Source organism: Mycobacterium mantenii, assembly GCF_001667865.1.
Classification (GTDB): domain Bacteria; phylum Actinomycetota; class Actinomycetes; order Mycobacteriales; family Mycobacteriaceae; genus Mycobacterium; species Mycobacterium mantenii_A.
Genome location: NZ_LZJP01000114.1, coordinates 1 through 43,811, shown reverse-complemented (window position 1 = coordinate 43,811; position 43,811 = coordinate 1). Strand labels below are relative to the sequence as shown.

Sequence of the window (43,811 nt, the reverse complement as noted above, 5' to 3'; positions counted from 1 at the left end):
AGGCCGTCACCGCCGCGGGCAGCGGCTGCTCGGCCGCCATCGACGCCGAACGCTGGCTCGCCGACCACGAAGAAACCGACGTCGACGCTACCGTCACCTCGGCGGTAGGCCGAGAGCCGTTGCGTAGCTGAGTTTTTCAGGCTACGTCGGCGACGAGAACGCCCATCCGGCGCAAACCCAGCCGCGCGACGAACGGCAGGCCGTTGCCCTCGGCGCCGGTGGGCAGTACCCGCAGGTTGGTGATGTGCACGTCGCGGTTGCGCATTTCTAGATCCGCCTCGCCGGCGGCCAGCAGGTTCTTGACCCAGTCGGCCTTGCCGTGGCCCAACAAGATTGCGACGACATTGCCTTTGCGATAGGCGTTCACCACGGTGCGATAGGGCTTGCCCGACTTGCGGCCGCGATGGTTGACCACCACGAACGTCGGCAGGAAGCGTGCCACCCGCCGCATGACCGGGTTCATGTACTTCATCTGCAGCCGGTCGATCCAGACGGGAAACAGCATCGGCAGGCCGGGGGCGCTGTTGGGATGATCCTTGGGGGACATGGCAACTCCTGAGCTCTAGACGGGCAGGGTGGCGGAAGTCGTTCTGCGGTGACCGAGCTGGGCCGGCAGCCGAGTGTATCCGTGCAAGTTGATCAGCCCGCGCCGCTGCGGGGGAGCGGTGAGGCGCAGATCGGGGAAGCTTTCGAAGAGTGCACGCAGCGCGGTCGCGCCTTCGATGCGGGCCAGGGCGGCACCGAGGCAGGCGTGGATGCCGGACGCGAACGCCAGGTGCTCGCGCGCATTGGGCCGGGTGATGTCGAATTTGATTGGGTCCGTGAAGATTTTCGGGTCACGGTTGGCGCCGCCGAGGAATAGCGCGACCATGTCGCCGGCGGCGATGTGGGCTCCGGCGATGTCGACGTCGCAATGCGGGGTGCGTGCGGTCATCTGCACCGGGCTGGCGAGCCGCAGGATCTCCTCGACGGCGTTGGGCCACAGGTCGGGGTTGTCGTGCAGCATCGCCAACTGCTCGGGATGCTGCAGCAGCAGCACGATCCCGTTGCCGATCAGGTTCACCGTGGTTTCGAAGCCGGCGCCGACGATCAGGGCGGCGTTGGCGGTGAGCTCGTGGTCGGTCATGGAGCCGTCGGCGGCCATGCGGCCGAACGGATTGTCGCTCCGCTCGCCGGCGCGCAGCTTGTGAAAGTGCTCGAGCAGGTAATCGTCGGCGCCGCGCAGGCCGTCGATGGCGTTGCGATAGGTCTTCCAGTCGATGCCGATATCGAGCAGCGGGGCGCCGCAACGGCCCCATTCCAGCATGCGCGGATAGGAATCGGCCGGCAGGCCAAGGATTTCGGCGATGATCGCCACCGGCAGTTGCGTCGCGAAGTCGGCGATCAGGTCGGGCTGCCGTGCTGCGGCGATCCGCTCGATCAACTCCATGGTCACCTCGACGACCCGGGTGTCCAGCGAGTCGATGGCGCGCGGGGTGAAGCTTTGGGCCACCAGTTGCCGGTAGCGGGTGTGATCGGGCGGATTCACGATCACCATGGCGGGTGGTTCCACCGGATTGGCCACGCCCGGATCGGTTTTCGCGATCAGCGCCGTCAGTGGTCGGGGCAACTCCATTTCGGTGGGCGCGGTGACGCCGAAGCGCTTGTCGCGCAGTATTTGTCGGCACACCGCGTGGTCGACGCTGGCCCACACGAACGGCGCCCGCATCAGGGGTCCGCGCTCCCGGATCTCCTCCATCAGCGCGTAGCGGTCCTCGCCGGAGCGGTCGGTGCGCAGCATCCGGGCCAGCGGGTTGCCGCGGCGGGCCTGAACGGCGAAGTAGGCCCGCGGTACGCCGTGCATGGCCGCCCATCGCGCTCTGAGTCCGACACGCATAACGTCCCCTCCCGAACGGCCAACCTAGGCATCGGACGTGCGATACAATGAGACTCTCAATGTCTCACACGCTTCGATCGCTACGCTACGACGACCGCCACGAACGCGCAAGGAGGGATGAATGACCTCGACGCGAACGGCGGAGTTCGTGCGGCGCCTCACCGAACCCGATCCCGTTGTCCTTGCCCAGATCGACAATCCCGACGAGATCACCGCCCGCATTCTGGCCGCCACCATCGAGCAGGCCGAACTCGTGGGGATGCGTCGGATCACCATGGAAGACGTCGCGCGGCGCAGCGGCGTCGGGCGCGCCACCCTGTATCGGCGGTTTCCGACCAAGGCCGCACTCGTCGACGCCGTGGTGCTCGCCGAGGCGCGCCGCTTCCTCGAGGGCGACGCGCAGGCCTGGGCGCGTGGCGCGACGTTCGAAGAGCGCATGGTCAACAGCACCGTGTTCTCGGTGACGTTCATGCGGGAACACGCCCTGCTCAAAAAATTGCTGCGCACCGAGCCCGAGACGATCCTGCCCAGCCTGACCGTCGACGCGGGTGCCATCCTCGACTACGCGACCGAGCACGCCGTGGGGCTGTTGCGCACCGAGCTCTACGGCACTTCGAAAACCACCAAGGCCCAGGAGCGTCACCTGCGCACCGTCGCGGAGCTGCACACCCGACTTACGTTGTCGTTCATCGTGACTCCGCACACCAGCATCAATCTGGCCACCATCGACGACACCCGCACCTACGTGCGCAACTACCTGATGCCGATGGTCACGGGGTCGAGCTAGCCGGTTGTCGTGATGGCCGATCTTCCCCTTGACGCGCAGGAACGCCTGGCGCTCTGCGATCTCTTCGAGGTGCTCGGCCCTGCCGCGCCCACGCTGCTCGACGGCTGGACCGCGCATGATCTCGCTGCCCACCTCGTGTTGCGTGAGCGGGATGTCCTTGCCGGTCCGTGCCTGGTGCTGTCCGGACCGTTCCAACGGTTCGCCGAACGGCGCCGGGCCAGATTGGTTCGGCGCAAGGACTTTCCGTGGCTGGTCGGCCGACTCCGCTGCGGCCCGCCCGTCGGGTTCTTTCGCATCGGCTGGGTTCGCGACATGGCGAATCTCAACGAGTTCTTCGTGCACCACGAGGACGCCCGCAGGGCGAATGGATATGGGCCGCGGTTCTTTTCGCCCGAGATGGATGCGGCGTTGTGGCGCAACGTTCGTCGCGGCGGCCGGTTTTTGAGTCGGCGGCTGCGAGGATGCGGGCTCGAGATCGCGTCGGCCGACGATCGGGTGACGGTCCGGCCGGGTGCACCGGCCGTTCGACTCGCCGGGGCGCCGGGGGAGCTGCTGCTGTATCTGTTCGGGCGTCAGGCTGCCGCGCGGGTCGAGGTGAGCGGGCCGCCCGACGCCGTGGCGGCGCTGGGTCGCACGCACTTCGGGATGTGAGTCTCGCCTTCAAGTCACATTGGCCACACCGGCCTCCGGCGGAGGGAATGTGTTCTGTGCCCGCCTCTGAGCGACAACGGCGGCGTCGCGCAAATGTGTCGCTGGAAGGCGGGCAAAAACGTCCGTCATCGACGGCACCGCGGCGTAGCATCAACTTCCTCAGGGATCGGTGAGCTGGCAAAGGCGCATGAGCGACACCCGCAAAGACCTGACCGACGTCGACAAGTGGGACCGCGGTCTGACCGAACATGTCGTCGGCCTGACCCGGCCGATCGTCAAGCACTATTTCCGTTCCGAGGTTCGCGGTCTGGAGAACATTCCGGAGGGCGCGTCTTTGGTGGTGGGCAATCATTCCGGCGGCATCCTCACGTTCGACCTGTCGGTGTTCGCCGTCGCCTATTACGACGCCTTCGGGTACGACCGCCCGTTGTACGCGCTTGGCTTCGACACACTTTTCTCCGGACCGGCCGCCGAGTTTTTCCGGCGGACTGGGGTGATCCGGGCGACGCGCGAGAACGCCGCCAAAGCGCTGGCCACTGGTGCCGTCGTGTTGGTCTTCCCGGGCGGCGACTACGACGTCTACCGACCGACTCTGCGGGAGAACGTCATCGACTTCGAAGGTCGCACCGGCTACATCACCACGGCCATGGAGGCCGGCGTGCCGATCGTGCCCGCCGTCTCCATCGGCGGCCAGGAAGAACAACTGTTCCTGAGTCGGGGCAAATGGCTATCGCGAGCCCTCGGGCTCACCTGGTTCGAGCGAAAGTTCTTCCGCACCAACATCTTGCCGATAACGATCGGATTCCCGTTCGGGTTGAGCGTCCTCGCGCCGGTCAACCTGCCGCTGCCCACCAAGATCGTCACCGAGGTGCTGGCGCCGATCGACCTCGCCGCCAAAATCGGTGAGGCTGCCGACGTCAAGAAGCTCGATGCCCACGTGCGCGGGGTCATGCAAAAGGGGCTCAAGGCCCTGGCCGCCCAGCGCCGCTTCCCGATTATCGGCTAGGCGTCTGCTGCGGCGAAGAGGACGTCGGGGTTGAGGATGCCCGCCGGGTCGAAGCTCGCCTTGATGCGGCGCATCAGGTCGACCTTGACCGGGTCCTCGAGCTCGATGAAATACGGGGCCTTGGCGCGACCGAGGCCGTGCTCGCCGGAGATCGCGCCGCCCAATTCCATTGCCAGCGCGAAGATGTCGGTCAACAGCTTCTTACGGATCGCCGGGTCCGGGCAGAAGATGGCCAGGTGCACATTGCCGTCACCGGCGTGACCGCAGCCCGCCGCGGCAGCGCCGGCCGCCGCGGCCAGAGCCCGTGCGCCGGATAGGAATTTCGGCATCGCGCCGCGCGGCACGACGGTGTCGATGAGGTCGTCGGCGTGCAGCGCCTTGAGCGTCCAAAATGCCTTCTCGCGCGCCTCGATCAGCTTGCGTGCCGAGCCGCCCTCGAGGACGTAGGCGTCCACCGCGCCCAGGTCGGCGAGCAGTTCTCCGGTCTTCTCCACGTCCTCATCTAGCCGGTCTGCGGTCCGATTCTCAAGCGCCACAACCAGATACGCCTGACAGCTGTCGCGGACGGCATCCGGCACGCCGAGCTCGAGGCTCTGGGTGTGGACGAGCGCGGCCATGGTCACGTTGTCGATGTACTCCAGGATGTAGGGCGCCAGGCCGCTGGCCAGGATCTTGGGCACCGCCTCCATCACCTGGTCGAAGTCGGTGAACGGGGCGAGCACGGTGGCGCTGTGGTCCAGGCGCGGATGCAGCTTGACGATCACCTCGGTGGCCAGGGCCAGCGTGCCCTCGGAGCCGACGATGAGCTGGGTCAGGTCGTAACCCGTCGAAACCTTGGCGATCTTGCCGCCGGTGCGGATGAGCTCGCCCGGGGGCAGCGCCGCCTGCAGCCCGAGCACGTTGTTGCGCGCGATGCCGTACTTGACCGCGCGCATGCCGCCGGCGTTGGTGCCGACGTTGCCGCCGACGCTGGAGGACAGCTCGCCCGGATGCACCATGTACCGCAGCCCGGTGCCGACGGTCGCATCGTCGAGTTCGGTGAGCGTCACCCCGGGTTGGACGACGGCGACCTGGTTGGTGACGTCGACCTCTAACACGGCGTTCATCCGCTCGAAGGAGATCAGCAGCCCGTCGGCGCGCGGGATCGCCGCGCCCGACAAGCCGGTTCCCGAGCCGCGGGCCGTCACCGGTACACCGTTGTCCGTGGCGGCCTTGAGCAGTTGCGCGACCTCTTCGGCGGTCGCGGGCTTGGCCAGGTATGCGGGTTTCTGCGGGGGCTTGGTCAGCACCTCGTCGTGCGAATAGTCCTCGGAAATGGCGTCGCCCGTGAGCAGGTTGTGCTCGCCGACGATCTGCGCGAACCGCACGGTCATGTCGGTCATCGAAGGCCTCACCTTCTTACGTGCCAGACAATTACTGTATCGACGGTGCGGCTCAACGCCGAAGAGGCCGACGAACAGCCGAACCGTAACTTGTCCAGCGCGAAGTGTTCAGCCCGTTCGGCGCAACCGTAGAACGTCGTGTACGACGCAACCCACTTGATCGGCGGCCTCGATGGCCGACAACGCCGGGTTGAGCAGGATCTGCATCTCTTCCGCAGTAAATGTCGGTTCGACGTCCCAGGGCGCTTCATCCCACCCGGCGTCGCTGAAGCCGGAAAACAAATCGTCGCGCATAAGCTAGCCTCACGAAAGATGGGGTAAGAGTGAATATTTCGCCGGCTGAGGCGTAAGAGAGGATCCATCACCGGCACTTGGTGGGGCTCCGTCGCCCAGCGAAAACGACTACTGCGTCAATAATACCGGTGCCAGCTTCAGACCGCGCGCCGTCAGACCGTCGGGACTGAGATGGCGCTTTGCCGCTAAGGTGGTAACGGCGCGGTTTCGCGCGGGCCGATGCCCTTAGGTAGCCGGTCGGCGGACAATAGCGGCCATCAGCGGCGTCCCGGTGTAGCGACACGCGTGAGGCTCCGCACGTTACGTCGACGCCCGATTCGGGAACCCGCGAGCTGGACTGTCTTAAGCAAGAAAGGATTGCCCATTGACTTCCTCGTCCCGCAGTTCGCGGCTCGGTACCCGGTTCGGGCCGTACGAGCTGCGATCACTGATCGGCACCGGGGCAATGGGCGAGGTCTACCGCGCGTACGACACGGTTAAGGACCGGATGGTCGCGCTCAAGCTATTACGTGGCGAGACGGCCGCCGACCCTGGCTTCCAGCAACGTCTTTGGCGCGAGTGCCGCAAGGTGACGGGGCTACGCGAGCAGCATGTCATCCCGCTGCATGACTTCGGCGAGATCGACGGGGTGCCGTTCATCGACATGCACCTGGTTGACGACGGGGGCAGCCTCAAGGACCTGCTGCGCGAGCAGGGTGCGCTGGAGCCATCGCGTGCGGCGTCGATCACCGCGCAGGTGGCGCGTGCCCTGGACGCCGCGCACGCCGCCGGGCTGGTCCACCTCGACGTCAAGCCCGAGAACATCCTGCTCACCCAAGACCACTTCACCTATCTGGCCGACTTCGGCATCGCCCAGGCCGCCGGCGACGACAAACTGTCGCGCACCTACATGGCGCCCGAGCGATTCACCACCGGACGCGTCGGGCCGCAGACCGACATCTATTCGCTGACATGCGTGCTCTACGAGTGCCTCACCGGCCAGCCGCCGTTCGACAGCGAGGACGCGGGGGAGCTGAAGCGCGCGCACATGTTGGCGCCGGCGCCCCGGCCCAGCATCATGCGCCGCGGCGTCGGCCGGGAGTATGACGAGATCATCACCCAGGGCATGGCCAAGCAACGTGCCGCGCGGTTCGCTTCCGCGGGCGAACTGGCCCGCGCCGCCAGCGAGGCGGTGTTCGCGGCGTACGAGCCGGTGGGCGTTGCGGCCGGCCGAAGCGGTCCCCCGAAGACACGCCCGCTGCCGGTGCTCGCTGCTCCGGAACTCGACGAGCCCGGTGGCGGGCTTGAGCCGCCTCCCGCGGCCGGGCGCTCGTGGCAGTGGCCGGCGATCGGCCGCACGCCGGTCGTGGTGACCGTCGTGGCGGCGGCGATGTTGATCGCCGGGCTGGTGTTGTCGGTGAATCTCGTTGGCGGCACTCATCACAACGCATCTCCGCCTGCCCAGACGGCACAGGCCGCGGCGCCCCCGGCCCCGACCACCCCGCCGCCACCGCTGACGCCGACGCTGTCGCGTCCGGTGAAGGGCGCCGACGGGTTGGGGTTCGTCGGCGAGACGGCCCGCTGCGACCCGGGCAATCCGCCGGCCGCGGTGTTGCGCACCGCGAAGTCGCTGGCGGTGGTGTGCCAAAACCTCAGCGGGAGTTACTACTACCGCGGTGAGCGGATCCGCGACGGCGCCCACATCGAGCTCTCCAACGCCGAGCGGGCCGACGACGGATTCGACGTCACCAATCCGGTCGACGGCGTGGTTTACGAGGTGCGTCCGTACCGGCTGCGGATCATCAGCTTCGGCCACGTCGATTCGTCCGAACCCGTGTTGCAGTTCGCGACGGCGTCGTAATCACCACGGGCGCAATATCACTCAGTTCGGCCCCATAGCTCACATGAGTAACGGTGTCCGGACATGAAACGACTCACGAACCCGCTAGCGAATGTGATAGCGCTTGTGAAAGTCGCTTATCGGTCCGGCACCGGCGCGTCGCACCCGTAACGCGGTGCTGCAGCGCGCTATTGCATCACCGGACCGGTGCATCGGCGGGCTTCAGCATCCGCCCGCTCATGAGGGCCGAGAGCCAACCGGGTCCGAGCCGTCCGCCCGTGGTCATCACCTTGTTGCGCCATCCGGGGACGACCACCGCGCGGCCCCGGTCCAGGCCGCGCAGCCCCGCGGCGACGACGGGCCCGGGCGCGGCGAGGTGCTTATAGACCGCGGTGTGCGAGACGTCGGACCCGAGCGCGTCCACGAATCCGGTGTGGGTGGGCCCGGGGCAGAGCGCGGTCACGGTGACGCCGGAGCCGCGGGTCTCGGCCCACAAGGCTTGGCTCAGCGACAGCACAAATGCTTTGGACGCGCCATAGGTTGCTTGATACGTGCCGGGCTGAAAGGCGATGGTGGAGGCCACGTTCAGGATGCCGCCGCGACCGCGGGCCAGCATTGCGGGCAGGACCGCGTGGGTCAGGCGGACCAGCGCATCGACGTTGACCGCGACCAGCTCGTGTTCGCGACGCCCGTCGATGTCGGCGAAGGGGCCGTAGGTGCCGAATCCGGCGTTGTTGACCAGCACGTCGATCGTCCGGCCGTTCAGGCGAGCGATCAGTTCCTCGACGCCGGCGTCGGTGCCGAGGTCGCCGACGACCAGTTCGACCTGGGTGCTATTCCCGATCCGCCGCTTGACCTGCTCGAGCCGGGCCTGGTCTCGCCCGGCCAGCACCAACGGGTGGCCGCGCTGCGCCAGTTGCTCGGCGAAGATCGCGCCCAGCCCGGAGCTGGCGCCGGTGACTACTGCCGTGTTCATGGCTGCTCCTGACGAAAAGTGTTGATTGCTAACGGGTTTGCTTGAGTTGCGATATCGACATCGCGTGGCTGATGAGGCCGATTCCCGCGCCGAGGATGGGCCAGATCGGCCAGAAGTAGGTCGCGTCGGTCGTCATGGCGACGGCCGCCCAGACGGTGAGCACGATGACGACCATGGCGAGGTACGCGGCCAGGTGAGCGCGCAGTCCGCGACGGGCCGCGGCGATGCGCGCGGCGCGCCGGCGGGGGTCGTGACGCCGGATGCGATCGAGCGGCAGGTCGGCGACGAGGTCGCGTAGTTCTTGGGCCGTGTGCGTCTGGAAGGCCGCTTGCAGCCGTTGGTCGTACTCGTCCACCTGCAGGTAGCCCTGGGCGAGTGCCTGGCCGAGCAGGTCGGCCGTCTTCTCCCGGTCGCGGGTGCCGGCGAGCGTAGATGTGGTTTCAAGCAGATTCGACATGTCGTCTCCTTGGTCGCCGATGTGAATAGCATTAACATAGACCTTAATGTTAATGTCGTCAACATGTCGGTTAAGCGGTCGACCGTCCGGCGGCGTGAGAGCTATCACCACGGTGATCTCAAGCGCGCGCTGACCACCGCCGCGCTTTCGCTGGTGGCCGAGAAGGGGCCGAAAGGGTTCACCCTCACCGAGGCGGCGCGGCGCGCCGGGGTCAGCGCCGCGGCCCCGTACCGGCATTTCGCCGATAAGGCCGAGCTGCTGGCCGCCGTCGCCGAACAGGGATTCCACGACTTGCACGCCTCCCTCGCCGCGGCCGCCGAGCGCGCCTCGGATCCGAAGGAGCGCGTGATCGAGCTCGGCCGTGCCTATGTGCGCTGGGCCATTGCCCACCCCGATCACTATCAGGTGATGTTCGGGGCGGAATCGCTGAAGGCCGAGCAGCCGAGCATGGCGATGGCCGGCGCGCAGGCGTTCGGGGACCTACTCGACGCGATCACCACATGCCAGGAGGCGGGGATCATCGAGGATCGGGATCCCCGGGAGATGGCCGCGCCGCTGTGGTCGCTGGTGCACGGCATCGCGTCGCTGGCCATCGGGGGCCAATTGGGCGCCGTGGGGATCGATCAAGCTCCCGACGACGTCATCGCGGGCGTTGTGGCGCAATTGTTTTGAGCGATCACCACGGCCGTGACGTTTTCCGGCTGACTCCCGGCGTGAAGGCGACCGGAAGCTGACCCAGGCCGGTCATGCTCGGGTTGCCCAGGTATTGGTGGACGTTGTCGACGTCGACTTGGTAGTCGGGGATGCGGTCGAGGACGGCCTTGACCAGCACGCCGGACATCAGCCGGGCCAGGTGCGAGCCGATGCAGCGGTGCGGTCCCAGCCCGAAAGCGACATGGCGGTTGGGTGCGCGATCGAGAATGACTTCGTCGGGGCGGTCGAACTCGTTCTCGTCGTGGTTGGCCGAGAGCCAGCTGATGACGACTTTGTCGTTCTTGCGCAGGTGCTGCCCGTTGAGCTTGACGTCGTGAGTGACTGTGCGGCTGAGGGTTTGGTTGACCGAGAAGTAGCGCAGGAATTCGTCGGTGGCGGTGCGGTAGAGCTCGGGGTGGTCGATGAGTTGCTGTCTGATGTCGGGGTGGGTGCCCAGGTGTTGGAGCGTGAGCGCGGTTTGGGAGGTGGTGGTGTCGACGCCGCCGCCGATGAGGTTCCACAGGATGTTGAGCAGCTGTTCGTCGGTGAGGCGGTGGCCGTCGAACTCGAATTCAATGAGGAAGCTGGTCAAGTCTTCTCGCGCGTCGGCTCTCCGGGTGGCGGCGAATTCGAGGACCTCTTCCATCATTTTTGGGACTTTGGCGATGGCGTCGAGGTATTCCGGGCTGTCCTGCGGGACGGCCATGACGGAGTGAAATAGGTTGGCGTACAGGTGCCAGTTGTCGTAGGGCAGTCCCATCAGCTTCATGGTCAGGATGGCCGGGACCGGGCTGGCGTAGTCGAGCACCAGGTCCATGTGCCCGTCTTCGATTTTCTGGTCGAGGAACCAGTGCGCGGATTGCTCCATGAAGGGCTTGAGTTTCTCGACGGCGCCGGGGGAGAAGAACGGCGCCAGCGCGTGCCGTAGGGCTTGGTGGTAGGGGCCGTCGACCTCGCCGATTCCCAGGGCCGGCTGACCGTCGGGGCGTGGGACACCCATCTCGCCCTGGTAGTCGACGCCGTCTGCGGCGTTGGGCTCGTATTTGTGGGCGAAAGTTGCGCCGTCGCGGGCGGTTTGGCTCACGGCTTCGTAGCTGCTGAGGAACCAGAACCCGCCGTAGTTCTCGTTCCACGCCACCGGACATCGCTGCCGTAAGTCCGCGTTGACGATCAGCTCGTTGAGGTTGAACGCATCGGAATGATGGTCGAAATCAACGATCGCGTCGGCGCTGACGTTCGGACGTGTGGCCATCGAAAAGCCCTCCAAGCGAAGCGGTCTGCTTATTTGGCGGTGGCGGTCGCTTATTGCGTTATCTTTGCATTATTACGTGTTTGAGCTGCACGGCGGAAGCGGCTTCTAAGTCGGTCGGCATGGCCGCAGTGGCCCGACTTCCTGCGGAAAGGTTGTCATGACGAGCCATCGGACGGTTTTCAATCACGTTGGGTTGTGCATCACGGATCGCGAGCGGTCGCGGCGGTTCTACGAGGGCCTGCTGGGGTTTCAGTTCTGGTGGGAACTCGACCCGCCGGACGGCCCGACCTCCCAGCTGGTGGGGCTGCCCGAGCCGCTCGGCGTGCACGCGACGTATCTGGTGCGGGATGGGTTTGTGCTCGAGCTCATGGACTACTCGAAGCGTCAGGTTCACGCTGGCTCGGAGCGGGTCATGGATCAGATCGGGCTGACGCACATCTCGTTTTCAGTGTCTGACCTTCCCGGCGTGTTGGCTCGGGTTGCGGAATTCGGGGGAGCGGTGGTCGATGCGACCGTGGGTGAGGCGATGGCGATGATCCGGGATCCGGACGGGCAACTTTTGGAGTTGCTTTCGGATGGGTGGCTTTCGGCGTTGCCGCCGCGGGCGTAGTCAGGTTTGCGCTGCAGTTATGATTCGACTATTGCGCCGCGCCGACGTGCGCTTCGCTGCGCCCACCGGCTAGCTCGCGCGGTATGTCGCATAACAAAAGTTTTGCGACAGGTGGCGTGGCAAGATCTACTCGCCACAAGCCACCGTTGCAGGATTCGCACGTTCGCTTAACCGAGCTAATCGATTGGGTCCGAGAAGTATGAGCTTGTGTGCTGGTACTGCTCTGTCGCCGACCACTGAGCGAGTGCGTCGTCGAACTGCTTCCGCAGACGTACGAGCGATGACGCGCCGTCGACTTGATGCGCTTGGTCGATCTGCTCGACGGAACTAAGCAGGTGGCTCCATGCCTCACGCGCGTGCCCGATCAGGTCGCACAAAAGGCTTGCCCTCGCCCGGTCGAGCCGAACGCCGCCCGCAAGGTTGGCCCCTGCCGGGGTTGGGTGTCCAGCGAGTTCGCAGTGGCCGGAGTAGTCCTTCTGTCGGTAGTCGTTCTCGACATCGCGGTAGATGTTGGATGGTTTCCAAAATCGTTCTCTTTCGTCCTTCGTGGACTCCACCCATACAACGATCGAAGCTGGGTCGTTCGCGAATTTCCACAAAATGAACTCGGATTCCACAATCTGCCTCAGCAGGGTCCATGCTGGGTAGAGGTTGTTGTGGTAAACGAGTTGCACCACTCCACCAGCGAGGGTGCCGACAATAACCGATACTCGTGCGATTCCATCGAATGCGACTCGGGCTGGTTCTGGCAGAACTTTATCTTGCGACCGCTCTCTCAGACGGTGCGCCGCTTCCGTAAGCATCCCGGCGAACGTGTCTACGGTTTTCAGCCTCAGTCTTTGCAGCTTTGGGTCGGCTGCATACTCGTCGGCCGCACGTTCAACGCTTTATCGGTCAAACAACTGAACGCTATCTCCTTGCTCTTTCAATTGATTTCGGAGCCGAGCGACGACGGCGTTCCTGTGGATGTTCCGAATGGCTGACAGTTCGGTAGCCGCACCTGTTGCAACTTCCTGCGCAGTAAGCGCCACCAGGATTGAATTGATCGGCAGTTGCGGCGGCATGCGACCTGATACGAACGTGGGTAGAAATTCTTCCATGTAGCCCCAGTAGTCGGAGACGGCTGGGTCTGCGTGAATTGCGGCCTTCTCTAATGCGCTTTCAAGGGTGCCTTCCGTGGCGTCACGGAGCTGCCGGAGCAAGATCGCCGCAACATGGATGAGCGGGTCTGCGCACGCAGCGGCAGCGTCGGCATCCTGGTCAGCGCAGGCCCGGTCGAGACTCTCACCCTGCTGTCTCAGGTGGCCGGTCAAAAGGCGGACGCCCCGCTTTGTTTGTGTGAGCTGGTGCTTGTTCACACGACCAATGGTCGCACCGACGTCCGACGTAGAGCCAACCATTTACTGTGGGACGGTGGTGGAAAATCCACTGTTAACAGTCAATCCGCGCAACTTCCGCGGGGGCGTATGCCCTTAGCTTGAATCGCCAACAACTTCCCTGTGCTGTCCTCAGCAGCCAAGTCCATGCCGGCGTTGCCGCCCCATCGGGCCCTCCACTCGTCCCACAGCCAGACGTGGCGAAGTTCGTGTTTGTAGACCGGGTCGTTGATCCACCATTGGCAGATGTGCTCGAACTGTGAAGGGGAGTGTGCCGGGTTGGGCCGGGCTCGGTTGCGCGTTGTCGACGCCAAACGCTGGCCGCCGACGTCGTGCGGTTCCGGATTGAAGGCGAGACGATCCCGACGGGGCGCTATTGAAAAGCCCGACCAGCATCGCCTGGGGCGGGCAGGATATGCGCGACATCTACGTCGGCTCGATCACGACGCCGTACGTGCTTAAGGGGAGAAGCTCGGTGCCCGGCCTCCCGCTAATCCATCAGCGCTAGCCGCCCGACGGCCCGGGCCTCATGAAGTCCGGCAGCGCGTCTTCCGGGTTGGCCGGGATCTTCGATTCGGACAGTCCCCACAGCTGCCGAATGGTGGCACCGCCGTCGACGACGAGTGTCTGACCGGTGATGCGGGCAGCCAGCTCGGAGGACAGGAACAATGCGGCGTTGGCGACGTCATGCGCGCGGGGCGCCGCCAACGGATTGATGCCATTGACGGCGTACTCATTCGGCGGCTGATCTTCGTTGCCTGAGCCCACGTTGCCCGGCGCGACCGCGTTGGCGCGAATGCCGTAGCGGCCCAATTCATCCGCGAAGGTCTTGACCAACGAGATGACGCCGGCCTTGGCGGCGCCGTAGGCGGCGTGGTAAGTCGCCGAGGCGATGCCGTCGACCGACGCGATCGCCACCAGCGATCCACCGCTGCCCTGGGCGATCATGTACCTGGCCGCGGCCTGAAAGAGGTAGAACACCTGAGTGAGGTTGTAATGAATTGTCGCATCCCACAATTCGGTGGTGAAGTCCTCGACCTTCGACCAAGTCGCGCCGCCGATGATGTCGACGCACACGTCGATACCGCCCAGCGCCGCCTCGACATCGTCGATCGCCCGACCGACCTGCTCGGGGTCGGTCATGTCGGCGACGATCGGGATGGCAGTGCCGCCCCGGCCGACTATCTCGCCGGCAATCTGCTCCGCGCGTTGCTCGTCGATATCGATGCAGGCCACCGAGGCACCCGCCTCGGCAAGAGCCAACGAAGTGAACCAGCCGTGACCCGCACGCTCCGGGATGTAGCCGGCGCCAGACACCACCGCACGCTTGCCCGACAGTCCCAAATCGATCACGCCGACCTCCGTTGCGCCCCAACCAGTCCGCGGCGCCACCACGCAGTCAGCACGCCGACTGTTGCTCCTCGAGTCCAGAGCTGCTCGCCTGAGAGCCATCATCGTCATGTCCGCCCCGGAACGGCCCGGCCACCTGCCCGCCCAAGAAAACGAGCCCCCTGCCCACCGCGACGAGCACCTGGCCCGTAATGCTTCCGACAGCCTCGACCGTGGCCAACGCAGCGTCCAACACGCTCGGAATGTGGAAGTCCTCCCACGTCTCCACCTGGTGCTGGCGGGCTTTCGCAAAGTGGTCGAGCTCGTCGCGCAGCGCGCCGCGCTGTTTGGCGAGCTCTCGCACCGCCCAGAACCGGAAGCCGTCAATGGCCTCCGTCTTGCCGAACCGGTCGAGGACTTCCTTTGCGCTCCGGTAAATCTCGAGGTCTTCGCGCAGATGGTGGTCGACGAGCTCGCGAGCTTCGTCGATCGCCCGCAGCAAGTGCTCGGGTTGCGTGGACTCGATGCGGGCGAGGTTCAGACGCTGCCATTGGTGCAGCGCTTCCTCGGCGATCACCAGCAGACTCAGGGTGTCGCCAAGCCTGTTCTCGCTGATGGCATTTCGCAGCTTCCCGGCGCGCTGCTGCACGGCCTGCGTGTGATCGAAGGACGCCAGAATGCGCTGGACGTGGTTGCGTAGCTGCTCGACGGTCACGTTGAGCGCCGGCCCCAGGGCGGCCACCGAATCCCAGTACGCCTCGGGCAGCGACCCGTATTTGTCCAAGGAGTCGACCATCCGCGAGATCGTCAGGCTGGTGCCCAGGACGTCACCGGCGCGCTGCGCCCGGGCGACTTCGAGCACCGATTCGACTTTGTCCTCCACCCGCCGGACGGCGTCTTCCACCTCGGCGACCGCGGACTTCAACGCCATCTGCACCGCGATCATCTGCGCCGACAGCATCACCTCCGGGCCGAGCAGTTCCGGTCGCCAGTGCAGTTGCGCCAAGAGCTGGCCGGCGTCGGCGCCCGTCGTCAGCCGAAAGAAACCGTCGGCGACGGGCACCAGATTGCCGTCCTTCAACGCGTCCAGGCTGTCGCGCTGCAACTTGACGTACGTGCCGGAATCGGCCAGTAGCGCCGCCAGCCCGGCGATCGCCGCGTTCGCGAGCGAGGCGCTGTCGATGCCAGCGACTCGGATGGCGTGGCCGGCTACCGCGCGCAGCCGGATCAGATAGGACTCGACGGCGGCGGGATCACCACCCAGCAGCAGGGACTCATCCTGGCGCGACACCACGACCTCGTCGGCATCGGTTGTCGCCGACACGTCGGACATCTCGGATGTGCTCACGACGCCCCTAATGATCCGTCGGCATGGCGGCATACCGAGAATGAGCAGGTCTTTGTCGGCTAGTGAGCCGAACGTTACACCGACGTTTCGCGCAAGCCTTTCAGTTCGCCGCGTGTTCGGGAGGAATTCACCCTCGTCGGGGAGGCGGAGCGCACCGAGACTTCACCGGATCAGTTGTATGCCGTACTTCCCGGTTCGCGATGGGTCGTGCTGACAAGCTTGGCGGCGCAGTGGTCGCGGTCGAATCCTTGGTAGCGGCACCACGCCAGCGCCCCCGCGGAGTCGGGGAATCTGATCCCGGCGATGGTGACCCAGAAGTCCGTCGCCGAGAACGTCGACCAGTCACCCGACCAGAGCAGTCGCACGTCGGGGTAGCGCTGCCGCAGCTGCAGGTGTTCCTGCAGCGTCGAGGCGTTGTCCCACACGATCCCGTTGTCGCGGACACCGGGGCGCTTCGAGCTGAGCTGGGGGACCCACCAGTCGGAGAGCTGGGCGTACACGAAGGACCGGTCGTCGTTGGCGATCTGGCGCAGTTGGAGCACCGGGTCCAGCGTGGAGGGCGTTACGGGCGCCGGCGGCGCGGCGGTCACGGTCGTGGGCACCTGAAGCGTCACGGTGGAGGGAACCGGGACCGACTGCGTCGGGTACTGCTGCGGCGCCGGAAACGACGGTTCCGGATAGTTCGTCGGGGCGGCCACCGTGGGCGGCGAGGGCTGCGGGCCGGAACTTTGCGTGGCGACAAGGCCGACGCCGACGCCCACACCGACCACCAGCACCGCCACGGCGATCGCGATCGCGGCCACAATCGCCAACTGGCGTGAGCCGCGGCCCTGCGTTTCGGCCGCAGGGGTGGGAGTTGCTGGGGGAGGGGCGTTTTGGGCTTCGAAGGCCTCGTTGCTGAGCACGGGCGGAGGCTCGTTCAAGAGGTTGAACCGTGTCGTGGCCGCCGCATCGGCGGCAGGGGCGGCCGCGGGCGCCGGGGCAGGCGGTGCAGGAGCGGGCGCCGCGGGCGGCTGGGCGAGTGCGCGCTTGGCGGCGCGGCCCAGCGCCCCGGCGCTGCCGTACCGGTCGTCGGGATGCTTGGCCATCCCGCGCGCGATGACCTCGTCAAACGACGTGGGAACCGTGGCATTGACGTCGCTGGGCCGGGGCGGGGGTGTCAGCGTGTGCGCCTTGACGGCTTGTTGCGCAGTGCGGACCGGAAACGGTAAGGCGCCCGTCAGCATCTCGTAGAGCACACAGGCCAGCGAGTAGACATCGGCGGCCGGCGTGGCATCGTCCTCGTCGAATCGTTCCGGGGCCATGTATTCGAAACTGCCGATGTGGTAGCCCACCATCGTCAGTTGTGTCTCCCCGGCGGCTGCGGCGATGCCGAAGTCCAGCAGATAGGCGAAATCATTCGGCGTGATGACGATGTTCTGCGGCTTGACGTCGCGATGTACCAGCCCCGATGCATGGGCGGCGTCCAACGCCGACGCGATCTGCCCGACGATATCCGCGGCGCGCTGCGGGTCGAGGGCACCCTGCTGGAGCAGGTCGTGCAGCGTCTCGCCCTTGACCAGCCGCATGTCGATGTAGAGGTTGCCGTCGATCTCGCCCCAGTCGTGGATCGGGACAACGTGAGGTTCCTCGAGCGTGGCTGCGACCCGGCACTCGCGGAGGAACCGCATACGAAACTCTTCATCGTGGGCGTACCGGTCGGTGAGGACCTTCAACGCGACGGTCCGGCCTTTCTCGGAGTCGTAGGCCGCATAGACCTCCCCCATGCCGCCCTCGCCGAGCAACTGCCTGATTTCGTATTTGCCGAACTTGCTGCCGACGAGCGACACGGCATCCCTCCCTGCCTTGCATTGCCGCGGTCAGTATCTGTTGAGGGGGTGCGGCTGCGCAGGGGTTTTCCCGAGAAAACGTGGGCCTAGGCCCGAAATCGGGTGGTGGTGTCTGGACCGGTGAAGGCCGGGCGGGACCGGCGTGCCTTACCGTCCCTTGTGACGAGAAAGGAGTCGGCGATGACGCGCATGCCCTTGATCAGCACCGACCGGCAACCCGAGCGGATCCAGCAATTCATCGCACGTCCGGACACGCTCAACGTGCTGCGGCTGCTCGCCAACGCCCCCAACATCTTTGACGGATGGGCCCAGATGGCCGGCCAGTTGTTCGAAAGCCCCACCTTCACTCCGCGGATGCGCGAAGTGATCATCCTGCGGGTGGGCCACCTGCAGGACTCGCCCTATGAACTCGCCCAGCACGTGATCTTCGGCCGCGCCGCCGGGCTTAACGATCACGAGATCGACGCCCTGCTCGACAAGGGGGATCTGGACGCGGCCGGCTTCAGTAGCGACGAGCGCACCGTGATCGACACCGTCAGCGAGTTGTGCACCACCCGCCGGCTCGGCGACGACTCCTTCGCCGCGGCCCAAACCCTGCTCGGCGACGAGGCGCTCACCGAACTGCTGATGATCGTCAGCTGCTATTACGGCCTGGCGCTGGTGCTCAACGCCGTCGACCTGGACATCGAGGCGAAGTGACCCGCATCCCGTATCGCCGGCCCGAGGAGATGACCGACCTCGCCCGCGAATTGACCGCGCGGCGGGGCAATCTCAACGTCTACCGTGCACTGGCCAACGCCGAGAAGGTGTTCACCGACTGGATGGTGGCCGGTGACGCCGCCCTGAGCAGCCCGGTGCTGCCGAGACGGCTTCGCGAACTGATCGTGCTGCGCACCGCCTACCTGATGGACTGCGCCTACGAACTCGGGCAACACAGAGACGTCGCACAGACGGTCGGCGTCGGCACCGCCAGCATCGACGCCATCACCTCCGAGTCCGATTGGCAAAGAGGACAATTCGATGCCATCGAACTGGCGGTGCTGCAGCTGACGACCGAGCTGGTGACGACACGGCGGGTTGCGGCAACGCTTTTCGGCCAGGTGCACACGGCTCTCGGTTCGGAAGCCACGGTCGAAGCGTTGATGGTCATCGGCCGATATGCCGGGCTGGCGTTGATGCTCAACGCGCTCGACGTGGACCTCGATGACACCGCGAGACTTCCCATTCCGCCAACGAATTGAGAACGCTCCCGTATTCTCGACGGTGTGGTGCGAAAGCCGCCGTCGACCCGCCTATCAGCCGAGGACTGGCTCGAGGTGGGCTACACCGTTCTTGCCAACGAGGGAGTGCGCGCCCTCAAAGTCGAACGCCTCTGCCAGCAGGCGGGTGTCACCCGCGGCAGCTTCTACTGGCACTTCGAGGACATCGAAAAGTACCGGGCCGCACTCATCGACTCGTGGAACAAATTCCTCGAACGCGACCGCCAAGCGCTGTCCGAGCTCGACGCGCTGCCACCGCGGGAACGCCTGTTGGCCCTGACCGGCACCCTGGTCAGCCCCAAGTACTGGATGCTGGAGCGGGCGATGCGCGAATGGGCCCGCCTGGACCCGGTGGCCGCCGAGAACGTCCGCGCCGCCGACCGGCTGCTACTGCGCACCGTGATAAAGGCCTACAGCGATTACGGTTTCAGCCCCGAGGACGCTAGGTTGCGTGCCGAATTGACCTTTGCCGCGGGCATCGGGCTGCTGCACCTCACCACCTCGGCCGAGCAGGCCCAGTCGGTGGCACAACGCGAACGATTCCTGGCCCTGATGCTCGGGGAGGCGGGTACGGCCCGCTCAGACCATGGCGATGGGTGAGATCTTCGCGCCAATCGCCAACGCCCCGGCCAACTCTCGGCTCGTGTCGTAATCGAACACGACATGCCCCGCGGCGATGTCCACATCGCGCTTGGCGCGCTGCATGGGGTTGGACAAGAAGTGGGCGCTGGCGCCCGACGCCTCCATGAGATCGGCGATGATCGAACGGCTTTCGTGCACGACGCGTGCCGCGGCCAGTCGCGCATCGGCCCGCACCGATCGGCCCACCCGCTCTCCGCTGACCACGATCGCCTCGATGTCATCGGCGGTCGTGGCCACCAACGCCCGCAGTGAGCTCAGCCGCACCCGGGCCTCGCCCAGCCTGATCTGCGCGGCGGGCTGATCCTTTTGCGCCACCCCGCTGTAGGCCAGCACGCGCCCGGTGAGCCGTTCGGCGAACAGTTCGGTCACCCGTTCCGCGCTCCCGAGCACGGGCATCGACGCCGTCAGCGCCAGCGCCGGCACCATCGGCCACCGGTACGTCGCAACCCCGTGCTCCCGCGCGCCCGGTGCCGTCCCGCTGTAAATGTCGGCCACGGCGACCAATCGATGGTCCGGCACGAAGGCGTCGGTGACGACGAGATCGTGCGAACCGGTGCCGCGCATGCCGGCCGTGTGCCAGGTGTCGATGACCTCGACCTGCTCGGCGGGCAGCAGGGCCAGCGCGGGATCGATCCGGTCCGGACGCTCGATGAGCGCGCCCACCATTACCCAGTCGGCATCCATCGCACCCGTCGCCCACGCCCACCGGCCGGTCAGGCGCACCCCGCCGTCGGCGGGTACGCCGCGTCCGGTGGGGGCCAGGGGAGCCGGGGCCAGCACGGGACCCGACGCGAAGACCTCGTCCTGGACGCGCGGATCGAAAAGCGACAGGAACCAGTTGTGCAGCGCGTAGAAGCCCAGCGTCCAGGCGCTCGATGCGCAGCCATGCGCCATGCGCCGAATCGGTTGCAGCAGCTCGGGAAACGATGCTTGGATGCCGCCGTACCGGGCCGGCAGCAGCAACCGGAACAGGTCGGTCTGCCGGAAATCGCTGATCGTCTCCGCGGGCAGCCGCCGCAACCGTTCGGCCTCCTCGGCGCGTTCGGCCAGCCGCGCAACGAATTCGTCGGTGACGCCGTGCAGCGGGCGGCTTTCAACCACGTCGGACATGCCCCCGACCGTAACATACCTTTTAGTATGGCGAGAGGGCGGTTGCTACCATCGCGCCGATGAGTGCTCGCGCTGGTGGGCTGCGATCCGTTGCACGTCGCGACGTCCTGAAGATCGCCGGTGTCATGCCGGCGCTCTGGGGAGCCGCGGCGTTGCTGCCCGCCCCGCGCGCGGCGGCCGGGGTGGCCGGGATGTCGGTCTTCCTCGACCCGGGCCACAACGCCGTCAACGACGCGTCCATCAACCAGCAGGTCCCCAACGGCCGCGGCGGCACCAAGCCGTGCCAGACCTCAGGCGCGGCCGCCGACGACGGCTATCCCGAGCACGCGTTCACCTGGGCAGTGGTCGGATTGATCAATGATTCACTGAGCCGGCTGGGCGTTCGCACCCAGCTGTCGCGCGACAGCGACGGCGGCGTCGGCCCGTGCATCGACCAACGCGCGGCGTCGGCCAACGCCATGCACCCGGACGCGATCGTGAGCATCCATGCCGACGGCGGGCCACCATCCGGCAGCGGATTCCACGTCAACTACTCCAGCCCGCCGCTGAACGACGTTCAGGCCGGACCCGCCGTGCAGCTGGCGCATGCGATGCGGGATGCGTTGGTCCAGAACGGTTTCCAGCCGGCCAACTACATCGGCTCGGACGGCCTGTACGGCCGCGACGACCTGGCCGGGCTGAACCTGGCCCAGTACCCCGCGGTTCTGGTCGAACTCGGCAACATGAAAAACGCCGGCGACTTGGCGCAAATGGAAAGTCCGGACGGTCGGGCGAAATACGCCGCCGCCGTGACCCAGGGGATAGTCGCCTTTCTGAACTCCAAAGCCGCGACCGGCTAAGCCGCGAGCGGATGAGCTAACTGACCGGGACACCTCGAGCGCTGGCCAGCTAACGTTTGCATCCGGTTCAAGCTGGCTATCCGACATCGCAGTTAACACCGAGACAGACCGGATGGCGAATGCTGGGCCGCGACCTAAATTGCGCGCGTGCGCGGCGCAGCACTATATGTAGCAGTACCGAGAGGTGCTTCTGGTGGAAAAAGAGTGCGTCGTGGCTGCACCGACTATCTTGATTTGTTGCGGTTGGACGTCACAAGTTTCTGGGCATGTGGTGATGGTGCACGCCGCCGACTGGCGTTGATGGGGAATGGGATGGCGGTTGATGAGGGGGATGGGTGACCAGCTCCGGCCCTGCATCGAGGGGCACCGATGACATATAGCGGTGGTTATCAGGATCCGTTCGGTGCCGACCCTTTCGGGGGACAGCCCGGTGGCCAGGGGCCGGCATTCGGCCAGAACCAGCCTGGCCATTCACCCGCCGGAGGGTTTCCGTCGGGGCCGAAAACCAACACGTTGGCCACGCTGTCGGCCATCTTCGCGTTCGTCTTCGCGCCGGCCGGCGCCGCGCTGGGCCACGTGGCGCTGTCCCAGATCCGCCAGCGCCACCAGCGCGGCCGTGACCGCGCCATCTTTGGGCTGACGGCCTCGTACCTGATCATCGTGCTGGCGGTCGGCGGGCTGGCGGTGTGGTTGGCGACCAGCGGCGGATCGGATTCGAACCCGGTCAAGACGGCGGCTCCCAGCCCGTACGTGCCGCCGACGCCGCCGCGCACCACGGTGATCACCCCCCCGCCCGCGCAGCGCCCGAGCGTCTCGGTCAGCGACCTTCGGGTGGGCGACTGCATCGAGGTCCAGCAGAACAAGCCGGACCCGTCGGAGAAGGCGGATTTCATCACCATCTACCCGGTCAGGTGCGAGGTGCGCGAGGGCGTGCTGCAAGTGACCCAGCTGCTGTCGAACGACTCCTGCAAGACCCCCACGACGCTGTGGAACCACAACAAGACCGTGTACGCCTGCATCGTCGACTTCAAGGGTTGAGATGGGGCCGCACAGAGACGTCTGTCGTCGCACAACACAGCGGTTCGCCGCTATGGCCCAAGGGGTGAACTGATGTATCCCAGCGACGATCCGTTCGCGCCGCAGTCCGGCGACCCGTTCGGCGGACCGCCGCCGACCGTGTCGTACGGGGGTGCGCCGACGGCCCCGGTCGGCTACCCGGGTGCGCCGTTCGGCGGTCAGCCGCCGCGCGCGGACTACAACACGCTCGCGGTGCTCTCGCCCGTCTTCGGGGTGATCGTTCCGCCCGCCGGCATCGTGATGGGCCATCTCGCGTTGCCGCAAATCAATCGCAGCGGCGAGCGGGGACGCCCGGCTGCCATCGCCGGCCTGGTGATCGGCTACCTGATGTGTGTCCTGCTGATCCTCGGCGGCGTCTATTGGGGCACCCGCCCCAGCACTTCGACGCCGGCGACCGCGTCCAGTTCCGCTCTGCCCCGGCCACTGCCGCCCCGAACCATCACGTCGGTCGCGCCGCCGACCACGGTGCCGCGCGGCCCCAAGCTCGACCTGGCGACCGTGCCGATCGGCACCTGCGTGGAGCTTCAGCTGCGCAACAGCACGGGCAATGACGCGCTGGACCTGTTCGGCGTCGACTGCGAACACCGCGACGGGGTGTACACGGTTGCCGCGCGGGTGGGCTCGAGCAACCAATGCAACTCGGTATACGTGGCCGCGCCGCCCGACCGTTCCTTTGCCCTCTGCCTGAACCCGTATTGAGATACGAAAAATGAACGCACCCAACCCCTTTGACTTCAGCGACTTCGGCCCGGGCAGGCAGGCCCCGGCCGGTGGCGCTCAGCCGCCGGTGCAGGGGCAGCCGGGCGGGGGTCATTCGGGGGGATTCGATCCGTGGGCCAACCAGGGACCGGCGCGGCAGGGAGCTCCCGATGCTTTTGGCGGTCCCGGCGCGACACCGGCGTTCGACCCGACGGGTGGGCGTGACGCGTTCGGGCAACTCACCGCGAGCCCGGCGGGCGCCGGCGCGCTGACGACCGCGGGCCCGCCGCTGGTGTGGTTCGCGGTGGCGCTGGCGCTGGCGCTCGTCGGCGTGGCCCTGGCCGGCGCGAGCGCGGTGGGCGGCCCGATGATTGCGGCCGCGGTCGCGGGGTGGCTGTTGGCCGGGCCGCTGGCGATCGGTGCGCTGGCGGTGTTCAGCCGGGTCGACACCAGGCGTCGCACCGAGGCCATCTACTCGGCGCCCACCTGGACGTCGACGCTGTACTGGGTCGTGCTGGTCGTCTGCGTGATCGGGATCGCCGTGGGGGCCTGGCAGATCGCGCTGTGGGCGGGAACGCTGTAGTGGCCCACTCTTCCCGAATATCTCGCGGCCGCAACGGCATTGCGATGCTGGCGCGCGTGCTCGCGGCCGCTTCCCTGGTCGTGGTGCTGAACCTGGTCGGCTGGGCGCCGGTGGCGTCGGCGACCGGCTCGCCGGGCGCGAGCCGATTCGGAGCGTGCCTGGCCTCGCAGAAGGCCGGCGATCTGCTGCTGTTGTTCGACGAGTCGAGCAGCCTACAACAGACCGACCCGCAGGCCGCGCGCGTGCAGGCCGCCCGCTACCTGGTGCAAACGTTGGGCAAGTACGCCGACCGGGTGAGCGCCAAGCTCGACGTCGCGGTCGCGGGCTTCTCCGACACCTATGTCCCCGAACATGATTGGACCCAGCTCACCGGCTCGACCGCCGACCGCGTCGGCGCGTCGCTGGATCCCATCGCCAAGAAGAACACCGGCATCGATACCGACTACTGGCTGGCCCTCGACGGCGCCCGGCAGGCGCTGACCACGCACGGCGGCGCGGCCGACAAGGGTCAGCGCTGTCAGGCCATCGCCTGGTTCTCCGACGGCATGATCGACTTCACCGCCCGCCCGGTCGCCAAGCCCTACGCCGACGGGGTCAAGCTGGACTCACCGGGCGGCATCCCCGACACCACCCAGAAGGCCGTGCAGTCCATCTGCCGCCCCAGCGGCCTGGCCGACCAGCTGCGGTCGAGCAACATCATCATGCTGGGAATCGGGCTGGGCGCCAAGCAGACTCCCGGCGACTTCAACGTCATGTCGGCGATCAGCACCGGCAAGGGGCTGGAGGGCATGGCGTGCGGCGCCATCACCGATCCGGTGCCCGGCGACTTCTTTCCCGTCGCCAACATCGACGACATGCTGTTCGCGTTCGACGCGCTCAACCCCGATCCCGGCGTGACCGACCAGGGCGGGGTGTGCCCGATCAAGGTGTGCCCCGAGGCGCGGCACAACTTCGTGCTGGACCGGTCAATCAAAGAGGTCAACATCCTGGGCTCCGGCGGCGTGCCCGGCGTCGAGCCCTACCTCGTCTCACCGACCGGGCAGATCCTGCCGCTGCCCAAGAAGGACGGCGCCCAAAACGTCAACGTCGACGGCGTCTCGGTGAACTACCAATGGCAATCCGAATCGGCACAGACGATCTCGCTGCAGAACGCCGCCGCCCCGCACTGGAGCGGGCAGTGGGCCATCGTCTACGTCGACACCACCGGCCAGCACCCGGACGCGGTGTCCAAGGTCAGCATCCACATCACCACCGACATCTTCCCGGCCCTGACGGGCGCCGACAAAGTCGCCTGGCACAGCGGCCAGACCCTCAAGGGCTTGGTGTTCGGTTTGGTTGACGGCCACGGCAAGCCGATGGTCCCGGCCGACCTGGCCGGTTCGGCCACCATGTCGGCCTCCCTGGGTCCCGACGGCGCCGCGCCGATTCCGCTGCTGACGGCCGCGGGCAAGGACGACATCGCCAAACCCGTCGACGCCGACCTGACCAAGGTCGCCCCGGGACACGCGACGCTGCGGATGTCGCTGGTGATCACCACCGCGTCCACCACCGATCTGAACGGCGGGCCCATCGCCGGCACGCAATTGTCGCCGCAGGAAGTCGATGTGCCGGTGCAGATTCTGCCCAAGGTCGGCCTGCCCACCCCGGGTGAGCGCATCGACTTCGGCACCGTCGAGGGCGCCAAGGGCGCGACCGCGACGCTGAACGTCACCGGCCCGGGCTGCGCCTGGATCAGCGACGCCGACGCCGTGACGGTGTCGGGAGCTCCGGACGGGATCGGCACGCCGCATGTGGGCTCACCGACGAATTCGGGCCAGCACTGCCTGAAGGTGCAGGCCGGGGAGACCGCGCAGCTGTCGGCCACCCTGCGCACCGACCACAACGGGCATGGCGGCCTCAACGGCACTGTGCCCGTGCATGTTTCGACGCTGGACAACCCCGACGACGCCCAGACCGTGCCGGTGGCCTTCACGGCGTCGATGATCAACCCGCTCAACACCATCAACTTCGTCCTGGTGCTCATCGCCGCGCTGCTGCTGGGCCCCGGGATTCCGCTGGCGCTGCTGTACGCGTCCAAGTGGTGGGTGAGCAAGATCCCCGACAATCCGCTGCTCGCCGAACGCATCCCGGTGCAGGTCGAGCACGACGCGGTGCTGCGCGGCGGCGAACCGTTGGCGATGGCCGACACCGATCTGGTGCAACCGGTGACCGGGCTGCCGCCGGGGGGCACCCGCAAGCTGTCCGTGACCGGCGTGACCCTCTCGGTTGTGATGGGGCGCGGCCCATTCGGTTCCGGCCATGTCGTCGTCGACGCCGAGGGCCTGGTCAGCGTCGGGTCGAAGCTGCCCGGATCGGACAAGACCGGCCTGCGCGCGGTGCTGCCGCTGGCGGTGCACAACACCTGGGTGCTGCTGCACAACCCGTACGGACCGGAGAACGCCGCCGAGGTGGTGCTGCTGGTGGCCGGCACCACCGACACCACCGCGCGTGAACGGCTTTACGAGGACATCGCCCAACGACTGCCCGACCTGCTCACCGGGTTGCGGTTGCGCGCCGTGCAGGCGGGCGTGTCCGCACCGTTCGCGGCGCCGGGCGAGACGGCCTCACCGTTCGGTGATACGCCCGCCGGCGTCGTGGTCGCCCCGGTCGGAGACGACCCCTTCGGTGGCGGCGATTCGCCGTTCGGGGCAGCGCCGACCCCTGCGCCGGCTTCGGCCCCTGTAGCGCCGCCGGCTCCGAAACCCTTTGCGCCGCCGCCCGCGACCGGGCCGGTGCCGCCCGGCTTCAACGAGGCGGAGACACAAGAGCGGCCGATCCCCGAACCGATACCCCGCCAAGACGACACGATGGCCGCGGGCTACCGCTACGACGAAGAGGGCGAGAGGCGCGAAGGAAGCGGGCCGCCTAGCCTCCCGCCGACCGAGGCGACGCAGCCCTCCTATCGATTTGACCCAGAACCATTCGACCCGTTCGGAGAGGGCACCTGATGCGACGATTCCTGGTAGTGGGCTGCGGCGGTTCCGGCGGCGCCACGCTGTCCCTGATGATGGACCAGCTGCGCTCCGAACTGCACACCGCTGGGATCGAAAAGCTGTTGGCCGGTTGGCAATTCGTCCACATCGACGTGCCCAGCGCGGCGGAGTCGGGCCCGGAAGGGCTGGCGAACGTCCCCGCCCAGGGCGGCAGCTACGTCGGGTGCGGACCGCAGGGCAGCAGCTACGCCGTTCTCGATGGTGCGCTGTCGCAGCGGTTGGCGGCCGAATCGGCGCTGGACACCATCGCCACCTGGGCGCCGCGCAGCCCGCAAGAGGTGTCGATCCCGATCTCGGCCGGCGCGGGGCAGTACCGGGCGATCGGGCGCATGATCACCCTGAGCAAGGCCGCCGAAATCCACGCCCGCCTGCAGGCCGCGTGGGACACGCTGTTTCGCGTCGAGACCGTGTCGGAGATGTCGACCGTCGACGTGCCGGGCATGGGTCGCTTCGACCCCAACGAGCCGCCGCTGGTGCTGGTGGTGTCGTCGATGGCCGGCGGTGCGGGCGCGTCGATGGCGCTGGACGTGTGCCGGCTGCTGACCCTGGTCACCGGTCTGGACCCCCGGTTGATGGGCGTATTCATGGTGACCCCCGACATTTTCGACTCGCTGCCGCAGAGCGCCATCATCGGCGTGCGCGCCAACGCGCTGGCGATGCTCGGCGAGATCGTGGCCAGCCAGTCCGGCGCGGCCCGCGAACACGACGTTCGCATCCTGCGCGCGCTGGGGCACCATCACGGTGAGGGGGAACCGATTCCGTTCGCCCGGGTGTTCCCGGTGGGCCGCTACATCGGCGCCGACCGCACCCTGTTTGGCGACGGGTCGCAGTACGCGGTGTACCGGGGACTGGCGCGCGGGCTGGCCGGGCTGATGATGAGCGGGCGGGCCAGCGACCAGTTCGTCGCCTACGACCTGGGCAACACCGCGTCGCCGGTGGGCGACCGCGACCTGCTGGGCTGGGGCATCTCGTCGTGGGATGTATTGCCCTGGGGCACTTACGGTTTCTCCAGCCTGAGCATGGGCCGCGACCGCTACGCCGAATACGCCGCCCAGCGGCTGGCCCGCAGCTGCGTGGACAAGCTGCTCGACGGGCACATGCAAAAGGGCAACCCGGCGTCGAGCACCGAGCAACTGGACTCGCTGCTGTCCAGCCAATGGGGCGCGCTCTGCGGCGAACTGGGGCTGCCGGCCAGCGCCGGCGACGAGCAGACCCGGGTGGGCCAGCTGGGCCGCTGGATCGGCACCGAGGCCTTCACGGCCGACACCGTCGCCGCCACGGTCAACGGCCTCATCGACCGGCAACTGCGCAACCACCTGCCCAACCCGGAAGGCGTTGCGGCCGAACAGTGGGTGCCGACCATGCGGCAGGCCGTGCACAACCGCCGCGCCGAGCTGACCCGGGCGTGCGCTGATGCGGCCTACGCCATGGCCTTTCAGTGGCACCAGGATTTCGCCAACAAGCTCGAAAAGGTGGTCGGCGCGGCCATCGCCTCGCTGGGACTGCCGTTCGCGCGCGAGGTCGTCGACCAGCTGCGCCGCCACATCGATGACCAACTCACCGCCGGGGTCGCCCAGCTGGGCAACATGGGCCCGCCCGACATCGTGGCGATCTCGCCGCAGGTGGACGCCGGGCTGAAATCACTGCACGGCGTGATGACCAACACCGACCAGGTGGTGGCCGCCGTGGTGGACGGATTCCGCGCCACCGTGCGCCGTCAGCTGTTCGCCGACGCCGCCGCGCGCATCGCCGACGTGATGCGGGTGCTGGGCGTGGAATTGCTGGTGCCGCTGCGGGATCGCCTCAGCGAGGCGATGATTCAGCTGGAGATCGCCCGCTCGGAGCCGCCGACCGATGTCGGGCTGGCCCGGCTGGCCACCGATCAGTATGCGGCCTGGCCCGCCGACGCCGACGAACTGGTGCCCAGCCGGTTCGCGGAGGCGAACAACGAAGTGCTGCTGATCAATTCGACGGCCTTCAAGGGACGCTACGAGGCCGATCTGCCCAAGGCGGTGGCCGGTGCCAACGCGATGATCCCGTTGCAGTCGGCCATCGAGGAGGCCACCACGCGGGTGATCCTGGGGGAGTGGCAGACTACCGGCGGCGTGGCCGCACCCGGCGGGTTGATCGAACGCACCGCCACCTGGGTCACCCGGGCGCTGGGCACCGACCCGGAAACCGGCCGCGCGCGGGTGCCCTCGATCGCGCAGTTCGACATCCACACCCGCCCAGTGGAATTGCTGCGCCGGGCACGCCTCTACGTCGAGCGGCCCGGGGAGTCGTTCGCGGAGTTCTGCAAGGTGTCGCTGCGCGACTACGTGCAGGGTGCGGGAGCCTCGGAGTCGGAGCTGGTGGCGCGCCGCCGCGACATCGCCACTAAGTTCGCCGAAGCGTTGTCGCTGGCGCGACCGCTGGCCAGCGTCAACGACCAGGCGCTGCAGCGGGTTCACCCCGGTCAGCAGACCGAGTATCGCTACAAGTTCTCCGAGATTCCGTTCGCCGGTCAACCGGTTGACCGCGAACTGTTCGAGGTCATCCGCAACAATCCGCGCATCGACCAGGCGACGAAGGACAACTACGGGCGGTCGCTGTCCGACGAGGACAGCGTGACGCGCATCGACATCTTCGGGTCGTATCCCAACTATTCGCCGCTGGCGTTCGACTCGGTGCTCAAGCCCGCCGCCCAGCAGTGGGCGCAGACCGCGGGGCCCGGGCGCGGCTCCTTCTGGCGGTTCCGCCGCTCGCGCCCGTTGCCGGCGTCGCTGCCGATGACCGACGAGGAGCGGCGCGCCATGACGGCCGGCTGGTTCGTCGGTCAGTTGTTGGGCCGCATCCAGATCCCCGCGTCACCGTTCACCGAGCCGGTGCGGATCTACGACGCCGACAGCGGACAGTGGCTGAACTTCCCGAACCCGCTGCTGACGCCACCGTCGGCGTTCACGGCGTCCTACGACTGGTTGCCCGCGGTGCTGGAATCGATCCTGCTGGCCATCGCGCAATCACACGAGCCGCCAGTGATGCGCTCGCTGCGGCCCTACAGCGTGCTGCGTGAGCTTTACGACGCGCACTCCCAAGACCCGCGCAGCGGCATCGTCGCGTTGTCCGCGCAGGAACTGCTGCGCGAATTCCTGCGGGTGGGCACCACCACGCCGGGCGTGCAATCCCGGGTGCCGGGGATCACCGAGGCCCAGACCGCCGACGACCGGGCCGGGGCGGCGGTCGAGTGGCTGACCACCATCCGTGATGTTGCGGCCCAATATCTTCCGGCGGACATGGCCGGAGCTGCCCCGGGCGGGGCGTTCACGACGGTGCCGACCCGCACCACTGCGTCGAATACGCCGATCTTCCGCGACCTGGCGCCCGACGTGTACGCGGCCACCGGAGCGCTGATCGACCTGATCCAGCGCGAGGCCGAGGCGCTGGCGGCCGGCGCGGCAGGTGGACCGGTGCTCGATGGCGGTGCACCCGTAGTGATTCCCGAGGGCGGGACGTTCTGACCATGGCTCGATCTCTTGCGCCGACCGATGCGCCCCCTGCCCTCACCGTGGTCGTGGCGCCCCACCTGCATACCGACGAACTCCTGGGTGTGCTGTGCGACTACTCCGCCGCGGGGCTGCTGGGCGTCTTCGCCTGGGTGGATGCCGGCGATGCGCGGGGACCTTCCACGCCGGCGACGATGGTCGGCGAGGGCAGGTCGGAAAGTGTTGTGCTGCAACAGGTGCTGACGGCCAAGCACTATGACCGGGTCCGGGTGGCGGTGCTGGTCCCGCTCGATGCTCCGGCCGACGAACGGGCGCCGCTGGCCGCCGAACAGTTCGTCGAACAGGTGGTGCGCAGCACCGCCAGGGGAGCGGGGATCACGCTGCTGCGGATGTTGCTCACCAGTGGGCGGGCCGGCGCCAGTCAGCTCAACTCGTCGGCCGTGGTGGAGGGCTGGCACAACCTTCTTGTCGCACCGGAGGATTCGCCGGCACCCGGGTTGGGTGCGGTGCCGTGGGGACATCTGGCCGAGCCGCTGGATCTGGCCCAGCGCGCAGCGCCGGTGGTGGCCGCCGTTGCGGGTCTGTGGGCCGACGTGCAGCAGACCCCGTTCGACAGCTTGGAGATCCTGCCCGGCCAGACGCTGCGCGCGGTGCGCGCGTTCTACCGCAGCCTTGACACCGCCGAGGTGGAACGACGGCTGCGGGCGCGACTGTTCGATCCGGCCGGACGTCTGCCGCTGCCGCATGGCGGCCAGGTGCCGGTGCTCTATGTCGAGGACGTGTCGGCCGCCACCCAGACGATGGCCCGGGCGCTGTGGACCAAACATCGCGATGTGTTGCGCGGCCCGCGCCTGGGCGCAGACGATGTTGCCACGCAGGCTATTTCGATCTGGGCCGCCCTGAAGATGTTCCTGCGGTTCATGGGCGGGGCGCTGCGCAACGCGCCGTCGGCATGGTTGTCGGCGGTCAAGGGATCCGTATCGGCGGTGCTGGCCTCGACCGTGCAGGGCACCGTGTTCGGCGGCCGCGAATCGGCGTTCTCGGTGGTCACCAGCAGTCAGCTCGCCGACTGGCAGGACCTCGGCCGCAGCGCCGACACCCTCAACGCGGCCATCGGCGGATCGGCGGCAAACGGGCAGCTGGCCCAGCAAGATCTCAGCCCGCTGTGGACCGACTTCGTCAACGGCGCACTCACCCTCGCCGACGGCGGACGCCGCGCCAAGGGGCTCGACCCGATCCAAGTAGGCGCGGGCGTCGGGGTGGTGGCCACTGCCGCCGACGTCGTCCCCAGCCGGGCGGACCGGTTCACGGCCATCCCGACGTCACTGGCCGCGGTGATCGGGGTCAGCGACCTGGAGCCGGCCGACGTGTTGGGCGCGGCCGACCTGCGCCAGCGGCTGCAACGCGCCTACTCCGATCCCGCGGCCGGCGTCGAGGCGCGCGGGGCGTCGACCGAACTGGAGCGCTGGCAGCAGCACGCGTCGAAAAGCTATGCCTGGCAGGCGGGGTCGATCCTGGCCGACTTCCTGGGCCGCGCCCGCACCGAGGTGGCCCAGATCGCCGAACAGATTCAGCGGGCGGCCAGCGAGATCTCGATCGACGAGCGGGTGCGCGCACGTCAACAAGCCATCGGCACCATCCTGGCCACAATGACCTGGGCGACGCTGGGCATCCTCGTCGTGCTGGCCGGCCTCGCGGTGGCCGGCTTCACCGGCTGGAAATACACGTTGGTCACCGGCGGCGTGCTGCTCGGTCTCTACGTTGTGGTGTCGCTGACGCTGTTCCTGTTCGCCCAGCGTGACATGTTCACCCTGATGAATCTGCGCAAATCGCAACAGAATCAGCTCGAGATGATGCAGGCCAATCTGCAGACAGCGCTGCAGGACGTCAGCCGCCTGTCCACCGCGTACGGTCAGTACCTGTCGTGGTGTCGCGTGCTGGGGCCGGTGCTGCGCGCCCCCTTCGGGCCGGCTCCGGCGGGGCGTTCGGCGGCGCCGCTGATCTCCGACGGGCTACCGCGCTGCGCCCAGGTCGGGGTCGCCGATCCCGGGGCCGAGCGTGCCGACGATGCGGCGCACGCCATTCAGCGCCGCCTGTATGCGCTCGGCTGGCTGACCAAGCCGTGGCAGGAGATGGTCGCCCACGCCGCGGGCCGGCTCCGGGAGGAGCCCGAAATGCTCTATCGCATGCCGGGTTTCCGGACCGGCTCGGGTCTGGATCAGTGGTCGGCCGCGGTGGCGTCCGGGCAGGTGCACTCCACCGGCGCCGAGGCGCTGTGGCAACGTGTCGAGCAGATGTTCGCCGAGGACGACCGGGTGGGCACCGCGCTGACCGGTTCGGTGCTGGCGCCGGCGATGGGACAGCATGTCGCCTCCGAGCAATTCGCCGCCGGTGTCGTCGACCATCGGCCCGGACACGCCGCCCCCTTCGACGGCTCGGTGTTCACCGACGCGGCGATGACCGCGGGCCGCAGCGCGGTGGCCATCGACACGGCCGCACTCGCGCGGCCCGGTCTGGGATTTCGGGCCGCGGTCGTGCAGGCCAGTGACGGCCTGGCGCCCTACGACTTCACCCTGTTCGAGGTGCCGTTGGCGGCCGCGTCGGGATTGGAAATGGAGAAGACCGCGGTGATCACCCACACCGAGCACCGCGACAGGCCGCCCGGTGGGGATTTGGTGTTCTAGCCATGCCCGATCCGCAACACACCGGCGACGCCGACGACCCCCGCCTGAACGCCCTGATCGCCTGGCGCCAGCGCCTGATCGATTCCGGGGCGGTGTCCAAGGCGGGCTTCAAGGAAACGCACCTGCGACTGATACTGCGGTCCGGGCGCACCGACGTGGAGCAGATCCGCGCGATGCTGCCCGGTTCGGTCGCCGAGCACGCCGAAGAGCTGGCGGCCGTTCTGGCCGAGGTGGATTCGGAGCCATCGCCGGGCCGGCATCACCGCTCGGCGCCCCTGTCGGCGGTGGGAACCGACGGCGAACCGACCGCGGCCGTCGACCAATCACCGCTCAGCGCAAGCGATTTCGCCGCATACACATTCGGCGAACAGGCCGGCCCGCCGGCCGCCGTCACCGTCAGACCGTCCCGCGACGGCGGTGGTTGCGAGCTGACCTGGACCCCGTACCTGCCGGGCGGCGACGCCGTGGTGATCTACCGGCTGGTCGCTGCGGAGGACAACGCACCGTACTCGCCGGATCGGGCCCGGTTGGTGGCGGCCACCACCGCGACCACCGCGGCCGACGACACGCCCGCGGCCTCGGCGGTGCGCTACTACCAGGTGTGGGCCAACGTCGGCGCCACCCGCGCCGAAGCGCTTGCCGCACAACCGATCAAACACGCCGAGGGCGTGGCGGTCAGCCCGGTGCGCGATTGCGTGGTCCGGCAGGACAACGGCAAGGTCATCGGCAGCTGGACGGTGCCGTCGGCGGTCAGCACCGTGTTCGTGTCCCGGATGCCGGCCGAGGAAGCCGGGCGTGAGGGGCCCCAGCACCGGATCTTGCTGGATCGCGACAACCGCGCCGGATTCGTGGACTCCGACCCGGCGCCCGGGCGGCGCTACGTGTACCGGATTCGGGCCGCGGTCCCGGTCGACGGCGTGCTGCGGCTGGCGGCCCCCGTCGACGCCGAAGTCGAAATCGCCGCCGTCCTCACGCCGGTCACCGACTTGATGGTGACGTCGGCACCGGGCGCCGCCGAGGGCTTCGAGCTCACGTGGAAGGCGCCGCCCGCCGGCGAGGTGGTGATCTATCGAAGCCAGACCGGCCCGGCCGCCGGCGCCGAGGCCACCGAGTTGCCCGAGGCCGCGCTCGAGCAGGTCGGACTCACCCCGGATTTGCGCTTGACGCAACCGATTACCGAGCAGCCCGGCCCCGACGGACGACCGCGCTCGATGATGTCGGGGGTGTCCTGGCCGACGGACTGGAGCCGCGCCTACTTCACGCCGGTCACGCTGCTGGCGGGTCGTGCCTTGCTGGGCAAGACTTTCTGCTCGGTGCGCACCGGGCTCATCCGGGATGTCGAGCTGGCCGAATACTGCAACAAGCAGGTCCTCACGTTCGACTGGCCGCAGGGCGCCGCCGTCGTCGTGGTGTACCTCGCACCCAAGGGATACGACCCGCGCAACGGTTTGACCGGTACCTCCTACGAAATCACCGTCGAGCAGTACGAGAAGTACGGCGGCCTGCAGCTGCCCAACGGCAAACTGCCGGTGAGCGGTTGCTCCCTGCACCTGGCGCCGGTGGCGTTCTCCGCCGGCCGCCGCGCGATCGGAACCGTGCGCAGCATCGAGTACGCGGGCCTGCTGCGCTTGCAATACGCCGTGCAGTTGAGCCGCGACCCGCAGGGACAGCCCTCGCACGCCACCATCTACCTACGGTCCGAATACGAAGTGCCGGGATCGCCGGCGTTCGTCCTGGTCAACCATCCCGATCGAATTCCGTTGTCGCCCACCGATGGTGAAGCGCTCGACGCCGCCCCGCTGGACGCGCAGGGCGGGTTGGCGGCCACCCCGTCCAAGGAACTGCGGTGGTCGGCCTTGACCACCGCCGGCACCGCCGAACCGTGGGCCGTCGACCTGCGGGGCCGGCGCGGATGGATCAGGCTGTTCGTCAACACCCCCTCGGCCGCACGGCTGCGCACCATCGCACTACTGGACCCGCCGGTGCACAACCTGCGCTTGAGCGTGGGCGCGCCATGACCCCCCGCTACGGACAACTCGCCTACACGAGCTTCGACCAGCCGGGCGGCAGGGGAGGCTGGCAGGTCAAGCAGACCACCGGGGACCTGTCACCCGAGGAGACGCAGCGGTTGGCGTCCGGTGTCCGCACCGCGTTTCGCCCGGTCGCACCGCTGCCCGACTATCCCACCCCCGAACAGTTGGATGCGGCGCCACGACGCCTCGAATACCGCCGATGGGCCGCCGACGCCGCGGGCTACTGGCACACCGTCGCCGCCGGTGCCGACAGCACCGGCCGGCCGGGCAACGTGTTCGCCCACGTATTGCTGGACCGCGCACCGGATTCCGCACCGCGCATCCGCCCCATCCAGCGGTGGGGCTCGCCGGCCTGGTTGCGTCCGTTCGGTGCCGCCGCCGTCGCGCACGCCGCCCTGCCGGCCGACCCGCCAGGCGCGGCACAGGTCGTCACCCGGGAAAGCGCGATCGCGTTCGCACTGGACACCAGCACCTGGCGGGTGGGCACCCTGCTCGGACTGCTGGACGCCGTCGCGGCCGCGCTCAATGGTGGCGCACCCGTCGCCCTGGGCGTCGTCTCCGTCGACTCGGCCGCGCAGTGGATCGGCCTGGTGAGCTTTCTGATGTCGCCGGGAACCGCGGCGACCCTGAACTTCAGCACCTTCGACCGCGCCGACCAGCTCGGCCCCGCGCAGCACGCCATCCAGCACCTGGCCGCCGTGCCCGTCGGTGACTTAGGCACGGTCCCACCCGGTTTCGTCGTCATCGACGAGACCGCGACGCTGTCGCTGGGTGAGCTGGGTGGCGAACCGCATCGCACGGCGGCCGGCCAGGCGATCGACGTCACCGCCTGGTCGGTGATGGCCCAGGAGGCCCTGCTCGACCCGCAGTCGGCGCTCGCGGTGCTCGACGAACTCGACCACCGTGCCGCGCAGACCCAGGACCGGGACCTGCACCCCGCCTGGCCGCTGGCGGTCACGATCGCCGCCGACGCGGCCTTCGCCGCCGCCCACCCCGAAGCGAACGCGATCATCACCGCACACTCACCGGCCCGCATCATCCCCGGCTCGCCGACCGAACGCCTTGTCGACGAGGCGCTTTCGGCCCTGGTCGGCCATACCACGCCCGACGCCTGGAAGGCGGCCGAACAAAACCTGCCCGGCTTCGCCGGCGAGCACGCCGCGCTGACCTACCTGTGCCGCGCGATCGGCGACGACACCTGGCTGGATCAGCTCGGCCCGATCCCGTTGGGCGGCAACACCTATCACGGCCGACCGGTGCCCGAAGCGCTGGCGGACGCGCTCGGGCCGGCGCTGCAGCGGGCCAGTGCCAGCGGTGATCCGCAACGGCTGCTCAAGCTGGTCGACCTGCTGCTGCGCGCCGGCATCGACGATGACCGCCTGACTCAGGCGCTCACCGACCAGGTGGCAGCCCAGCTGGCCGATCCGCACACCGGGCCCACGCTGGCCCGACGGCTGACGCACCGGCTTGCCCCCGAAACACGCATCGCCGCGGCCGCCGCGACACTGCGTCTGAGTTGCGAAGGCGCCACGGCGATTAGCGACGCCGTGCTGGAGTGGTTCGCCGACGGGTCCACCATGCCCTCGCCGGGCGAACTGTTGGGCGCGCAACCGTGGGATGCAACGTGGACCCGCGCGGCGGTGTGCGGCATGCGCGCCGAGCGCAACCCGAGCGAGGCGGACTGCTTCGCCGAGCTGTGGTGGCTGGCGGCCACTGGATCGCCGCGCCGCGACGAACTGGCGGCCCGCCACCTCTGGGATCCCGCACAACTGGCGGCGGCCGGCGGTGCCGCGTTGAGCACCCCGGCGCTGTTGCCGACCCTGCTGGGCGCACCCGACAGCGAATCGCTGACCCGGCTCGCCGACGAGATCACCGCCGCCAACCACGATGACCTCGCGGTGGCATGCGCCGCGCTGCGCATGGTCAGCCCGGCGTCGTGGGTGCAGCGCGGCTACATCAACACCCATCAAAGGGCCTACGTCCGACTCTGGGACATGGCACTGGGCGAAACCGCCAGCGGCGCAGTGCACGCCGACTGCGCGGTGCGGGTGACGGTGCTGGCGGTCCTGGGCCTGATCGCGGGACAGCCGCGACCGGTCCTGGCGGGGCAACTGGCTGCCGATCCGGCGGTGGCCGGCGCCGCCACCGAGCAGGTGCTGGCCCTGGTCGACAACGACATCGTCACGGCCGCTGAGGTTTTAGCGGCCAGCCTGCTACGCATCGACGCCGCCGAATCCGGCGATGCCGTCGATGGTGTGCTGGCCGCGGCCGCCACCGGGCTTGCCGCGAGCCGGCACTTCGGCGACGACGACCAGGAGGGGGTGCTCGCGGTGATGATGCGCATGGCCGGCAGCAACGAGGGATCGCCGCCACGGCGATACCGGAAGTTGATGGCCACGATGCTGGCCCGCCGCGGCGACGGGCGAGCGCCGTTGACGGCCCCGCCGGCTCAGATGTGGAGGAACCACTGATGCCGATCTATGCCCTGACCGCGCGCAATCAGCGCGCGCACATACCCGTTGCGCCGCTTTCTGTTTCCATCACCGGCGCGGTGCACGACGCCGCGCTCGACATACAGGGCGCGCCGGGTCAGCCCGTGGTGCGGTCCAGCCCGCAGCACGTCGTGTTGCCCTCGCTGACAGGCCCCGTCACCATCGCCGTGCGGCCCGCGTTCACGACGCAATTCGGTGCGGGCACCGTCGTGCACCTGGCGATCGCGCACGACGTGCCCGACGAGGCCGACCCGGTGCAGGTGCTGTTCGATCCGGTCGACGTCAGCGGCGACGCCGCGGTGGCGTTCGCCGAGTTGCGTCCGGCCGGCCACCACATCGAAGTCAACGTCACCGCGGCCGCCGACACGGCGCTGAGCCCGCTTGCGGCCGCGGCGCGCACCTCGGCGCGGCGTCTGATCGGCCGGGACCGCAAACAGGGCCACGCCGAACTCGTCGTCGCGCTGAACAGTTCGGCGTCGATGCGACCCTGGTTTGCCGACGGCAGCGCGGCCGCGGCCACCGACGTGGCGGTCGGGGTGGCCGACGCCCTCGGAATTCGCGACGTCGCCGCGGTTCTCGTCGGCGCCGACGTCACCAAGGTCTCGGCGGACGGCCACGGCTCCGGGCCGGGCATGGATCTGGCCGACGCGGTGCGCAAGGTGCAGCCGCGATGGTCGGCGGGCGCGCGCTGGTCGCGGCTGCGGACCGACATCGCCACCGTGGCCTGTTCGGACTTCCCGGCCAGCGGTGTGCACCGCGGATTCGCGTTGATCACCTTGTCCGACGACCGCCGCGTCGCCGGGCCCCGGCTGCCGGCGCCGCGCTCGGGGCAGGACGCCGCCGCGGAACTGCTGGCCCATCCGCAGGTGCTGGACGAGATCACCGCCGGGCTGGTTCGGGCCCTGACATGAGCGCTCCGGCTGCCCAGGCGATCTTGACGAAATGTCCACGCTGCTTTGCCCTTCTGGATCCCGACCATCACCTGTGGACGTTGGCGCCCACCAGTGGCGCCCCCCGCTACCTCGACGAGGTCGGCTCGGCGTTCCTGGGCGCCAAAGCCGACATCGGGCCGATGTTCCGGTGGGATCGCCCGCCCGGATACAACGGTCCACCGCCGCCGAACATCGCCGCCCAGGCCTTGCGCGGGCCCGTCCTGGAGATCTGCCCGGTCTGCCACTTCACGTTGCCCGACCGGTGGCGCGAGGGTCAGGCCTATTGCATCGCGATGGCGGGCGCCCGCGCCACCGGCAAGAGCCTCTACATCGCCGTGCTGGTCCGGCAACTGCAACTGCTGTGCGAGCACCTCGGATTCGCGATGGCGCCCGCGACGCGCTCGACGGCCGTCGCGTACACCACCCATTACGAGACACCGCTGTACGTGCAACGCGGACTGATCCCGCCGACGCCCACGATGATGACCCAGACGTCCACCCAGCGCGAGCCGCTGATCTTCAGCCTGGGCACCTGGCATGGGGTGCAGCGTTACCTGGTGCTGCGCGACGTCGCCGGTGAGGACATGGAATCGGGGAACCTGCATTCCGCGCCGTTTCGGTTCTTCAGCAATGCCGAGGCCGTCTTCTTCATGTTCGATCCGCTTCGGGTGCAATCGATTCGGGACCAGTTGCAGGACCTGCTGCCCCCGCAGATGGTCAGCGGGGGAGACCCGCGCGGCGTGCTCAACAACGTGATGATGGCCATCGGCTCCGGCGAACCGCGCCTGGCGGTCATCCTGTCGAAGTTCGACGCCCTGCGGGCGCTGCGCGACGTCGACGGCTCCGAGTGGAGCATGGTGATGTCCAACACCGGCGCCGCCTACCTGCGCGATCCGTCCGACTCCGTGCTCTACGACGACAACGACGGTCAACTGCTGCACGAAGAGGTTCGCAGCCTGCTCACCCGTCTCAACGCCGGCTCGATCATCGCCGGGGTGGAAAACCCCTCCACGCCAAGGAGGTTGCGGCACCGGTTCTTCGTGGTGTCTGCGCTCGGGCAGCCACCCAGCGGCCAGCGGCTCCACGCCCGCGGCATCGCCCCGTTCCGCTGTGTTGACCCGGTCCGCTGGGTCACCTCGAGCTTCGGCGTGCTCTAGGTTTTGGTACGACGACCATGACCGAACCCACCCACAATCCCCCCCAGCACAACCCTTTTGGTGATACCCCGTTCGGCAGCGCCCCGCCCGGGCCGCCGGTGTATTCGGCGCCGCCTACGCCGCCTCCGGATCGGCGGCCGGTCAACGCATTGGCGACGTTGTCGGTGGTGTTCGCGTTCGTGTTCGCCCCCGTCGGGGCGGTTCTGGGGCACCTGGGTCTTCGGCAGGTCCGGCGCACCGGGGAGCGCGGCCGAGACCGCGCCCTGGTCGGCATCCTGCTGTCGTATGCGGTAATCGTCGTCGCAGTGGGCGGTTTGGTGGTTTTGCTCACCCGGCCCGATAGCCCTGGCGCCCGCACCGCCGCGCCCACCACCACGGCGCGCCAGCCCACCGTGGCGGCCGCCGATCTGGCGAACTTGGAGCCCACCCTCGACGATGTCAAAACCATTACCGGCGACCAGCTCCTGATAGCGGGCACCACCTTGCATCGGCCCAACATCGGCAATGCCATGGGTCAGACCCTCGACCGCCCGGAGTGCAAAGTCGCGATCGACGCAGGGATTCCGGACTCCTACGACGCCGGAGTGATGCTTGGGTTCTACATGCCGGCGTTCATCGACCGGGGCGACCCCTACAACACCGTCGCGGTCGGCTCGGCGGTCACGGCGTTCCTTGATTCGGCCACCGCGCAAGCCCAACAGGCGAAGATGCTCTCGACATGGAGCAAATGCGGCGCGAGCCCGTCGGTGCAAGTCACCTTTCCGGACGGGCGCCCGTTCACGTTTCAAGTGAAGGGCCCGAATTCGACTGGCAACGGGGTTACCACGATGGAATTCGTGACCGAAACCGAGATGTCCGTGCATGCCGTCGCGACCAAGGCGAACGTCGTCATTGACTTGTTGGTGTCCTACACCGGAAAAGGTGTGGACCGCGCCCGGCAAGCCGCGGTGGACGTCGCCAACCAGATACTCAACAAGATCCCGGGCTGAACCATGACCAATCCGCAGAATCCATTCGGGCCCAATGCCTTCGGTGGCAACCCCTATGGTGGGGCTCCGTATGGCGGAATGCCGCCGGGGCCGCCGGTGTACACATCCCCGCCTCCGCAACACCCGCGCGCCAACATCTTCGCAACGTTGTCGGTGGTGTTCGCGTTCGTCTTCGCGCCCGCCGGGGCGGTGCTGGGGCATCTCGGCCTGGCGCAGATACGCCGCTCCGGCGAGCGCGGCCGTGACCGCGCGATCGTGGGATTGATGCTGTCGTATGCGGTTATCACGCTTACGGTGGTGGCCGTGGTGGCGTGGGCGACCCAGTCCGACGGCAGTTCGTCGCGGACCGCGTCACGGACCAGTGCGGCGGTCTCGACCGGTGCGAGTTCGGCACCGCCGTCGTCCATGGTCACGCCGACGGGCCTACCCAGGTTGCTCCCGACCCTCGAGGACGTCAAGCGGTTCATGGGAGACCCCAGTCTGGTTGCCCTGCCGCCGACATTCAAGCCCGGCCCGGACTCCGACAGCGCGTCCGTGGATCGGCCCGAATGCTGGCCGGTCATGGGCGGCGGCGCCCCGAACACCGATACGCAAGCCCTCGTCGGTTACTACGGGTTGGTGTTGATCGACGACCACGACATACCCGCCCTCAAGGAAGCCGGCCAGGTACTGATGGCATTTCGGGACCCGCCTGCCGCGCAGCGACAGTTGGCGAACCTGGTGTCGATTTGGCGTAAATGTGGAGGATCGACGATGAACATCCTGCCGCCCGCAGGCAAGCAGTCGCCGCCGGTCGCGGTGTCGATGGGGGTCCCCTCCGACGCGGGAAACGGCATCACCGCAATGGTTTTGACAGCCCAGGGCCCTATGCTGCGGTCGCGCAACGATCGAGCGATCGTCGCCAAAAACAATGTGGTCGTCGACATCAACGTCGTGCTGGTGGACACCGACCGGGGCCAACAGGCGGCTCTGGACATCGCCAACTACGTCCTTAACAAGATCCCGGGTTGAGCCGATGACGAATCCATTTGGTTCGAGTCCGTTTCAGCCGAATCCGTTCGGTTCGGGTCCGCCGGGAGTGCACCAGCCGCCGCAGCCGCCACCGGTCCCGCCGCGTGATGAGGCCAATGTGTTGGCGACGTTGTCGGTGGTGTTCGCGTTCGTCTTCGCTCCGGCGGGTTTGATTCTGGGGCACTTGGGTTTAGCGCAGATCCGCCGCACCGGGCAGCGCGGACGCGACCGCTCGCTCGTCGGGGTGACGCTGTCGTATGTGTTCATCACCGCGGTGGTGGTCGCGCTGATCGTCGGGGCGGTCATGCCTGATTCAAGTCCGACTCGGGCCGCGGCACCCGCTACGACCACCCTGAGGCCGCCGCCGCCCACCGTGGCGCCCGCCGATCTGGACAGGCTGCTGCCGACCCTCGACGACGTCAAGAACATGACCGGCGACACCGCGCTGACCGTGTACACGACATACCACCGACCCACCCTCGATCCACAGGCGAGCACCATCGACCGACCGGACTGCCTGGGCGCGTTCGGTTTCGGCGAGCCCTCTGTCTACGACATGTCAGAGGTCGGCGGCTACTCCGAGTCGAATTTTCTCGACACCAACGAGCCCTTCGATCAGTGGAGCATCGGTGGAGCCGTCGCGGCGTACCACGCTGCGGCGGCGGCGCAGGCACAGCTTGCCAAGCTGCAATCCATCTGGCGTCGATGCGGCGGGTCAACGTTCAACGAGACCCGTAAGGACGGCAAGACGTACCCGGTGTCCATGACGCCGCCGGCCGACGCAGGAAACGGCATCACCACCCTGGAAACCACGTCGGACACGCCGATCCGCATTTTTGGTGTCCGTGCCGTCGCCGCGAAGACGAATGTGGTGATCGACGTCGGTGTATGGGCCACCAGCAGCGCCGACCGCAGCCGCCAAACCGCACTCGCCATCGCCAACTTCATCCTCAGCAAGATCCCGGGCTAGGCACATGACAAACCCCTTCGGCCCGTTTCAGCCGAATCCTTTCGGTGCCGGCCCGCCGGGGCTGCACCAGCAGCCGCCGCAACCGCCTCCGGCCCCGCCGCGTGATGAGGCCAATGTGCTGGCGACGTTGTCGGTGGTGTTCGCGTTCGTCTTCGCACCGGCGGGATTGATCCTGGGGCACTTGGGTTTAGCGCAGATCCGCCGCACCGGGCAGCGCGGCCGCGATCGCGCCTTAGTGGGGGTGACGCTGTCGTATGTGTTCATCACCGCGGCGGTGGTCGCACTGATCGTCGGCGCAACGGTGAAGACCGACCCATCTCGGGCGGCCGCACCCACGACCACCACGACCGCAGCGCGCACCGCCACCACGACCACCACGACGCCTCCTCCACCACCGCCGCCTACCGTGGCGCCGGCCGATGTGGACGGGTTGTTGCCCAGCCTCGAGGACGCCGAGAGCATCACCGGCGACCACGCGATGACCGCGCAGCGAGCGTTACACCAACCCACGCCCGACCCTGAGCGGGGCAGCAGCGACCGCCCGGATTGCTGGCCCGTCATGGAGGCCGGCGCCCCGGAGGGCTACGACGTCCCGGCCATCCTCGGGTTCTCCGCGTCGGAATTCGCCGACACCCGCGACCCCTACAACCAGTGGGTCACCGCCCAGGCCGTCGCGGCATTCCACGACTCGACGACCGCGCAGGCGCAATTCACCAGGCTGCAGGCAGTCATGCGTCAATGTGGCGGCTCCACCCTGCACGCGACCTGGCCCAACGGGAAAACCTACCCGGTCGTGATGAACCCGCCCGTCGATGCCGGCAACGGCGTCAGCACCTTGGAGTTGGTGCCGCAGACGCCGATCCACATCTTCTGCGTGCATGCGTCCGCCGCCAAGGCCAACGTGACCATCGACCTGGAAGCGTGCTCCACCAAGACCGCCGACCGCAGCCAGCAAGCCGCACTGGCCGTCGCTAACCTGATTCTCGGCCGGATCCCCGGCTAGCCGAGCGGCTGCTCAGCTGCCGAAGCCGGCCGCCGGCGCCGCGACCGGAGCCGCCCCGCCGGTGCCCAGGTGGCTGGAGGCGAAGGCGACGCCCTTGTCGATCATGGCGCCGTCGTCGGCGTAGGTGTCGTG

Annotated in this window: 38 protein-coding genes and 2 pseudogenes; 25 read left to right on the top strand and 15 right to left on the bottom strand. The window is 67.9% G+C overall.

Going from position 1 to position 43,811, the window contains the following annotated elements:
- A pseudogene (locus tag A5688_RS27455) lies at positions 1 to 131 on the top strand (thioredoxin-disulfide reductase); the annotation flags it as partial.
- Positions 132 to 136: 5 nt separating this feature from the next.
- Here the strand turns inward: A5688_RS27455 and A5688_RS22350 are convergent.
- Complete coding sequence (locus A5688_RS22350) at positions 137 to 547, bottom strand: nitroreductase family deazaflavin-dependent oxidoreductase (RefSeq protein ID WP_067912560.1); 411 nt, start codon at positions 545 to 547, stop codon at positions 137 to 139.
- Positions 548 to 562: 15 nt separating this feature from the next.
- The gene (locus A5688_RS22345; RefSeq protein WP_067912557.1) at positions 563 to 1,876 is read right to left on the bottom strand and encodes a cytochrome P450; all 1,314 of its coding nucleotides are present in this window, start codon (positions 1,874 to 1,876) and stop codon (positions 563 to 565) included.
- A gap of 121 nt (positions 1,877 to 1,997) precedes the next feature.
- Here A5688_RS22345 and A5688_RS22340 point away from each other — a divergent pair, with 121 nt between their 5' ends.
- From A5688_RS22340 to A5688_RS22330, 3 genes are all read left to right on the top strand, one after another.
- Positions 1,998 to 2,663: a TetR/AcrR family transcriptional regulator gene (locus tag A5688_RS22340; protein WP_067912554.1), complete on the top strand. Its 666-nt coding sequence runs from the start codon at positions 1,998 to 2,000 to the stop codon at positions 2,661 to 2,663.
- A 12-nt stretch (positions 2,664 to 2,675) separates the two neighbouring features.
- The gene (locus tag A5688_RS22335) at positions 2,676 to 3,314 is read left to right on the top strand and encodes a TIGR03085 family metal-binding protein (RefSeq protein ID WP_067912551.1); all 639 of its coding nucleotides are present in this window, start codon (positions 2,676 to 2,678) and stop codon (positions 3,312 to 3,314) included.
- Positions 3,315 to 3,501: 187 nt separating this feature from the next.
- Entirely contained in the window at positions 3,502 to 4,320 is an 819-nt protein-coding gene (locus A5688_RS22330; protein WP_067912548.1) for a lysophospholipid acyltransferase family protein, read from the top strand.
- On the opposite strand, the gene A5688_RS22325 is transcribed toward A5688_RS22330, so the two are convergent.
- Together A5688_RS22325 and A5688_RS22320 are read right to left on the bottom strand one after the other, a co-directional pair.
- The gene (locus A5688_RS22325) at positions 4,317 to 5,702 is read right to left on the bottom strand and encodes an FAD-binding oxidoreductase (RefSeq protein ID WP_067912546.1); all 1,386 of its coding nucleotides are present in this window, start codon (positions 5,700 to 5,702) and stop codon (positions 4,317 to 4,319) included. The genes A5688_RS22330 and A5688_RS22325 overlap by 4 nt on opposite strands.
- Positions 5,703 to 5,810: 108 nt before the next feature.
- Positions 5,811 to 5,996, bottom strand: coding sequence for a hypothetical protein (locus A5688_RS22320; protein WP_067912543.1), 186 nt, complete (start codon positions 5,994 to 5,996; stop codon positions 5,811 to 5,813).
- A 364-nt stretch (positions 5,997 to 6,360) separates the two neighbouring features.
- Between A5688_RS22320 and A5688_RS22315 the strand changes: the two genes are divergently transcribed.
- A complete protein-coding gene (locus A5688_RS22315; protein ID WP_067912540.1) occupies positions 6,361 to 7,836 on the top strand; it encodes a serine/threonine-protein kinase in 1,476 nt (491 codons plus the stop codon).
- Between the two features lie 175 nt (positions 7,837 to 8,011).
- On the opposite strand, the gene A5688_RS22310 is transcribed toward A5688_RS22315, so the two are convergent.
- The gene (locus A5688_RS22310; RefSeq protein WP_067912536.1) at positions 8,012 to 8,791 is read right to left on the bottom strand and encodes an SDR family NAD(P)-dependent oxidoreductase; all 780 of its coding nucleotides are present in this window, start codon (positions 8,789 to 8,791) and stop codon (positions 8,012 to 8,014) included.
- A gap of 28 nt (positions 8,792 to 8,819) precedes the next feature.
- Entirely contained in the window at positions 8,820 to 9,248 is a 429-nt protein-coding gene (locus A5688_RS22305; protein ID WP_067912533.1) for a DUF1707 domain-containing protein, read from the bottom strand.
- 63 nt (positions 9,249 to 9,311) lie between these two features.
- Here A5688_RS22305 and A5688_RS22300 point away from each other — a divergent pair, with 63 nt between their 5' ends.
- Positions 9,312 to 9,920, top strand: a complete 609-nt coding sequence (locus tag A5688_RS22300; protein ID WP_067912531.1) for a TetR/AcrR family transcriptional regulator — start codon at positions 9,312 to 9,314, stop codon at positions 9,918 to 9,920.
- A 4-nt stretch (positions 9,921 to 9,924) separates the two neighbouring features.
- Here the strand turns inward: A5688_RS22300 and A5688_RS22295 are convergent, their stop codons facing one another.
- Entirely contained in the window at positions 9,925 to 11,193 is a 1,269-nt protein-coding gene (locus A5688_RS22295) for a cytochrome P450 (RefSeq protein WP_067912528.1), read from the bottom strand.
- 157 nt (positions 11,194 to 11,350) lie between these two features.
- Here A5688_RS22295 and A5688_RS22290 point away from each other — a divergent pair, with 157 nt between their 5' ends.
- Positions 11,351 to 11,803 (top strand): VOC family protein, encoded by a 453-nt coding sequence (locus tag A5688_RS22290; RefSeq protein WP_067912525.1) that lies wholly within the window; start codon positions 11,351 to 11,353, stop codon positions 11,801 to 11,803.
- Between the two features lie 176 nt (positions 11,804 to 11,979).
- Here A5688_RS22290 and A5688_RS22285 read toward each other — a convergent pair whose 3' ends face one another.
- From A5688_RS22285 to A5688_RS22265, 6 genes are all read right to left on the bottom strand, one after another.
- Entirely contained in the window at positions 11,980 to 12,480 is a 501-nt protein-coding gene (locus tag A5688_RS22285) for a hypothetical protein (protein WP_067912519.1), read from the bottom strand.
- Positions 12,481 to 12,690: 210 nt separating this feature from the next.
- Positions 12,691 to 13,161, bottom strand: a complete 471-nt coding sequence (locus A5688_RS22280) for a hypothetical protein (RefSeq protein WP_067912516.1) — start codon at positions 13,159 to 13,161, stop codon at positions 12,691 to 12,693.
- An 80-nt stretch (positions 13,162 to 13,241) separates the two neighbouring features.
- Positions 13,242 to 13,493, bottom strand: a complete 252-nt coding sequence (locus A5688_RS27085) for a hypothetical protein (protein ID WP_082955144.1) — start codon at positions 13,491 to 13,493, stop codon at positions 13,242 to 13,244.
- Positions 13,494 to 13,683: 190 nt separating this feature from the next.
- Positions 13,684 to 14,532, bottom strand: coding sequence for an SDR family NAD(P)-dependent oxidoreductase (locus A5688_RS22275; protein WP_067912513.1), 849 nt, complete (start codon positions 14,530 to 14,532; stop codon positions 13,684 to 13,686).
- A gap of 46 nt (positions 14,533 to 14,578) precedes the next feature.
- The gene (locus A5688_RS22270; RefSeq protein WP_242660335.1) at positions 14,579 to 15,856 is read right to left on the bottom strand and encodes a hypothetical protein; all 1,278 of its coding nucleotides are present in this window, start codon (positions 15,854 to 15,856) and stop codon (positions 14,579 to 14,581) included.
- 170 nt (positions 15,857 to 16,026) lie between these two features.
- Positions 16,027 to 17,622, bottom strand: a complete 1,596-nt coding sequence (locus A5688_RS22265; RefSeq protein ID WP_242663221.1) for a serine/threonine-protein kinase — start codon at positions 17,620 to 17,622, stop codon at positions 16,027 to 16,029.
- 243 nt (positions 17,623 to 17,865) lie between these two features.
- On the opposite strand from A5688_RS22265, the gene A5688_RS22260 reads away from it, so the two are divergent.
- The 3 genes from A5688_RS22260 to A5688_RS22250 all read left to right on the top strand — a co-directional run bounded on the left by A5688_RS22260 (position 17,866) and on the right by A5688_RS22250 (position 19,544).
- On the top strand, positions 17,866 to 18,384 hold the full coding sequence (locus A5688_RS22260; RefSeq protein WP_067912504.1) for a carboxymuconolactone decarboxylase family protein: 519 nt from the start codon (positions 17,866 to 17,868) through the stop codon (positions 18,382 to 18,384).
- Positions 18,381 to 18,926, top strand: a complete 546-nt coding sequence (locus A5688_RS22255; RefSeq protein WP_067912501.1) for a carboxymuconolactone decarboxylase family protein — start codon at positions 18,381 to 18,383, stop codon at positions 18,924 to 18,926. Before A5688_RS22260 ends, A5688_RS22255 begins: the two co-directional genes overlap by 4 nt.
- A gap of 75 nt (positions 18,927 to 19,001) precedes the next feature.
- Complete coding sequence (locus A5688_RS22250; RefSeq protein ID WP_082955146.1) at positions 19,002 to 19,544, top strand: TetR/AcrR family transcriptional regulator; 543 nt, start codon at positions 19,002 to 19,004, stop codon at positions 19,542 to 19,544.
- Here the strand turns inward: A5688_RS22250 and A5688_RS22245 are convergent.
- Entirely contained in the window at positions 19,524 to 20,696 is a 1,173-nt protein-coding gene (locus tag A5688_RS22245; protein WP_067912495.1) for an acyl-CoA dehydrogenase family protein, read from the bottom strand. The two genes, A5688_RS22250 and A5688_RS22245, sit on opposite strands and share 21 nt — an antisense overlap.
- A gap of 59 nt (positions 20,697 to 20,755) precedes the next feature.
- On the opposite strand from A5688_RS22245, the gene A5688_RS22240 reads away from it, so the two are divergent.
- The 15 genes from A5688_RS22240 (at position 20,756) to A5688_RS22170 (ending at position 43,679) form a co-directional block, all read left to right on the top strand.
- Entirely contained in the window at positions 20,756 to 21,535 is a 780-nt protein-coding gene (locus tag A5688_RS22240; RefSeq protein ID WP_067912492.1) for an Rv3717 family N-acetylmuramoyl-L-alanine amidase, read from the top strand.
- 369 nt (positions 21,536 to 21,904) lie between these two features.
- Positions 21,905 to 22,573 carry a DUF4190 domain-containing protein gene (locus A5688_RS22235; protein WP_067912489.1) on the top strand — a complete coding sequence of 223 codons (669 nt, stop codon included), beginning with the start codon at positions 21,905 to 21,907 and terminating at the stop codon, positions 22,571 to 22,573.
- 72 nt (positions 22,574 to 22,645) lie between these two features.
- A complete protein-coding gene (locus A5688_RS22230) occupies positions 22,646 to 23,311 on the top strand; it encodes a DUF4190 domain-containing protein (protein ID WP_067912487.1) in 666 nt (221 codons plus the stop codon).
- 10 nt (positions 23,312 to 23,321) lie between these two features.
- Positions 23,322 to 23,894: a hypothetical protein gene (locus A5688_RS22225; protein ID WP_068268276.1), complete on the top strand. Its 573-nt coding sequence runs from the start codon at positions 23,322 to 23,324 to the stop codon at positions 23,892 to 23,894.
- 56 nt (positions 23,895 to 23,950) lie between these two features.
- On the top strand, positions 23,951 to 26,881 hold the full coding sequence (locus A5688_RS22220) for a VWA domain-containing protein (protein WP_067912570.1): 2,931 nt from the start codon (positions 23,951 to 23,953) through the stop codon (positions 26,879 to 26,881).
- On the top strand, positions 26,881 to 30,423 hold the full coding sequence (locus A5688_RS22215) for a tubulin-like doman-containing protein (RefSeq protein ID WP_067912479.1): 3,543 nt from the start codon (positions 26,881 to 26,883) through the stop codon (positions 30,421 to 30,423). The genes A5688_RS22220 and A5688_RS22215 overlap by 1 nt, the downstream gene beginning before the upstream one ends.
- 2 nt (positions 30,424 to 30,425) lie before the next feature.
- On the top strand, positions 30,426 to 33,092 hold the full coding sequence (locus A5688_RS22210) for a hypothetical protein (RefSeq protein WP_067912475.1): 2,667 nt from the start codon (positions 30,426 to 30,428) through the stop codon (positions 33,090 to 33,092).
- A gap of 2 nt (positions 33,093 to 33,094) precedes the next feature.
- Positions 33,095 to 35,110: a hypothetical protein gene (locus A5688_RS22205; protein WP_067912472.1), complete on the top strand. Its 2,016-nt coding sequence runs from the start codon at positions 33,095 to 33,097 to the stop codon at positions 35,108 to 35,110.
- Positions 35,107 to 37,596: a hypothetical protein gene (locus A5688_RS22200; protein WP_067912468.1), complete on the top strand. Its 2,490-nt coding sequence runs from the start codon at positions 35,107 to 35,109 to the stop codon at positions 37,594 to 37,596. The genes A5688_RS22205 and A5688_RS22200 overlap by 4 nt, the downstream gene beginning before the upstream one ends.
- Positions 37,596 to 38,528, top strand: coding sequence for a hypothetical protein (locus tag A5688_RS22195; protein WP_067912567.1), 933 nt, complete (start codon positions 37,596 to 37,598; stop codon positions 38,526 to 38,528). Before A5688_RS22200 ends, A5688_RS22195 begins: the two co-directional genes overlap by 1 nt.
- Before the next feature lie 23 nt (positions 38,529 to 38,551).
- Positions 38,552 to 39,706: a hypothetical protein gene (locus tag A5688_RS22190; RefSeq protein WP_067834690.1), complete on the top strand. Its 1,155-nt coding sequence runs from the start codon at positions 38,552 to 38,554 to the stop codon at positions 39,704 to 39,706.
- A 17-nt stretch (positions 39,707 to 39,723) separates the two neighbouring features.
- The gene (locus A5688_RS22185) at positions 39,724 to 40,695 is read left to right on the top strand and encodes a sensor domain-containing protein (RefSeq protein WP_067912465.1); all 972 of its coding nucleotides are present in this window, start codon (positions 39,724 to 39,726) and stop codon (positions 40,693 to 40,695) included.
- 3 nt (positions 40,696 to 40,698) lie between these two features.
- Entirely contained in the window at positions 40,699 to 41,706 is a 1,008-nt protein-coding gene (locus A5688_RS22180) for a sensor domain-containing protein (protein ID WP_067912462.1), read from the top strand.
- A gap of 4 nt (positions 41,707 to 41,710) precedes the next feature.
- The gene (locus A5688_RS22175) at positions 41,711 to 42,676 is read left to right on the top strand and encodes a sensor domain-containing protein (protein ID WP_067912459.1); all 966 of its coding nucleotides are present in this window, start codon (positions 41,711 to 41,713) and stop codon (positions 42,674 to 42,676) included.
- A gap of 4 nt (positions 42,677 to 42,680) precedes the next feature.
- The gene (locus A5688_RS22170) at positions 42,681 to 43,679 is read left to right on the top strand and encodes a sensor domain-containing protein (protein ID WP_067912457.1); all 999 of its coding nucleotides are present in this window, start codon (positions 42,681 to 42,683) and stop codon (positions 43,677 to 43,679) included.
- 12 nt (positions 43,680 to 43,691) lie between these two features.
- On the opposite strand, the pseudogene A5688_RS22165 reads toward A5688_RS22170, so the two are convergent.
- Positions 43,692 to 43,811: pseudogene (locus tag A5688_RS22165) on the bottom strand (cutinase family protein); the annotation flags it as partial.

Coding starts and splice junctions, on each gene's coding strand:
- A5688_RS22245 (WP_067912495.1), bottom strand. CDS start 20,696: ATGTCCGACGTGGTTGAAAGCCGCCCGCTGCACGGCGTCACCGACGAA.
- A5688_RS22175 (WP_067912459.1), top strand. CDS start 41,711: ATGACGAATCCATTTGGTTCGAGTCCGTTTCAGCCGAATCCGTTCGGT.
- A5688_RS22225 (WP_068268276.1), top strand. CDS start 23,322: ATGAACGCACCCAACCCCTTTGACTTCAGCGACTTCGGCCCGGGCAGG.
- A5688_RS22300 (WP_067912531.1), top strand. CDS start 9,312: ATGTCGGTTAAGCGGTCGACCGTCCGGCGGCGTGAGAGCTATCACCAC.
- A5688_RS22235 (WP_067912489.1), top strand. CDS start 21,905: ATGACATATAGCGGTGGTTATCAGGATCCGTTCGGTGCCGACCCTTTC.
- A5688_RS22310 (WP_067912536.1), bottom strand. CDS start 8,791: ATGAACACGGCAGTAGTCACCGGCGCCAGCTCCGGGCTGGGCGCGATC.
- A5688_RS22185 (WP_067912465.1), top strand. CDS start 39,724: ATGACCGAACCCACCCACAATCCCCCCCAGCACAACCCTTTTGGTGAT.
- A5688_RS22340 (WP_067912554.1), top strand. CDS start 1,998: ATGACCTCGACGCGAACGGCGGAGTTCGTGCGGCGCCTCACCGAACCC.
- A5688_RS22180 (WP_067912462.1), top strand. CDS start 40,699: ATGACCAATCCGCAGAATCCATTCGGGCCCAATGCCTTCGGTGGCAAC.
- A5688_RS22265 (WP_242663221.1), bottom strand. CDS start 17,622: ATGGGGGAGGTCTATGCGGCCTACGACTCCGAGAAAGGCCGGACCGTC.
- A5688_RS22200 (WP_067912468.1), top strand. CDS start 35,107: ATGACCCCCCGCTACGGACAACTCGCCTACACGAGCTTCGACCAGCCG.
- A5688_RS22230 (WP_067912487.1), top strand. CDS start 22,646: ATGTATCCCAGCGACGATCCGTTCGCGCCGCAGTCCGGCGACCCGTTC.
- A5688_RS22290 (WP_067912525.1), top strand. CDS start 11,351: ATGACGAGCCATCGGACGGTTTTCAATCACGTTGGGTTGTGCATCACG.
- A5688_RS22195 (WP_067912567.1), top strand. CDS start 37,596: ATGCCGATCTATGCCCTGACCGCGCGCAATCAGCGCGCGCACATACCC.
- A5688_RS22205 (WP_067912472.1), top strand. CDS start 33,095: ATGCCCGATCCGCAACACACCGGCGACGCCGACGACCCCCGCCTGAAC.
- A5688_RS22325 (WP_067912546.1), bottom strand. CDS start 5,702: ATGACCGACATGACCGTGCGGTTCGCGCAGATCGTCGGCGAGCACAAC.
- A5688_RS22335 (WP_067912551.1), top strand. CDS start 2,676: ATGGCCGATCTTCCCCTTGACGCGCAGGAACGCCTGGCGCTCTGCGAT.
- A5688_RS22260 (WP_067912504.1), top strand. CDS start 17,866: ATGACGCGCATGCCCTTGATCAGCACCGACCGGCAACCCGAGCGGATC.
- A5688_RS22170 (WP_067912457.1), top strand. CDS start 42,681: ATGACAAACCCCTTCGGCCCGTTTCAGCCGAATCCTTTCGGTGCCGGC.
- A5688_RS22350 (WP_067912560.1), bottom strand. CDS start 547: ATGTCCCCCAAGGATCATCCCAACAGCGCCCCCGGCCTGCCGATGCTG.
- A5688_RS22320 (WP_067912543.1), bottom strand. CDS start 5,996: ATGCGCGACGATTTGTTTTCCGGCTTCAGCGACGCCGGGTGGGATGAA.
- A5688_RS22240 (WP_067912492.1), top strand. CDS start 20,756: ATGAGTGCTCGCGCTGGTGGGCTGCGATCCGTTGCACGTCGCGACGTC.
- A5688_RS22215 (WP_067912479.1), top strand. CDS start 26,881: ATGCGACGATTCCTGGTAGTGGGCTGCGGCGGTTCCGGCGGCGCCACG.
- A5688_RS22210 (WP_067912475.1), top strand. CDS start 30,426: ATGGCTCGATCTCTTGCGCCGACCGATGCGCCCCCTGCCCTCACCGTG.
- A5688_RS22305 (WP_067912533.1), bottom strand. CDS start 9,248: ATGTCGAATCTGCTTGAAACCACATCTACGCTCGCCGGCACCCGCGAC.
- A5688_RS22295 (WP_067912528.1), bottom strand. CDS start 11,193: ATGGCCACACGTCCGAACGTCAGCGCCGACGCGATCGTTGATTTCGAC.
- A5688_RS22345 (WP_067912557.1), bottom strand. CDS start 1,876: ATGCGTGTCGGACTCAGAGCGCGATGGGCGGCCATGCACGGCGTACCG.
- A5688_RS22330 (WP_067912548.1), top strand. CDS start 3,502: ATGAGCGACACCCGCAAAGACCTGACCGACGTCGACAAGTGGGACCGC.